The following is a 57671-nucleotide window of genomic DNA, read 5'->3' as shown; positions in this document are numbered from 1 at the left end:
AATGCTTGATTTATTGAATAATCCTATAAATCATAAAATAGTTTTGTTTGATGTTATAATGAAGATGGTGATAAATATGTATTATGTAGGAATTGATATAGGTTCAACTGCTTCAAAGGTAGTTGTTTTAGATGATTCAAAAAAAGAAATTCTTTTTAAAAAAGTTATGCCAACGGGCTGGAGTTCTGTTGAAACAAGTAAAACTATAAAAGAATGGCTAGAATCAAATGGAGTAAACGAAGATAATAGTAAAGTTGTCGCTACAGGATACGGAAGAGTTTCTGTTCCATTTGCGGACAAAGTAGTTACAGAAATAACATGCCATGCAAAAGGGGCAAGTTTTTTCAACGATACTGATATGACTATTATCGACATTGGAGGACAAGATACAAAAGCCATAAGTTACAAAAATGGTATGGTGGAAGATTTCATAATGAATGATAAGTGTTCTGCTGGTACTGGAAAATTTTTGGAAGTAATGGCAAATCGTCTTGGTGTTGGACTGGACGAAATGTTTGATTTGGCAAGAACTGGAAAAGATGTGAAGATTTCATCAATGTGTACGGTTTTTGCTGAAACAGAAATCATTTCATTAATTGGAAAAGGCACACCAAAAGAAGATATTGCTTGTGGTGTAATTAATTCTATCATTAATAAAGTGAAGACTTTGGTTCACAGACTTCCTGCTACGGATTATTATTTCTTAACTGGAGGTTTTTCGGGAAATGATTATATGACAGAACACTTGTCACAACTTCTGTCAGCAACCGTAGAAACAAATGAAAACGCGAGATTTGCAGGAGCGATAGGAGCAGCAGTCTTGGCAAGATAATGGATTATTTAGATATTAGAAAAAACGCATATATTGATGCACTCACTTTGAGTAAATCAACAACTGTTGTTTCATTGTGGGGCAGAGTTCCATGGGAAATCGTTGAGAGTTTTGGAGTTACAACAGTGTATTCTTATGGAATAGACAGGGAAGTCACAGAAGATTATACAGATAATAATTACTGTGATATGTTGAATTCTTCTTTTGCTTATTTGGAACTTGGAAGATGTCCTTTTATGTTTAGTTCATCGTTTTTCATTGTAGATGATAGTTGCAAAATTCGCTACGAAACTTTGAAAAAGAAAACTGACAAAGATGTTTTCGTGTACAAATACAGGGATTATAAATCTTTGATTGAGTATTTGGAAGGTAAACTGGACAAAAAATTTGACGAAGAAAAATTTAATGATTTAATTGAAAAATCCAGAGAAATTTCATCTCTTATATTCAATCTCAGAAAATGCGATATTGATGAGAGAAGAATATACGAGGTGGAATATTTCTCAAAATTTATCTTCGACATAGACAAAAGAATAGAATTCATCAAAAAACATATAGATGATTCTTTTAGGGATAAATCATCTGTAAAACTTCAGGCAGCAGCTGGAGTGTACAAAAAATTTGATCAATTAATCAAAGAAGGCTATTTTTGTGAAGGCGAATATCACGATATTTTTACAAAAAAAGGGTTTGAATACATAGATGAAAAGTACAGAAGATTTGATTTCAAACCAGATTATGTTATTAATAACTGTAGCCAATTTGATTATGATGATAATGTAATTACTTACTAGGGGGTATAAAAATGGCAGATTACAGAAAAATGTGGGAAGATTTAGGAATGGATGTCGATCAACACGACGTTTTGTGTGAAGTTTTACCACAAGCATTTGGTGATGTATATTTATCACAAGAAAATAGACCAGAAAAAATGGATTATTTCAACATGGTTGTTGCAGAAATCCACGGGATTAGACCAGCTGAATTAATCGAATTCCAAAAAAACGGCGGAAAAGTTGTAGGAACATTCTGCATTCACGTTCCTGACGAAGTAGTATTTGGATGCGGAGCTATAAATACTGGTTTGTGTTCGGGATCACAATTCTGGGTACCAGGTGGAGAAAAATATCTTCCAACTGCTACATGTCCACTAATCAAGGCATCTTTGGGTGCTAGATTTGAAAAAACTTGTCCATTCTTTAGACTTGCAGACTTATTCGTCGGAGAAACAACATGCGACGGTAAGAAAAAAGCTTGGGAAATCATGTCAAAAGATGCTCCAATGTACATCTTTGATTTGCCACAAATGAAACGAGACAAAGACGTTGAATTCTTTAAAGACGAAGTTTACAGATACATCGCAAGAATCGAAGAATTAACTGGCAACAAATTAACTCCAGAATCTCTTCATGATGCAATTGTTTTAATCAACAACAAAAGACGTGCAATGCAAAGATTGTGGGAATTCCGTAAATTAGACAATGTTCCAATCAGTGGTAAAGATTGTTTATTGATTTCTCAAATCGCATTTTATGATGATCCAACTAGATTTGCACAAAAAGTAAATGAATTGTGCGACGAATTGGACAAGAGAAAAGAACAAAACGTAAGCGTATACAAAAAAGGCGCTACAAGATTAATGTTAACAGGAACTCCATTGTCTATTCCAAACTGGAAACTACACCACATCATTGAATCAAGTGGAGCAGCTGTTGTATGTGAAGAAATGTGTACAGGTTCAAGATATTTTGAATTAACTGTAGATGAATCTGGAAAAACTATGGATGAAATGGTTGATCACCTAACAGATAGATACATGAAAGGTATCAACTGCGCATGTTACACTCCAAACACTGAAAGAGTTGACGACATCATCAGACTAGCAAAAGAATACAACGTTGACGGTGTAATCGATGTTAACTTAAAATTTTGTAACATTTACGATACAGAAGGTCACATTGTAGAAAAAGAACTTAAAGACCACAACATTCCAGTATTGGGAATTGAAACTGATTATACTGACGAAGACAGCGAACAATTGAAGACAAGAATTGAAGCATTCGTTGAAATGATTGAAAATGGCAGATAAAATGAACTACATCTTATTCAAAGATGTGGCAAACGGACAAAAACTTTACGATTTAATCAAAGAAAATTCTATAAAAGCTACGATTGCACCAACACCAAGAGTATTGGATGTGTGTTGTGGGATTTCTATATTGTATGATAATTTGGAAGACAAACCCAAAATCGAAAAAATCATAGAAGAAAACAACATCGAAATCAAGGGCTTTCACGAAATAGAACGAGACATTAATCCTAACAGGATGAAGTTTCTGTAAATTGTAAAATCAAAAGAGCACACGCAGTGCTCTTTTTTGATGCTTGTGAAATGCTTAAATATGGTAAAATAGTAGTAGCAATAAAAAGGAGAATAAAATGAGAGCTGGAATTTTTCAATTTATGAATGATGCTGTTAAATTAATTAATAGTCGTTACAAATTCATAAACTTTGTTGCAGAAGAAACAAAAGAGTTTTTCAGTAAAGTTTTTGAAACGAACGAAGATGTTATTAATATTAACGCACGTGTAAAAAAAGAAGACAGCATTAAAGAAAAAATACTAAAACAAAATTATTATATAAAATGTAAAGACGTAGAGGAAGTGTTCAATCTATTTCCAGATTTGATTGGAGTTAGAATAGAATGTCGTTTCAACGAAAATGAAAAAGATTTGTACGAATATTTGAAAAGACTTTTTTATTACAAAGATGACAATGGCTACTATTACTCCAAGTATGATATGAGAATCAGACTTAACCTGGATCAACCACAACCACAAAAACAAAAAAACGGGTTCGAAATTTATAAAATCGATGCTATTTTCGTGGAAAATGACGATATGAAAATCAATTTCGAAGTGCAAATTAAATCCATGGTTAATGTGTTCTGGGGAGAGGTAGATCATTCGATTTTGTACAAAAATTCAAACTACGTCATGACGGAAGATTTGATACGTGATGTAATGTATTCAATCAAAAACAACCTTACAATTATCGACAAACAACTCAACAGTGTTTACAAAAAAATGATGACAGTAGAATCCAACGAAGATGATGCTACAAGACAACAATTTAAAAGCATCATAACAAAAATGATTCACGATGGATACATGCTCAAATTAAAATACAATTTAGGTTTTGTAATAGATATGAGAAATATTGCAAATGTAGTAAGCGATTATTTGTTTTCAATAATGGATGTTTTGGAGAAAAAACAATACGAAGAAAGATTGATCGACATATTAAACAAAGTCAATGCCATAAGTAACAAGCCAATTAGTTTTGGTGAATTGTATGATTTTTCGGATATGGAATTTGGGGATTACATTCACACTTCATTTGCACAGGGACTTAACAGCAGATTGGACAAGGACTTCAACTGGAATTTCTGTTTGTCGATATTATTTGCCCTTGATGACAGAGAAAATAACGAAATTTTTATGGATTTTGTGTATTATGTGATATATTCCATTAAAAAAGTTATCGAAAAAGAAATCAGCAACTGCAACATCAACCAAACTTACCAAGATATTTTGACGGATAAATTAATGAAAGAAAGCATAAAATATTTGTCGGAATCATATAATATTAATAATTTTTCACAAAATTCATTCGAAATAATAGGAGAAATCGTAGAAGAATTCGTAAAAGATGTGGAAAGCGTGGAAGATATCGAAAAATTAGATTTTTTAGCATTGAGAAACAAATTCTTGGAAAAATTTGAAGGAATCAAAAATGAAGATTAGATGTGGAACTGATATTCTGAGGGTTTCACGAATAGAAAACATCAAAAATCTGGATAAATTTATGAAAAAAGTCTTCACTGAACGTGAAATTTCATACATTGAATCCAAAAACAGAAGTTTTGAGACGATTGCGGGGATGTTTTGCATGAAAGAAGCAGTGTCAAAAGCTTTGAAGACTGGAATTGGTAAAATGAGTTTTATGGATGTAGAGTCTATACATGACGAGGGATTAGTTGTAAAATTAAATACAGATAAATTTCCAAAAGTTTTAGATATTGATGCATCCATTTCTCACGATGAAGAATACGCAATAGCAATGTGCGTGTTGATGTTGGAGGATTAAAATGGATTTTACAATAAAAAAACGCGATCCTTTTTCCAATAAAGGAAACTACGGAAGAGTCTGCATAGTCGGTGGATCTAACGGAATGTGTGGCAGTGTGTACTTGGCAAGTATGGCAGCACTTCGTTGTGGTAGTGGATTGGTGTACACAATTGTCCCTGAAATTATCTCGGAAATCATGCAAATTAAATCCGTTGAAAATATAATACTTCCACTTGAATGTGACGACAAAAAATTGAGTGATAATTCTATTTCTCAAGTTCTAGAATATATTTCCAATAAAAACTGTGTCGCAATTGGTTGTGGCATGGGAAAAGATGAATTAAATTATGAATTGATAAAAGCCGTACTCAAAAACTTCCATAAACCAATTTTGATAGATGCTGATGGATTGAATTCAATAAAAGACTTCAGTGAACTAGAATTTGATGATTATTCTGTTGCGATAACTCCACATCCGCTTGAATTTAGTAGACTTTCTGGATTGGATGTAGAATATATCAATCAAAATCGCGAAAAGGTCGCCACAGAATTTTCGAAAAAACACAAATGCATCGTAGTTCTCAAAGGTCATCACACAATCGTTGCAAAAAATGATGAAATATATGTAAATAATACTGGAAATGCGGGAATGGCGACTGCTGGAAGTGGCGATTGTTTGTCTGGTATCATTGCAAGTTTCATGCACAACAGAGATGTGTTCGAAGCTTGTAAATTGGGAGTGTATATTCACGGAATGGCTGGAGATTTTGCAAAACAAAAAATAGGAGAAGATAGCATTATTGCATCGGATATTATTAGAAATTTACCGGAAGCAATCAATGCCTGTAAGGAGAAATAATGTTTAAGTATCAAAGTTATTTGAAGGTTGATTTGGACAAATTAAAACACAATTACAAAGAAATAAAAAACATCAGCAATTTAGTCAAAATGTGTGCCGTTGTAAAGGCTAATGCTTATGGACAAGGCGCAGCATTTATCACAAAAGAATTGGAATATTTAGGAATAGATTACTTTGCAGTGTCCAATATAAATGAAGCCTTGGAACTTCGCAAAAATGGAATATTCAAACCAATTATGATTTTAGGCTACATTTCCAATGAAAACATTGAAGTAGCAATAAAAAACAACATCGAATTAACGGTTTACGATTACGAAACTGCAGTTGAAATCAATAACGTTGCAAAAAGTTTGAATAAAATATGCAAAGTTCACATCAAAATCGATACAGGAATGACAAGATTAGGATTTCAAGTTAGACTTGACAAAGATAAATGCTTGGAAGACATCTTCAAAATCTATAAAATGGATAATGTAGTGTTGCAAGGAATTTACAGCCATTTTTCAGATGCTGATAGCGAAGATTATTCCTATACAAAAGAACAATACAATACATACATTGGTTTTATGATTGATGTGGAAAACAGAGGAATAACTGTTCCAATAAAACACATAGCAAATGATGCAGGAGCGATAATTCATGGATATTTCTTGGATATGATAAGATGCGGAATCGGACTTTACGGCTATCACGCATCAGATTATGTAAGAGAAAATTCCAGACTAAATTTGGAAGAAATATCATCACTCTACACAACGGTGTCCATGATTAAAACAGTTCCAAAAGGAACAGACATTGGATACGGTAGAACATTCACGACAAACTCTGAAACAGTAGTTGCAACAGCGACAATAGGTTATGCTGACGGTTATCCTTTGGAATTATCCAACAAAGCATATGTGATTATCAACGGCAAAAAAGCAAAAATTTTGGGAAAAGTCTGCATGGATCAAATCATGATAGATGTATCTTTCATTAGAGATGTAAAAGTTGGCGACAAAGTTTTGTTGTTCGGAAAGGATGACATGGGAGAAATATCATTGTATGATTTGGCAGAAATGGCAAACACAAATGTCTATGAGCTTTTGTGTAGAGTTACAATGAGAATTCCTAGAATTTATACTAGAAATGGAAAAGTCGTAGAAGTGTGTGACTATTTACAAAAAATCAACTAATCTTAGCCCAGCTTTTAAGTTGGGCAAGTTTATTATATTGATTTCTTGAAGTGTTTTGGATATAATAAAAATAGTTCTTAAAATAGCGAAGAGTTTATAGGGTGAGTTTATGAAAGTAAAAAGAGGAGACATATTTTACGCAGACTTAAGCCCTGTTGTTGGATCTGAGCAGGGTGGTGTAAGACCTGTCGTTGTTGTTCAAAATGATGTGGGAAACAAATACAGTCCAACCGTAGTCATAGCAGCTATTACTTCACAAATAAATAAAGCGAAATTACCAACACATGTTGCAATAGAACGATCCAAGTACGGTTTACCGAAAAATTCAGTTATTTTAGCTGAACAAATAAGAACTATTGATAAAAAAAGGCTTCGTGAAAAAGTAGGTAGCTTTGACGATAGAGTTCTGATAAAGTTGGATGAAGCTTTAAAAATATCTGTGGGTATATAATCTAAACTACATATTTTATAAAAAAGTTATCAAATTTGATTTGGTAGCTTTTTTTGTATATAATTTAAGCTATGGAAAATTACGATATTTTTAGATTAAACAACTTTTTAATATACAAAAAAACAGGAACAGATGGATTAAGCATCTACGATTGGAACAAGAAAAAATTCGCATTCAAAAACGAAAATAGCGAACAAGAACTTCTTAAAATTAACGACATATACATCAACGACAGAAACAGTGACATCGAACTTATCGACCTAGTGGAACGTGAACAAGAAAATTCATTTTCTTCAGTTGTGAATTACTACAGCGATATGAGCGAAGTACAACTTCACAAAAAGACGATATTATATCTAATTAAAGACAAAGATTTTAATATGTTACAAGATTTGTTCGACAAAATCGAAGATGATCAATCATATTCTTATCTATTCGTATACGCAATCAAAAAACTCATACAATATGGAAATAGTCCATCATTATTAAAAGGAAAAATCCAATTAACAGAAGAAAACCAAGAAATAGTCACAACCTTATCGATAAGCATGATATCAGATGCATTGTTAAAATATTTTGATTATTTCAAGAAGTTTTTCATCTTCACATCCAATTACGTGTTCACAATAGATGTCAGAACATATATACTTATGAATTACATGACTAAATTCATAGCAAAATGGAGAGAGTTTCTATCCAAATACTCAAAAGTCGACGACAAAGAATCCACATTCAAATTAATCAACGATTATGTAATCATGCTTTCACAAAGCTTGGACAATGATAATTACTCAATTGAAATGGAAAAAGAAATTATATCAGAAACCAAGAAATATTTGAACGAAGAAGATTATACGAATGTGTTCAAAAACTTGTCATCAATACACGATTCGTATTATTTTATACTATTCGTAGAAGAACTTATCAAACAAGACAAAGACAAAACATTTGAAAAAGTGTGGGAAATTTATCGAAAGAGATTAAAAAGCACATACAAAGACAAAAAATACATGAATATCGTCATGGAAATCAAATCCTTCGAAGCTAGAAACGATGACTTGTACCAATATTTGAAGAAAAACATAGAAAAAACATTCAAAAAAAGAACAAAGCTTTTAGAAATATTAAAATTCGTGGATACATTGGATTTTAAATAAAATATTAGAGCAATCTTACAGGGACATTTAGAAAAATATGTCCCTGTTTTTTATCTTCATTTTAATTTCAAAAAAAACCTAATTTGTATTACTAAAAAACAATTACTTATAGATTTATCAAATAATTGAAATTAATAACCGAATATTGATGAAATAGAGATTAAATCGAAGTGAACAATAACGAATATCATTAATATAGCAATAAATAAGATGAATAGTGACAATTTATTAGTAAATCAAATAAGTAAATTCTTGACAATGAAATCTATTAAAGGTAAGATTAATTAATAACAAGACTTTTATTTGAATATTATGAAAACGTTACGCGATTTAATTCTATACTAAAAAAACAAAAAAATATCATTTAAACTAATATCGACAAATTAGAAGTCAAATATCAAATAAATTGTAATTTTTATGTTTTAATATAAAAAGGAGTGAAAATTATGGTGAAAAACAATAGGGAAAGAGAACACATTTGTATAAGTTATAAAAAGAAAACATTAATCAGCTTTATTACTAAAACAATACTTAGTTTAATTTTCTTAACTTTTTGCTCAGGATTTACATATTCAAATAATGTCCAAGAAGTACCTGATTATATACATGAAAATATTATAAAAGGAAATATCAATTTAGAAGACAAAATTACTATTGATTTAAAAAGCAAAATATCACAAGAAGAATATGAAAAAACTATAAAAGATGTTGAAAATTTTTTGAAAGAAAATCATATAATTTTTAATAATACATCCAGAGAAGAATTTTCAAAAGAATGCGACAAATTTATTAAAGATAAAAAAGAACATACAATAGTAGATACCGTACTAGATTTAAAAGTACTGGCTTCAAGTTTAAAACAAGGACATCTTGGATTTGGGTCAGGATATTTTACTGAAGAATTGCCAGTAGATTTAATTCTGTTAAAAGATGGTTACTACATAAATATGTGCAACAAACAATACAGTAATATCCTAGGAAGCAAACTTTTAGCAATAAATAATACTCCAATTGAAGAAGTAGAAGAGAAAGTATCAAAATATTTTCTAGGTGAAAACAAGAATATATCCAGATTTTATGCAATTGAAAACATTAGAATAGTCGATAATTTAAGACGCGAAAATATAGTAAGTGGCAATGAAATAACACTTAAATTAGAAAAAAATGGGAAAATATTTTATAAAAATGTAATTCCTCAAAATTTCAGAAAATGGGAATTTGTGAAATTGGACTCTAAAAATACTGATTTTTATTTTATGAATAAAGCTAAGATTGTAAATAGAATGAATAACCAGAATTCTGTTAGCATTAAACCACTAGATGTAATAAATCAAACAGAAAAAAACTTTTATTCTGAAATAAAAAACAAGGATTTAATAATTTATTATAATTCATGTTTTGATAATGCAAAATTTAATATTTTCGATTTTTCGAAAGAGATAAATAAAAAATTATATGAAAGTAAGCCTTCTACAATAGTTGTGGATTTAAGATTCAATGGGGGAGGTAGTACTGATATTTACCCATATATTTTAAAAGAAATGTCATTGTATCAGATAAAAAATCCAAAGACAAAAATTAAAGTATTGATAAGTAATAATTCATATTCTGCAACAGCACCCGCAGCTATGCAAACGATGAGAAAAATGGATAATGTTGAAGTAATAGGATCTGATTCGGGATTTACAATTAAAAATACAACGGGTTCTGATAGTATGTTTTATATCAAAAGTCTAAAACTTTATTGTAATTATGGGATAATAATATTTAAACAAAATTATGAAAGGGAAGATGTATTTAATCATAATTATAAAAATTATGATTATGAAGGGGATATGCTTACACCAGACTTTCACGCAGAACAATCTTTTGCAGATTACATGATAGGAAATGATCCAGCGATGAATTATGCACTTAGAGATGAAGGAGACAATTCGTTATTTAATAAAATGAAGTCTATTATTGATTAATTAAAATAGGTAGTTTGAGAATAATATTCTCTAAAAATAAATTTGGAGAAACGGGATAAAATGCAAGGAGAGAAAAATATGAAAGTATTAATGAACGGAAGAAATCACGGAGCGGGAACAATTGGAAGTGGAATTTGTAGCATAAATGAATGTTCTTGTTGGAATAACAAATGCAACTGTTATGGAACTTTAGTATGTGGTCAAAAATTATAACAAAGGTGATGGATATGTTGCAAAGACAAACGTTAAGTAAAAAAATAAAATTAGTAGTGGTTATGATTTTTTTTATAACAACTACTGGTTTTACATATTCAAATAATGTACAAGAAGTACCTTATTATATACATAAAAATATTAAAGAAGGAAATATCAATTCAGAAGACAAAATTACTATTGACTCAAAAAGCAAAATATCACAAGAAGAATATGAAAAAACTATAAAAGATGTAGAAAACTTTTTGAAAGAAAATCATGTTATTTTTAATAATACGTCCAGAGAGGAATTTTCGACAGAATGCGACAAATTTATTAAAAATAGAAAAGAACATACAATAGTAAATACTATATTAGATTTGAAGATACTGACATCTAGCTTAAAACAAGGTCATGTTGGGATTAAAGATAATTATTTTACAGAAATTTTGCCAATAAAACTATTTAAGTATTCTGATGGAGTGTTTATTACTGAATGTCCTAAAAATTATACAGATATACTAGGAAGCGAACTTTTAGCAATAAATGATATTTCAATAGAAGAAGTTAAAAGTAAATTATTTAAGTATGAGTATGGAGAAAACCAAAATTTTAGAGATATAAGTGCAACTGTTTACTTAGTGAATCTTGATATGTTAAAGAGAGAAAGCATAGTAAAAGGACAAGAAGTACAATTAAAAATGAAGAAAAATGGTAAAATATTATACAAAAATATTAATCCATTAAAAATTGAAGATTGGCAATATGGTAAAGTTGATTCAGATTATTCGGGCATGTACTTTATAGATGTAAAAAAAATGAATGAAAAGATGAAAAACATTGATCATACAACTATTAGACCACTAAAGATAATAAATCAAACTGAAAAAAATTTTTATGCTACAGTAAAAAATAAAAATTTAATAATTTATTATAATTTATGTTCGGATAATGCAGAATTCAACATGCACAGTTTTTCAAAAGAAATAAATGAAAAATTACATAAAATTAAGCCTTCAAAAATCATTATTGATTTAAGATTTAATGGAGGAGGAAGAAGTGAATTATATCATCAAATATTAAAAGAATTGGAATTTTATCAAATATTAAATCCAGAGACGAAAATAAAAATATTAGTAGGTAACTTCACATATTCGGCATCAGGATTTGCGACAATAGAAACAATGAGAACACTAGATAATGTTGAAATAATAGGTGGAGATTCAGGATTTACAATTAAAACTACTACTGGAGTTGATAGTCTGTTTTATATAAAAAATCTTAGAACTTATTGCCAGTATGCTGCAAGATTCATAGATGTTCAAAATTACGAGAAGGAAGATGTATTTAAGCACAATTACAAAAATTATGATTACAAGAATGATATGCTTACACCAGACTTCCATGCAGAACAATCATTTTCAGATTACATGATAGGAAATGACCCAGCGATGAATTATGCCCTTAGAGATGAAGAAGATAGTTCTTTATTTAATAAAATCAAGTCTATTATGGATTAATAGATTAAAACAAGTAGTTGGAGAATAGCATTCTCTAAATATAAATTTGCCGAAATTACGTAAAATTCAAGGAGGGAAAAATTATGAAGGTACTTATGGATGGAAGAAATCATGGAGCGGGACTAAATAGTAGTAGTCCGTGTTCAACTGCGTGTAGTATTAACAAAAATGATTGTGTAAAAGGTTATTTACCGATACCATTCTGCTGGACTGTTAAGGTATATGGATATAATCCGAAAAATAGTTCAAATGTTTAAAAAATCTATTAAAAGTTTAGTAGTAGTTATGATAATTATCATAACTACTACTGGTTTTACATATTCAAATAATGTACAGAAAGTACCTGATTATATAGAAGAGGATATTTTAAAAGGAAATATTAAATTAGAAGATAAAACTCATGTTAATTTAAAGAGTAAAATATCACAAGAAGAATATGAAAACACTATAAAAGAAGTAGAAAATTTTTTACTAGAAAATCATGTGATTTTTAATAATACGTCCAGAGAGGAATTTTCGATAGAATGCGACAAATTTATTAAAAATAAAAAAGAGCACACAATAATAGATACTCTGGTGGATTTAAAGCTTATAATATCTAGTTTAAAGCAAGGACATCTAGGGCTTGAATCTAATTATTTCACTGAAATTTTGCCAATAAAACTATCAAAATTTTCAGACGGAGTGTATATAACCACAAGTTATAAAAATGATACTGATATATTAGGAAGTAAACTTTTAGGGATAAACGATATTTCAATTACAGAAGTTGAAAGTAAATTATTTAAATACGCCTATGGAGAAAACAAAAATTTTAGACATATAAGTTCAATTGGCAATTTAGTGATATTAGATATGTTAAAGAGGGAAAATATAGTAAAAGGACAAAAAATAAAATTAAAACTTAAAAAAAATGGTAAGATATTTTATAAAAATATTAATATCTATAAAATTGAAGATTGGCAATATGGTAAAATTGATTCAGATTATTCAGGCATGTACTTTGTAGATGTAAAAAAAATGTACGACAAGATTAACCAGGTTTATTATAGAACTATTATTCCTTTACGTAAGATAAATTTAACTGAAAAAATTTTTTATACTGAAAGTAGAAACAAAGACTTAATAATTTATTATAATTCATGTAAAGATAACGCAGAATTTGACATGTATAATTTTTCAAGAGAGATAAATGAAAAATTACATATAAATAAACCTGAGAAAATTGTTATAGACTTAAGATTTAATCTTGGAGGTTTGTCTGAATTATATTCTAAAATATTAAAGGAAATAGAATTATATCAAATAAAAAATCCAAATACAAAGATAAAAGTATTGATAAGTAATAAATCATATTCAGCAGCGGGATTTGCAACAATAGAAACAATTAGAAAACTGGATAATGTTGAAATAATAGGAAATGATTCAGGATTTACTATAAAAACTACAACAGGAGTTGATAGTTTATTATATATAAAAAATCTAAAAGCGTATTGCCAGTATGCAAGGATTTTAGTAAGTCAAAATTATGAGAAGGAAGATGTATTTAAACACAATTACAAAAACTATGATTATGAAGGTGATATGCTTACACCAGACTTCCACGCAGAGCAATCTTTTGCAGATTACATGATAGGAAATGATCCGGCTATGAATTATGCATTGAGAGATGAAGGAGACAATTCGTTATTTAATAAAATGAAGTCTATTATTGATTAATTAAAACAGGTAGTTGGAGAATAATATTCTCTAAAAATAAATCTGCTGAAATGGCATAAAATTCAAGGAGGAAAATATGAAAGTATTAATGGACGGAAGGAATCACGGAGCGGGAACAATTGGAAGTGGAGTTTGTAGCATAAATGAAGGTTCTTGTTGGAATAACAAATGCAACTGTTATGGAACTTTAGTATGCGTCCCAGAATTATAATAAAGGTAATGGATATGTTGCAAAGACAGACGTTAAGTAAAATGATAAAGTTAGCAGTGGTTATGATTTTTTTTATAACAACTACTGGATTTACATATTCAAATAATATAGAAGATGTGCCTGATTATATAAAAGAAGATCTTTTAGAAAATGTTAACTTAAAAGATAGAGTTCATGTTAATTTAAATACTAAAATATCACAAGAAGAGTATGAAACTACAATAAAAGACGTAGAAAATTTTTTGAAAGAAAATCATGTAATTTTTAATAATACATCCAGAGAAGAATTTTCAAAAGAATGTGACAAATTTATTAAAGATAAAAAAGAACATACAATTGTAGATACCGTACTAGATTTAAATGTACTGGCTTCGAGTTTAAAACAAGGACATCTTGGATTTCGTTCAGGATTTTTTACTGAACAATTGCCAATTGATTTAATTATGTTCAACGATGGCTACTACATAAAAAAATGTGCCGAAGAAGACAATGATATGTTAGGAAGCAAACTTTTAGCAATAAATAATACTCCAATTGAAGAAGTAGAAGATAAAGTATCAAAATATTTTCTAGGTGAAAACAAGAATATTTCAAGAGTATTTGCAACTGAAAACATTAAAATAGTTGATAACTTAAAGCGCGAAAATATAGTGGATGGCAATGAAATAACCCTTAAACTTGAAAAAAACGGAAAAATATTCTATAAAAATTTAATACCAATTAAACATCAAAACTGGGAATTTGGAAAAATAAATTCTAGTTATACAGATTTTTACTTTTTTAATGTGAATGAAATATTAAACATAACTAAAGATCCAAACTTCGCTAGTATCAAGCCATTAAATAAAACAAATTATACTGAAAGAAATTTTTACTCTGAAGTTAAGAATAAAGACTTAATAATTTATTACAATTCATGTTACGAGAATCCAGAATATATAACATATAATTTTACTAAAGAAATAAATGAAAAATTATATAAAAACAAACCTTCTAAAATAGTCATTGATTTGAGATTTAATACTGGAGGCTTTCTTAAAAATTATCTTAGCATATTAAAAGAAATTGGGTTATATCAAATAAAAAATCCAAATACACAGGTAAAAGTATTGATAAGTAATAAATCTTATTCTGCAGCTGGATTTGCAACAATAGAAACAATGAGAAAGCTGGACAATGTTGAAATAATAGGTAGTGATTCGGGATTTACAATTAAAACTACAACAGGAGTTGATAGTTTATTATATATTAAAAATTTAAAAGTGTATTGCCAGTATGCAAGAGTTTTACTATTTCAAAATTATGAAAGGGAAGATGTATTTAATCATAATTACAAAAACTATGATTATGAAGGTGATATGCTTACACCAGATTTCCACGCAGAGCAATCATTTGCGGATTACATGATAGGAAATGATCCGGCTATGAATTATGCATTGAGAGATGAAGGAGACAATTCGTTATTTAATAAAATGAAGTCTATTATTGATTAATTAAAACAGGTAGTTGGAGAATAATATTCTCTAAAAATAAATCTGCTGAAATGGCATAAAATTCAAGGAGGAAAATATGAAAGTATTAATGGATTTAGAGATTATGGAGCAGGAACAAATAGTAGTAGTACTTGTTCAACAGTTAATGGTATTTCTTGTCTAGTAAAAAAATATTATCCTTGTGGAAACATAATACTTAATTGCGTTTGTCTGGGGGAAAATTTTGATTATGGAATTGATGGTATCAAAAATAAATAAAAGTAAAAAAATATATTTAAAGCTTGTTTTAAGTATAATTTTTATTATACTTACTTCAGATTTTAATTATGACACTAGTGTGCAAAAAATTCCATCTTATATGCTAGATAAGATGTATTCAATAGATGGAGAATATGGTGAAACTGAGGATATCAATCTTAAAGATGAAATATCCCAAGAAGAATATAAAAATACCATAGAAGGAATCGAAAAATTTGTGTTAGATAATCACATATTATTTGATAGCATTTCTAGGCAAGATTTTTCGAAAGAATGTAAAAAAGCAATCCAAAACGAGAAAGCTCATACAATTATTGATACGCAAATGGAATGCAAAAGACTGATATCTAGTCTGAGACAAGGACATTTTGGAATAAGAAATGATTATTATACAGAAATTTTGCCAATAAGATTTATGAAATTCAAAGATGGATATTACATATACTATTCTGATGATAATAAAGAGGTAGCAGCAGCTAAAATTTTAGATATTAATGGAGTACCTATAAAAAAAGTAATAGAAAAAGTTTCAAAGTATTTTTATGGAGAAAATAAAGTCTTCACTGAAACAAACTCAATGCGAGGGATAATGCATTATGATTTTCTAAAAAAAGAAAACATAGTAAATGGTGAAAAAGTCCAATTTAAATTAGAAAAAAATGGCAGAATATATTATAAAGAAATTACACCAATAAAAACTGGAAAGTGGAAGTTTAAGAAAATAAAATCAGATTTTAATGAAATATATAAGGATACAGGATTTGAAAATATTCATGAAGTCAAGAAATTAAGTAATATTACTATTAATCCATTAGATAAGATATATATCAGAAAAAAACTGTTTTATCTTCAAAATAAAAATGATAGTTTGATAATACATTTTAATTCTTGCACTGAAAATGATAAGTACACTATAGATAAATTTGAAAAAGAGCTAAATGATAATTTAAAAACTAATAAACCTTTGAAAATCGTTATAGATATAAGATTTAATACGGGAGGACACTCTTATGTTTATAGTCCGATATTAAAAGAAATTATGTTATATAAATTACAAAACCCAAAAACAAAAACCAAATTATTGATTGGAAATTTGACATATTCTGCTGGAGGAGAAGCTTGCATCAATACAATGAGAAACATAGATAATATAGAAATAATAGGAACTGATTCAAGCAGTACAATAAATAATACATTTGGAATAAATAATGTGTTTTATATAAGTAGCATTAAAAGCATTTGCAGTTACGGTGATACTTTAATCAGATCTGAATATACCATTGAAGATATATACAATCATAATTACAAAAACTATGACTTCGATGAAAACATGCTTACTCCAGACTTTCATGCAGAACAGTCATTTGCAGATTACATGATAGGAAATGATCCAGCAATGAATTATGCATTGAGAGATGAAGGAGATAGTTCGCTAATTAATAAGTTGCAGTCTATTATTAATTAATAAAATTAAAAACAAGTAGTTAGAGAACGGCATTCTCTAAAAATAAATTTGGAGAAACGGGATAAAATGCAAGGAGAGAAAAATATGAAAGTATTAATGAACGGAAGAAATCACGGAGCGGGAACAATTGGAAGTGGAGTTTGTAGCATAAATGAAGGTTCTTGTTGGAATAACAAATGCAACTGTTATGGAACTTTAGTATGTGTACCAGAATTATAATAAAGGTAATGGATATGTTGCAAAGACAGACGTTAAGTAAAAAAATAAAGTTAGTTGTGATTATGATTTTTTTTATAACCACTACTAGTTTTGTTAAGCAGGACGAAATTATAACAAATAGTCAACAGGACTTAATTGATTACATCAACACTAGTAACATTGAAAAATATGATTCTAAAAAAATTGAAGGCATTAAACCAATTAGTTCGCAGAAATACGAGAATCAGGTAAGATGTATAAGAGATTTTATGATAGATAATCATGTTTATTATGAAGCACAAAACATTGATGAAATTACAAATTCGTATAATAAACTATTAAATGATTCACAAAATAAAACTGTTCTGGATCTAAATCTTGATTTAATGAAAGTAATCTCAAAATATAAACAAGGGCATGTTTCTATTCATCCAATTGATATGAAAAAATCTGAAGTTTTTATAGCTGAATTTAATGGGAAATATTATATAGTGGAAGCAAATGAACAATTTAATAACTTACTAGGATCAGAAGTTATAAGCATAAATAATATTAAAATAGAAGATATTGTTGACAGATTAGAAACTTATTCTATTGGAGAAAACAAAAGTTTTAGACGTAGTCATCAAAATTATTTCTTAAATTCTTACGATATTTTGAAAAAAGAAAATCTAATTGCAGAAAAACAGAATATTTATGAATTAAAAACAGGAGATAAAATTATAAAAGTAGATATACCATTTGTTAAGTCAGATGATTTAATAGTAAGTAAATTAAAGGTAAATGGAAGAAAAACTGATATATTACAATATGAAAGAAAAAGAACCAGTAATGAAAATAATGTTTCAATAAAACCATTATCATATACTGTAGATGAAAACAGATTACATTATATTGAAACAGAAGGTGACAATTTAATTCTTAGATATAATTCCTGTACTGAAAATGATAATTATAAAATTGAAAAATTCACCAAGGATGTCTGTGACAAATTAGATAGTAACAAATTTTCAAATATAATCATTGATTTAAGATATAACTCCGGAGGAGATTCCTCATATATCTTCAATATTTTCAGTAAGATGATGGCATATCAGGGAGCAAATCCTAAAACCAAAATAAAAGTTCTTGTAAGCGATGGAACTTACTCTGCTGCAGGAGACTGCGCTTTGCTATTTGTAAAGAATTTTCATAACGTTGAAGTAATTGGTACAGATAGTGGATTTCCAGTATTAACATCTGCTGGAAATGTTAATATGTTTTATACTAAAGATACTTATTTTCAAATATCTTACTGTATGATGGTTTTTAGAGAATACTATGGAAATGTCGATTCGTATTTGTTTAATTATATGAACTTTGATTTTGACAGGAATACAATGTCACCAGACTTTCACGCAGAACAGTCATTTGCAGATTATATGATAGGAAATGATCCTGCGATGAATTATGCATTGAGAGATGAAGGAGACAATTTCTTGATCAATAAAATAAAAAATTTGAAAAAATAATATCAGGAAACATTGAAAGGAGTATTTTATGAAAATCATTAAAGAAAGAAACAGTAGAAACTTAATTCAAATAAAACCAAATTCAAGTTCAGCTTGTATAGTATTGGACGGAGGTGGAAGCTGTATAGATGTACCATATCCATGTGTTAATCAGTACAAAAAAGGGATACAAATTAAAAATGATTAATAAGATCAAAAAAATGAGCGCTGCTATAATTATAGTTATAGCAGTAGCTTTTTCTAATATTTCATATTCTGACAATGAACTTGATAATATAGAGGTGCTTACATTCTCTGTAGATAGCATGTATGATAAGGGAAACTTGGACACAAACAAGGAAAAGCATAAAAAACTTGGAGAGATTGAATTAAATAGAGTTTTATCAAAAGAAGATTACATAAAAGATGTTAATAATTTTAAAAGCTTTTATATTCATGAACAAGGCTATCTTGGAGGATATACAAAAGAACAACTAGATTCGGATATTGATAAATTACTACAAAATCCAACAGGAAATACCGTTGGTGATTTGAATTTGCAACTTGCTAAAATAATATCTAACATGAACGATAGACACACAACTGCTATGTGGCATTTGGGTACAGAGCAATTCCCGTTCATAATAAAAATAATTGGCGACGAATTCTACATCATAAATACAACGGAAAAATGCAAGGACTTATTGTATTCTAAAATCGTAAGCATTGAAGGTGTAAAATCATCTGAAATATTGAAAATAGTATGCAAATATGCTTCTGCAGAGAATGAAACTGGAAAGAAAAATATTTTACATTATGGTTACATGTTATACACAGATTTACTTAAAAAAGAAAATATAATAAAAGGAGATAAAGTACATTTACAAATTTTGCAAAATGGAAAAATCGTTGATAAAATTGTAGACACCATTAAAACTGATAGTATTGGAATATACAAAAATTATTACGATGATGAAAGCTACAATCAAATAATGTTTGATACTAGTGAATTAAAATGGGATGCATATACAAATTGGGGAAAAGAACAATTCACAGAAAATAAACCATTTTACTTCTATAAATCAAACAGAAATTTAGTAATTAAATATAATTATACTTACGATATCAATAAATATAACGTATTAAAAGATATGATAACTAAAATGCAAAATGAAATACAAGCAAAAGATATTGACAACATCATATTAGACATCAGATATAATGGTGGTGGCATGTTTACACACGCAAAAGAATTAGAGTTTGCGATAATGCAATATCAATTATTAAATCCAAAAATCAATATTAAAGTGTTAATTGGTGAAGATACTTTTTCAGCAGGCATAAGAATGATAGATAGTGTAAAAAGAAACTTAGAAAATGTACAGATGATTGGAACAAATACTGCGGGAGCTTCAAATCATAATATGTCTGGAGGAAATATTGTATATCTTGGGAAAAGCAGACTATTCATATACACATCAGGAGAAATGAGAAGATATGATTATACTTACAAAGATGTTATACACTCTTCGAATTTAAACAAAGGTGATGGATCAACCTGGTATCCTGATATGTTTATTGAAAACCAAATCGAAGATTACGCAGTTGGCAATGACAAGGTTATGAATTATGTGCTGAGAGATGAAGGAAACAATTCTTTGTTTGATAGAATAAAGGGAATATTTAATTAGAAATTTCTAGAATATGAGAAGTTTCAAAGACCACATGAATTGAAATTCAATTTTGTGGTCTTTTTGCTTGTAGATAATTATTTTTTATTACTTTATTTCCTGTTGATTCAAATTTAATAATATTTTAATACTACATATTATTGTAATATTTATTAAAATATATGTTAAAATATAGATAAGAGTTAATGAGGTAAAAAACTAAAACGTAAAAAAGTAAGAAATCAATCACTGTGAAACACTTGTAATTACTTTTAGTAAAATACCAATAACAGGAGGAAACTATGCTAAAATATTTACATAAAAAACTAATCAGAAACAAAACATATTTTTTCGTGATTTTATTATCGTTAATAATGTGCTTTGCGACTCTTTTCATACAAATGCAAAAGTCAACATATTATGAGCTAGATAGAATAAAAGAAATGGAATCCAGCACTGATAGTTTGATTGCTTATTTTTTGAAAAACAAAAGAAGTGGCAATAAGATAAATCCAAAGTTAAGCGTCGAAGAAAACGAAAAAATATATGACACAGAATTAAAATATTATGGAAAGTTATCGGATAATTTGTACGAGATAGATAATTTTATGTCGACAAATACTAACAAGTCATCATTTGAACAATACAGCAGAAAATACGATGCCAAAGCAATCTATACTCACGAGCAAAACTTTTTAGAACTTTTAGATGAATTGGATTCTCACATAAATTACGAAAAGATAAAACTAGATGAGGACTACATTAGTTTTATTAAACATAGAAATTCTGATAATTCAACAAAAACAAATGGAGTTATAAATGAGTATAAACAGTTGAATTTTTCAGCGATTATTTCGAAACAGTCGTATGTTTTATTTGGTGCAGTTCCGGCGATATTTTTAGCTATATTTCTAATCATATCCTTGGAAAATGATGATGTGTTGAAGAAGTTGCCATTTAAAAACATCTTAATCACAAAGAATAGATTCTATATGAGTTTATTAATTTACGTCATGTATATTGTGTCAGTTTTATTATTCTTGTGGTTAATTAGCACAGTATTTCTGGATGGATTCGGTAAATTAGATTATTATCACATATCTGTACTTGAAAGATATAAATTCTTAACTGAAAAACAGAACTTAGATTTTGTAAAGTTAGAGTATTTGAAACCTTACAAAATCTTGTTGCGAGCGATTGTAACTTTGGTTTTATCTTATACTTTTGTATTTGGGATATTATCATTTGTTAAGAAAATTTTCACATCAAAAACATTGGAAATGATCTGTTCTATTATTGTTATTGGTGGTTTTGTTGGTGATTTGTTATTGTTCAATCACAGATTCAATCCACTATTCATAACTAAATATTTTTCGTGGATGCAAATGGTATGCTTGTTGTTGATGGATATAATTCTTTTAGTTTGCTGTTTCAGTGTCAAGGATAGAGCGAAAAAAGAAAAAGTATCCTACAGAAAAGTTGACACGACTAGTGTGAAGGGGTTGGTGTTAACTAATATAATTTCCAAGCAAATGGTTGTGTTTATTTTAATAACAGTTGGTTTGTTTTCGTTATTTACGGCTTTTAAAACCGAAAAATACAATAAATTACGTGAAGAAGGAGAGCAAGTTTACAAGAACTACTTAGCTTTTGGTCAGTCTTATAAGGCAAAGTTTTTAAATGATCCTTATTTGACAGAGGCGGAAATTAATCGAAATCTTGAGAATTTCGAAAAAGAATTTGAAGGTGGAATTAAAGAATACAGGGTATATATCAATAAAGAAAAAAATCCAGATACATTCTACAATTTTTATCAAGATAAATTTACCTCAGGAGATTTGAGGTTTGATCAAAGTAGTGGATATATGGATAAGAGCGATTCTTTGAGTATGTACACAAAACGATATATGTACGATAAGCTTGAAATATTAAAAAAGATGAAGGTTATACCTTCAAATAGAATGTATGATGGAATATATAATGTGGATTACAATCCTGAAGATGGAGTTAAGTATTTGAAGATAAAAGACAGAATATTTTCCTATTTGTTTAATGGAAGTAGTGAGGGTATTACAGGAATAAATCTGTTATACGATTTGTTCTACACAAAATTCAATATTATTGTTACATTATTGTCTGCTTGTTTATTTGGTAGTTTAATATCTAGAAATAGAAAGATTATAGAAATACAAAAACTAACACCAATTAACAAAAATTCTATTTTTAGACGAAATGTATTATCAAGTATTTTCAGCACGATAATTGGATTCTTGATTGTTTTGGCAATTGTATTTGCAATAGGAACAATAATCGGTGGAATTGGTAATTCACAACTTCCAACAATGAGAATATCAAACATAATGTTCAGTGCAGAAGTTATGAGATACAGGGAATTTATTATTAAGAGTGTGATATTGTCTATACTAGTGTGTGCTTGTGTATCGATGGTTATAAACCTTACAAAACTATTTATAGACAATAAAATGTCCAATTTGGTTATTGCAATGATTGTAATTTTATCAATAGGATTACCTTATATGGTGAAAATAGTTCCAGCATTTTTACCTTTATCGTATATTGATAGTTCTGCTGTGGCGAATGGATTTATGTCATTTCATCAACAAAATGGATATTTAAATTTTACGTTTGGAGTAATATCTATTATTTTATGGGCTGTAGTGTTGTATTTTATTAGCAAGAAGAAATTTGAAGAAAAGAGGAAATAAATGTTACAAGTTATTGATTTAGAAAAGAAATACAATGGTAAAACTATTTTAGATAAAGTCAATTTTAGATTGGAAAAAGGACAGATTAAAGCATTGGTTGGACCAAATGGATCGGGAAAAACGACACTGATGAATAGCATATCCAATTCCATAAAAATAGATGGTGGTAAAATAGTAATAGATAATGAACAGTATGATGATGAAAAAATCTTCAATAAGTTAACTTTTTTCAGGGATGAAACTATCTTAGATTTTAATATGAAAGGTATAGATTACTTGGAATTAATCAAGAATGCATATAAAAAATCTACAGAAGATGTGAATAATATATGCAAAAAATATGAGATAGAGGGATTTGCACATAAAAGGGTTGGAGAGTATTCACTAGGTATGAAGAAAAAGTTAATGCTTGCAATGTCTTTCTTGCCAGGAAATGATTATGTTTTGTTAGATGAACCGTTAAATGGTTTGGATCCAACAAGTGTTATAAAAACGAAGAATTTATTGAAAGAGATAGCCAAACAAAATGTAGGAATTATTATATCAAGTCATGGGTTGAATGATTTGGATGATATAAGCCGTGATATTTTGTTCTTGAAGGATAAGAAAATCTTGGAAGAAAAACTAGAATCCGTAAAATATTTGAATCTCTCAACTTCTAATGATGAACTTGTCAAAAAAACTTTGATGAACAACGGATATGAATACGAAAATAAATTGATTATACTAAAAGATGAAAATATTAAATCAATTTTGAAGATTTTATCACAATTGGATGTAAATATTTATAGTATAGACAAGAAATCAAAATCTTCTCAAGAAAGATACATGGAATTGTTTAAAATATAATTTACACATGAAAGTTTAAGGATTTTTTTAAGAAACTTATTTATAAGTTTGGTTGATTGGATGTTCTTATCCACGATTCTTATACGAATAAAGACCACATGAATTGAAATTCAATTTTGTGGTCTTTTTGCTTGTGGATATTTATTTTTGAATTATTAATTTGTCAACTGGTCTGTCAAACTCTTCTGGATTTAAATCATCGACTAATTGAAAATCGTAGACTATGGATACTTTATACGAATCTTCGCCGATTTTGTCGATGAATCTGTCGTAGAATCCTCCGCCGTAGCCGATTCTGTATTTGTTTTTGTCAAAGCATAGTCCAGGTACTAACATGAAATCAAATTTAACGTCTGATTCAACTGGATTTTTAGGTTCTAGGATTCCGTAAGCTCCAGGAGCCAAATCGTCCATGTTTTTGATTTCTACTGCAATCATGTGTCCTTTTGATTTTATATATGGAACGTACACTTTTTTTCCTTGTTCCAACAAATCTTTTATGAGCTTGTGTGTGTTAAACTCAGATCCAAAGCTTACATACACAAAAAAGTTTTCGGAATTTTTGAATTCTTCTAAGTTTTCCAATTCTTTTAAAAGTTCATCGTCGACTTTTTGTTTGTCAGAGATGGAGTCTCTTTGTTGTAACATTTGTTTTCTAATTTCTTTTTTGTTCATTTTCATCACCTAAAATATATATACCCTAAAAAGATTTAAATATCCAGTTGTTTAAAAATTTAAAAAGACTGTGATATAATTAGGTTTACGAGGTGAAAAATGTTAGAATTCGTTCATGTCGATAAGACATATAAAAATAAAGTGTGCGCACTAAACGATTGCAATTTTAAAATTGAACAAGGTGAATTTGTTTTTTTGATTGGGCCAAGCGGTGCGGGCAAATCAACTATTACTAAACTTATACTTAAAGAAATAAATCCAGATAGGGGTAAGATTTACCTTTACGGTGAAGACATAACCAGATTAAAAGCACGAAAGGTTCCTAAATTAAGACAAAGTATAGGAATGGTGTTTCAAGATTTTAAATTATTGGAGAATAAGACTGTGTACCAAAACATAAAATACGTTATGCAAATTTTGGGGAAAAGCTCTTCAGAGATAAAATCTACGATTGATACTGTGCTTGATTTGGTAAATTTGAAAGACAAAAAGAATGCATATCCACACGAATTATCCGGTGGGGAAATGCAAAGAGTGTGCATTGCACGTTCAATGGTTAATAAACCTAAACTACTTATTGCAGACGAACCTACGGGAAATTTGGATCCAGTGACTAGCATGGACATAGCGAATGCTTTGGTTAGAATTAATGAACGTGGCACGACTGTTATGATGATTACTCACGAGAAAGATATCGTTAATAAATTACAAAAAAGAGTAATTCAATTGGATAATGGAATTATTGTTAGAGATGAAGAAGGTGGAATGTATGAAAAGAATTAGAGTTATGATATCCACTTTAAAGGAAGGATTTGTAGGTATTTGGAAAAACAGATCGATGGGTCTTGCATCTTTGACGACGATATCACTGGCTCTTTTGATTTTGGGATCTGTAATTATATCGATGTTGACTATGAATCAAGCAGTAAAAGACATCGAAGGAAAAGTTAACCTAGTAAATGTGTACTTGGAAAATGGAATTCAAGAGGACAAGACGAAAAAGATTGAACAGTTTATCAAACAAAAAGATGGAATTAAGGATTTGAAGTATGTTTCCAACAAACAAGCTATGGAGAATTTCTCCAAGTCTTTAGATGATAAAACTTTGATTGAAGGAATGGAATCAGCTTTTCCTGCATCATTTGAAGTTACACTGAAGGATGTAAACGACGCTGAAAGATATGTCAGAGAATTTCAAAAAATAGATGGCGTTGAAAAGGTAAGCTTTTACAAGGATTTAATTGCGAAAATTTCAAATGCATCTAGAATTGTAAAATACGCTGGATCAATCGTAGTTGCAATATTAGTGATGATTTCGATAATAAATATTTCAAATACGATTAGATTAACTGTGTATGCCAGAAGAAAAGAAATTGCCATTAAGAAAAATATTGGTGCATCGAATTTGGTAATATCTGCACCGCTTGTTGTTGAGGGAATATTTTTTGGAATAATTGGCGCTGTGGTTGCGTTTTTGGCTTGTTATTACTTGTACAGATATGGATATTTGAGGTATAATAAGACTGTGTATGGATTGATATCAACATATTTGGTTCCACCAGTGATGATTAGGTGGGATTTATTGAAGATTTTTATCAGTCTAGGTATCGGAATTGGAGCATTCGGTTCCGTATTAAGTAGCAAAAAATATCTCAAAATATAAGGAAGGAATTATGAAGAAGAAAATTGTCACATTAGCCTTGTGCATGATGCTTATGACTAATGCAGTGTATGCAGACAAATTAACCGAATTAAATAACGAAAAAAAAGCAAAAACTTCGGATTTAAACGAATCTAAATCCAACCTAAATAAATTAAAAGATGACAAGAACGATGAGTTGGAAAAGTTGAAGAATATTAATTTAAAATTAACTCAAACTCAGTCAGAACTTGCTATTCAACAACAAGAATTGGCGAAAATTAATAAATCAATAGATGACACTAAAAAAGAAATCGAAAATTACAAATCTAGTATCAGCCAAAAAACAAAAGAATTTCAAAAAAGATTAAAAGGAATGTACATATCAAAAGACGGCGCAAAAGTCGATGTGCTTTTCGGATCTGGAAATTTGAACGATTTATTGAACAACGTGAGTTTGATGAATTACATTGCTAGGTTTGACAAAAATCTATTGAATGATTTAAAACACGAAAAGATTTCATTAGATTACAAAGAAGACGAACTAAAATCCAAGATGCAAACAATGGAAATTGTAAAAAAGAATTTGGAATTAAAAGTCGTAGCATTAAATGATACATTGGCTGAACAACAAAAGTTAATCGACGATATTTCAAAAAATGTAACCATGACTGAATCAGAAATATCCTCATTAATTAAAGAACTTGAAAAAATTGATGGCAAAATTGACCAAGAAAAAAAGGCTATACTACAAGCAAAATTACTTGCAGCACAAAGAGCTCAAGCTGAAAGAAGAAGACGTGAAATGGCGCAAAGAAATAAAGCCATCAACACAAACATTTCAGCACCAGTCATCAATAACGACGGAGCATACTTACAATGGCCTGTACCATCAAGTCATAGAATGACTTCTTTTTACGGATGGAGAAGCGATCCATTCGGAAGAGGATCGGGATTCCACACAGGACTTGATATTGCAGCACCAATGGGAACACAAATCGTATCTGCAGAAGATGGAGTTGTAGTTCACGTTGGATGGAGCGGTGGCTACGGAAATCTTGTAAAAGTTCAACACGATAATGGAGCTTTGACTTATTATGGACACTTGAGTGGATTTAATTGTAGCGTTGGTCAAAGAGTAAAACGTGGACAATTAATTGCTTTTATGGGATCAACTGGATATTCAACAGGATCTCACCTTCATTTCGAAGTAAGATTTAATGGTCAACACACTGATCCACTAAATTATTTAAGATAATTATGAAACTAAGTTAGCAATAACTTAGTTTTTTTATTGCAATAAATCTCCAGAAAATATTTGGAGAAATATATAACCAAATGTTTGACAATTAAGTATTTTATTTGTAAGATGGAATTGTAGAAAACGATTGACAATATTTAAGAGGAACTAAAATGAAAAAAACTAAGAGAATTCAAAAAATATTTTTATTCTTACTAACGTGCATTCTTGCATTAAATATGCAAACACGAGGATTTGCAAAGAATGAATTGGATAATGAAATTCTTACAATACCAATAGAAGATAATTTGAAATTAGAAAATTACAATCCTGATGACTTAAGAGTTAAACAATTGGGAAAAATTGAATTAAACAGAGTACTTACGAAATCTGAGTATGAAAAAGATATGAAAAATTTTGTAAATTATTATTTGGAATGGCAAGCTTATTTAGGAAATTCTACAGGAGAAGAAATAGAGAAACTTGCTGAAGAGCTATTGAAAACATCGGACAATAAAACGGTTTCTGATTTGAACTTAGATTTTGCAAAATTAATTGCAAACACTAATGATGGACATACCTCATCTATGTATGAAATAGGGAAAAGCTGTATGCCAATTAAGATTAGAATTATAAATGGACATTATTACATAATTAATACAACACCTGAATACGAAGATTTATTATACTCTAAGATAATAAAATTTGATGATATTGATACCAAGGACATAACAGAAAGATTATACAAATACACTTCAGCAGAAAATAAATATTTTAAAAATACGATAATAAAAGATTTCTATCTATATTATGGAGATGCACTAGAAAAAGAAAATATAATTAAAAATGGAAAATTAAAATTACAGATAGAAACTGATGGTAAAACGCTTAATAAAAAAATCAAAATGATAGATCTGCCAGATGTTAAAATCAACAAATATAGTTATGAAAATACAGATTTTTCTCAAATCTTATACGATATGACAGATATCACAAAAAATAAATTCACAAAAAATGACAAGATGAGATACATGCAAATGAAACCATTTTATTATTATATAAATGATAATAACTTAATCATCCAATACAACAATTGTTATAATACTGATAAAGATAACATCTTGAAAAATATGATAGATAAAATGGATAAAGATGTTTCACGAAATAATGTAGAAAAAATAATTGTAGATATTAGATACAACACAGGTGGTTGGCCAACACATGCAAAAGAACTTGAATTGGCACTGAAAAGATATCAACTATTGAATCCTAAATTGGAAATAAAATTATTAACTGGATCAGAAAATTACTCTGCTGGATCCTTGTTCGTAGACGGAGTCAAGAGAAATCTTGATAATCTTCAGATAATTGGGGAAAATACTGGAGGACCTTCTGGTTGGACGACAGAATCGTCAAGTATTATGTATTTAGGAAGTAGTAAATTATTTGTCAAAAAATCTAGTGGAGTCAGAAGGTACGATTATACATTAGAAGACACAGTACACTGTTCCAATCTTAATAAAAGAGATGGATTAACGTGGTATCCAGATATGTTTATCGAAAATCAAATCCAAGATTACGCCATTGGTAATGACAGGGTTATGAATTACGCAATTAACAATTAAATAATGTAATTAATATCTTCTTTTATTTATTAAAAGAGGATATTTTTTTAATTAAAAGCACAATAATCTTAGACAAATTGTAACTCAATTTTAATACAAAAAATCGTTAATCTGTTATACTATATATTAGTTAGAGGTGATTTATGAAAACATTTAAAAAAGTTTTTATTGGATTGGGGCTTTGCTTATTGGTGTATCTAAGTTTTTCTGTAGGAAATGCTACAGGAAAAAGAACAGCGATTGCCAATGAAAATGGTATTCCATTAGCGAAGATCAATAAGATTGAAAACTTGATTGACCAATATTATCTTTTTGATATAGACAAGAACAAGCAACAAGAAGGAGCTGTTGAAGGCTATGTAAAAGCTTTGGGAGATCCTTATTCTGAGTTTTTGACTAAGGAAGAGATGGATAGTTTGAATCAACAAACTGAGGGAGAATATGCAGGTGTTGGAATTGTGGTTACTCCTTCTGAAACTGGTGCTATAACTGTTGTTAGTGCTATCAAAGGTAGTCCAGCTTTTGAAAAAGGCATCAAAAAAGATGATATTATACTTAAAATTAACGGCAAGGATTACAATGCATCACAAATGAATGATGCAGTGAAGGTTATGAAAGGTAAACCTAATACAGATGTTAAGCTTACTATTGCCAGAATGGAGAATAAAACTAGTAAGATTTTCGATGTAAATATTACGCGTCGTATGATTAGTTTGACTACTGTTAATTCTCAAAAAATTGGAGATATTGGATATATCAACATAACTCAATTTGATAGGAAAACTGACAAGGAGTTTATCGAACAATACGAAAATTTGAAAAAGCAAAATGTGAAATCAATTGTTTTGGATTTGCGTAATAATCCTGGTGGTTTGTTAGATTCTACGGTTAAAATAGCAGACTATCTTCTTCCACAAGGAGTAATAGTTAAGACTGTGGATAAGAATAAAAAAGAAGATGTCCAAAAGAGTGATGCTTCAGAACAAAATCTACCAATGGTAGTTCTTGTGAATGGTTCAAGTGCATCTGCATCTGAAATTTTGGCAGGGGCTTTGAAGGATTACAAGAAAGCTACGATTGTCGGAGAGAAAACTTTCGGAAAAGGTATCGTTCAAACGATTATTCCTATGGATAAAGGCGAAGGGTTGAAGCTTACTATTAGTGAGTATTTTTCACCAAATGGCAACAAAATTCACAAGCAAGGTGTTAAACCAGATGTTGAAATCAAATTAGATGAAAAAGCTAAGGGTATCGGAGTTGAGTTTATGAAAGAAGATAATCAACTTCAAAAAGCTTTAGAGATTTTAAATAAAAAATAGGAGATATTATGAGAGAAGAAAGAGAAGCGAGAAGAAAACGCAAGAGAAGAAAAAAAATAATCAACTCAATAGTTCTTTTGGTTTTTGTGTTGGCTGTAGGAAGTTTGGTTGCAGTAAAAGTAGCCAACAGAGAACAAAGTCTTAATCCAAAAGTAGCTGAGAATTCTTCTAAGAAATCGAACAAAAAAAACGCAGAGAAAAAAGAAGAGCCAAAACCAGATCCGAATAAATTAATGAAGGGTTCAAATCATATTTTAAAAGCAGATTCGTATGCTTATGATGCCAAAACAATTAGTCAATTTATTAGACCAACAAAATCTGAGGGCTATGTTAAAAACACAGACAACAAAAAAATTTGTTTCTTGACTTTTGATGATGGTCCAAACCACAGCATGACTCCACAAGTTTTGGATGTATTAAAGAAAGAAAATGTTCCTGCTACATTTTTTGTAGTTGGTAAACATGTTTCACAAGATACAAAAGATATTTTGGAACGCCAATTAAATGAAGGTCACGCAATTGCTCTTCACTCTTTTGAACACGATTATTCAAAATTATATCCAGGAAGAGTTGCGAACGCTGATAGAATAAAAAAAGAAGCTGAAATGGCACAAAAAGCATTGCAAGATGTTCTTGGTCCAGATTTTAAAACGAGTGTGTGGAGATATCCAGGTGGACACATGAGTTGGCAACAATTAAAGCCAGGCGATGATGCGTTAGAATCTTTGGGAATTCACTGGATTGACTGGAACAGTTTAGTTGGAGATGCTGAACCAAAAAGCAGAAGACCAACGACAGTAGAAGGTATGGTTGAATTTGCAAATACTTCATTAACTTATCAAGCTGAGCAAGATTTAGTTGTAGTTTTGTGTCATGATGCACCAGGAAAACAACTAACTGTTGATTCACTTTCAGCAATTATTAAAAATTTTAAAGATAAGGGATATGAATTTGGAATTTTAAAATAATTTTAAAATTATAAATATTAGCTTAAATTTGCCACAATTAAATTATTATGCAGAGCACCTTTTTGATAAGGTGCTTTTTTAATGTTTTAAATCCTACTAACTATATATAGTATGAATAAAAATCAAAAACCCACATATTGATACTATCTGTAGTATTTGATATAATAAAGCAGTAGTAAAAATCAAGTAAAAAAGATTTTAATCATATAAAAAAGGAAAGAGAAGAGGGATTGCAAATGCTAACTGTAGAAAAAAGAGACGGACGACAAGTTGAGTTTGATGCTAAAAAAATTGTCGTTGCGATAGAAAAAGCTATGAATAGTAGTACAGGAATTTACGAGGAAAATTTGGCTGAAAAAATCGCCAAAGAAATTGAAGGATATGCCAAAACGATTGGAAAAGTTTTGAGTATTACTGATATCGAAGACCAAGTGTATTATAAGTTAATTCAGTACAACAATCCCGCTACGGCAAGAGCATACGAAAACTACAAAGCCGTACAAAAATATAAAAGAGAAACTAACACTACTGATGAAAGTATAATCGGTTTGTTGGAAGAAAGTAACAAGGATTTGTTAGAAGAAAACTCCAACAAAAATGCAGTGATAGCTTCTACTCAAAGAGATTTAATAGCTGGTGAAGTTAGTAAGGATATTGCTAGAAGAAAGCTTATTCCTCAAGATTTGCTTCAAGCTCACGATGAAGGAGCAATTCACCTTCACGATATGGATTACATAATTCAACCAATGTTTAACTGTTGCCTTGTAAATATGAAAGATATGCTTGATAAGGGAACAGTTGTAAACGGCAAATTAATCGAATCGCCAAAATCATTCCAAGTTGCTTGTAATGTAATGACTCAAATAATCGCACAAATAGCAAGTAATCAATACGGTGGTCAAAGTATCGATATTAGATGTTTGTCAAAGTATTTGAGAAAATCTTACGAAAAGAATTTGAATTTGTGCATTGAAACTCTTGGAGACATCGACATGGCTGAAAAAATGGCAGATAAGATGACTCAAAAAGACTTGGAATCAGGAATTCAAACAATCCAATATCAAATCAATACATTGATGACTTCCAATGGACAAGCTCCATTTGTGACTTTGTTTATGTTTATTGAAGACCACGATGAATACAAGGAAGAAACTGCGAAGATAATCGAAGAAATTTTGAAGCAAAGAATTCAAGGAATTAAAAATGAAGCAGGAGTGTATGTTACACCAGCATTTCCTAAGTTAATTTACGTTTTGGATGAAAATAACATTCACAAAGATAGCGAATTTTATCATTTGACTTCACTTGCAATTCGTTGCACAGCTAAGAGAATGTATCCTGATTATATTTCGGCTAAGAAAATGAGAGAAAACTACGAAGGAAATGTGTTCAGTCCAATGGGATGCAGAGCGTTCTTGTCACCATGGAAAGATGAACATGGAAACTATCAATTTGAAGGTAGATTTAATATCGGAGTTGTTACGATTAATTTACCACAAATCGGAATTCTGGCAGATGGCGACGAAGATAAATTCTTAGAAATATTAGACAAAAGATTAGAAATGTGTAAGCGTGCAGGAGTGTTGCGTTACGATTTACTAAAAGATGTCACTAGTGATTCTTCTCCAATTCATTGGCAACATGGAGCTATCGCGAGACTTAAACCACACACACCAATCAAAGATTTGTTGATAGGTGGATATGCGACTGTGACTTTGGGCTACATTGGAATTTACGAAGCAACGCTACTAACAATTGGTGAAAGCCACACAACTCCAAAAGGCAAAGAATTTGCAATGAAAATAATGGATATTATGAATGAAAAAATAAAACAATGGAAAAAGGAAACTAATCTAGGATTTGCATTGTATGGAACTCCAGCAGAAAGTTTAACTCACAGATTTAATAGTATCGACAGGGAAAGATTCGGAGTAATCGAAAACATCACAGATAAAGGTTACTACACAAATTCATTCCACGTTGATGTAAGAGAAGAAATATCTGCTTTTGAAAAATTCTCATTTGAATCGAAATTCCAAGATAAATCATCAGGCGGATGTATTTCTTATGTAGAAATTCCAAACATGAGCAAGAATTTGAAAGCTTTGGAAACTCTTGTCAAATACATTTACGATAATATTCAATACGCAGAATTCAACACAAAAAGCGACTATTGTCAAAACTGCGGTTTCGATGGAGAAATTACAATCAACGAAGATGGCGATTGGCAATGTCCACAATGTGGAAACAAAGACCATGCTACGATGAATGTTGTCAGAAGAACTTGTGGATATCTTGGAGAAAACTTCTGGAACGAAGGAAGAACAAAAGAAATCAAAGATAGGGTATTACACATTTAATGAATTACGCACAAATCAGACAATACGATGTGGCAAACGGCCCTGGAATTAGATGCACGTTTTTTGTAACAGGATGTAGCCTCAATTGCAAGAATTGTTTTAACAAAGAATACCAAGATCCAAATTTTGGAGAAAAATGGACCGATACGCAAACAAATCAAGTAATAGATTATTTGAACCAAGAAGAAATTGATGGACTCACAATTTTAGGTGGAGAACCATTCGAATCATGCGATGATTTAATAGAAATTGTAGGAAAAATCAGAGAAAATACAAACAAAAGTATCTGGATTTTTTCGGGATACACTTACGAAACACTTTCTCAAAAACAAAACTGCAAAAAACTATTGGACATGTGCGATGTACTTGTTGATGGAAGATTCGTAGAAGAATTAAAAGATTTGAGATTGAAGTTTCGTGGATCTTCAAATCAAAGATTGATTGATTTGAACAAGACCACAATGGATGACATCATATTAGTTGATGAAAATAAATTATAAATAAACCGTTAGAATCAGCTGGTTCTAACGGTTTCGTTTTGCAATTAATTACATATTAGATATTATATTTTTGATAAATGAGCCGACGGTTTTGCTAAACATTTCAGGAGATTTAATGTAGCAGAAATCATTAGTGAAGATTTCCTTCTCAAAAGTCAAATCGTCTTGTGATCCAGTGAACACACCTAGTAATTTTATTTTTTGCATTCTAGTCAAGAATACTTCTTTTGCGCTGTCTTTTACTGCCAATTCTCCGACATAATCTTCTGCTTTAAATCTGGTTTTGCCAACAAAATTGAGATTTACAATATTGTTGGGCTTACCATCTGTCAGCATTATTAAAAGTTTGGATTCCATTTGTTCTACCATAATATTTCTCATAAATTTGAGCGCCAATCCATCTCTGTTTGAGCCTTCTGGATGATAATGAAAAATATTTTTGCAGTTTTGCTCGTCGTAGTCTTTGAATTTTGTAATTATCAAATAATCGTACATATTTTGAAAACCAAGTACACGAACTTTTATGGACAAATCACTTAATGCTTTCGCTATAACATAAGCTTGTGCTGCTATAATTTCCTTCTTCTCACTTTGACTCGCAGACATATCCAGCAATAAATCAACAGACATTGGACTGTTTTCGTTTTTGTAGATTTTGTTAAAAATTTTATTGTCGTTTAGTTTGGTGTGACGCCATGCTCTTTTGATATCGATAGTTCCGAACGTCGACCTTCTAACATCATCATCTTCATTTTTGAGAAGAGCAAGTTTCAGCATTTCACTTAAAACATTGACTTGGCGATTGTAAATGAGGATATTTTTCTCGAAATGTTTAATATTCTCATTGTAAGATTCTACCAAAAGATTCGTTCTGTAGTTTTCAATTCTAGTAGAATTGGCATTCACTATGTGAAAATTTATATCAGAATGAATATCGGTAGACAGTTTATTTTTCAAAGAATTCAAAATAGATTGATCAACAATACTTTTTCCGTACAATCTTTCGATATTTTGATGAACATCCTTAGTACGGGAAGTTTTTTGAGTGGAAGAGTCGTTGTCGACATCCTCATCTTCCAATAATTTGTACAAATCTTCAGTAAATTCTTGTGATCCAATGGAATATTTTTCAAGTTGAGATACATTTTCTTGTTTTGTTATAATTTTCTGATTAGTTTTCTGGATAACTGGTTTGACTTCTTTTTTTATCTTTTCGAAATTATCATTATTGCGAATATCTTTATATGAGTAGAAATATTTATTTATAATCTCAATCAAAAGATTTATAAGAGACAAGCTATCATTGCACTTTGTTTTAGTCAACATTAAGATTTCTCTGATGGATTTTGTAGTTGTCCAGGGTTTATCAGTGTAATGATATTTTTCCAATTCTTCAGAAATGTTTCTAGGATTGGACCTATAATACTTGTCAGAATAGTATAATTTCTGTAACCTGTCAAAATCCTCAAGCCCATTTCTTTCATTTAACATTTTTTCTTTTAGATTGTTGTCTAAAATTATCATCAAAACCGTAAAAATATCCGTTTTATTTGACACATTATCAATTATTTTCATAACGGAATTCATATCGTAGAATCTGTGGGCAAATCCAAAAAGCGCAGTCTGAAAAATCTCTGAATTGACATTTTCTTTTGTAATAAAATCTAAATTAGGGTTAATGTTGTAATCTTCACTCAACAACCAGAATAGATTTTTGGACCTTGAATCTTCCATTATTCAAATATCTCTTCCGGTTTTAAATCGTCCTTAAATATCGTATCGATAATATCTTGCACGATTGTTTTTTCAAATTCATCAAATGTTTTATTGACAATTCCAAGTTTTAAGCTTGATTTAACGCTCAAACCTCTTTTCATAGCGTGGATTGAAGATAACAAACCACGCAAGTCGATACATCTACCAGAAATTTCAGAATTCAAACTTTTTTCTTGTAAATCCATAAAAAATCTCACGAACATTTTTTGAGCGGTGTCTGTCAATGAAAATTCTTCTGAAAGTATCTTGTTCAAAGTTTTTTCGTCTGTTTTTGGCATATCTATGACAAAAAATCTGGACAACAACGCTTCATTGATTTCACGCGTACCAGCGTATCCGTAATTCATTGTAGCTAAGAATCTTGTTTTATCGTGAATGTCTACTTTTTCAAAACCAGGTATATCTATAATTCGACGATAATCCAAAACGGAGTGCATAATAGCAACAGAATCGTTCTTAGCCATATTAATCTCATCGAACACGCAGAAACCTCCATTCAATGAAGATTCCAACACTGGACCTGCTCTGAAAATAACTTCATCGTTTTTTAAAGTATCCATACCAATCAAACTTTCAGAATCCGTGTTCACATGAAAAGAAATATTCCATTGTGGTCTTTGGAAAATATATGCCAAATTATCGCACAATATATTCTTGCCGGTAGCTTTAGGACCAACCAATAGCAAATTATTAGCTTCCAAAATGCTTGTTATAGCCATCTCCAAAACTTCTTTTCCATAGTAGTTAAATCGTGGTTTAGGAATTCTGGATTTGAATTTGTCATCTACATCATTGTCCTTCAAAAAGTTTTCTACATCTTTTATTAAATTTTTATTTATATTTTGTGATTCAAGTAAATTAATCATATTACCTCTTTCATAAACTATCTAATTTGTGTCATTAGTATGATATAATAAATTAAAAGAAATTGGAAGTAGGTGAATAAATGAAGAAAGCATGGGGAGGTTTCGTAAAAGGATTTGCGAAATTTTTAGATGGATTTTTCGGATTTTTAATAGCATTTATAGAAACATTGGTGAATTTAACTGTGGGATTTAGGTATGTACTAGGATCCATATTATCCTTCGGTTGTATATTTATATTGTTCTTTCCTTATATATTTTTCAAATACAAATGGATTACATTTACGGTTTTGTTCATAACGATATTTCCTATTTTGGGTAAAGGATTCGTCAATTATCTAAAATATGTAAAATATTCTATGGTTGAATTCTTACTTGGATACGGGGATTATTATCTCAATAATTCACAAACAAAATACACCTCTTATTCTGATTACAAGAAAAAATACATCTTCAACAAACAAGAAGAAGAAAGAAAAGCGCGTGAAGAACGACAAAGACGTGAACAAGAAGAATGGACTAGAAGATTTAACGAATGGTTCAATCAAAACGGATTTAGCTTCGATGATTTCGAGTATTACCAACAACAAGGTCAATACGGTGGATACAACCAAGGTTATGGTCAACAAGGATATGGATATCAAAATCAATACCAAAATCCAGTGGATGATTTTGTAAGAACTTACGAACAACATTGCGACACGTTGGGAGTTGGATACAACGCAGACAAGTACGAAATCAAATTGAACTACAGAAAACTTGCCAAGAAATATCACCCTGATATAAACAAGGCAGCTGATGCAACTGCTAAGTTCCAAGAAGTTAACAACGCATACGACTTTTTGTCCAATGAACAAAACATAGAAAGATACAATAGAATCAAAAACAAAAAATAGTTTATTGCTGGGAGAATATCTCCCAGTTTTTTATTACAAAAAATAGAAAACATTACTCATTAAGACAAAAACTTTGTCTGAATTTTTAAAAATTTATTTTTCATTTTAAAAAATGTAAATTAAAAATATCAAAGTTACAGCAATCAAAAAAATATAATAAAAATGTTTTCATTTATACATATAGCAATTTTTATAAAAAATTCAACAATATATCTAAAATCAATTTAGATTTAAAAAATTATATGGGTTATAATAGTTAGATGTGAGGAAGTGAGTTTATGAAAGATGTAATCAATAAAATAATTGAGATTGATAAAAAAGCACAGGATTTGGATGAATCTTTTCAAAATGATCTTGTGACTGAACAAAAAAAACAAAAAGAAGCTATAAGAAAGCTTGAAGACAAATATCAATCAGAATCTGTAACTAAACTTAATTCTGTCCATGATGATATTATTAATAGCCAAAACAATAATATCGAAAATCAAAAGAAGAGTATTGAAGAAAAGAAAAATCACTTGAAGGAAATCTTCGATAAGAACGAGGATAGATTGGTGGATAAATTCTTCAACATTATTACGGAGTAATTATGGGATCTGCAAGATTATATAGTGCGCTTAATACTAAGATTTCTAAGATTAGTTCAGAGCTTTTGTCTGATGAAGATTTTAAGAAATTATTAGAAGCTGATACTAATAAGGATCAATATGATTATCTTTTGAAATTGGGAAAGATTGAGGGTGAATACGCAAACGAGGGCGTGAGTCAGTTTGAAAATAGTCTTAATGATAAGATGATTAGAACTGAAGAAAAGTTGAAGTATTATATGAACGGAAGATACAAGGATTTTTATAATTCTTTGTTGGAGTATTATGTCGTTGAAGATATTAAAACTTTGGCGCGTGTTATCGTTAGAAGGGAATACACCGATAGGTTGAATGATAATCTTATAGTTCTCAAGGATACAAAATTTTCTCGAATTTCTTCGTCGACTACGATTCAAGATTTTGTGGATATGTTAGATGAGCCATACAAATCTATTGTCGATAGGTACAAGGAAGAAAATCGTCACAGAATTTTGTTTTTTATTGAGATGAACTTGGATAGAAATTATTATTCAAACATTATCAAGATGAGTCAAGGTTTATCGAAACAAGATTCTAAGATTGTCCAAGATTATTATGGTGAAAAAATCGACTTGTTGAATTTGGAATGGATTTATAGAGCTAACAAATATTATGAAATCAATAGCGAGATTATTTTCAACTTTACGATTTTGGGCGGTAAATTGTTCCAATTGGACGATTTGAAGAAGATTTCGTATATGGATTTTGATGATTTGATAAATTTTATTTCCGAAAGTAAGTATTCTTTCTTGGTTAATACCGACAATGATATTGATTTATACATGGATAGAAGAGTTTACAGATATCTTTATTTCAAGGCTATGGATTTGCTACATACTAATAAGTACAATATTTCGAAACTTATTGCGATTGGCGAATTACTTGAGTTTGAAAAATTTGATATTGAAAAAAGTGTGGAATCTAAGAGATTTAATTTGGATTTTGAAAAGTCCAAGTCTTATCTGATTAGAAGAGTTTAAGGAAGTGGTAAATTGAGAGCAGAAAAAATGTACATGATGAATGTAGTTGGAAATCTGAAGTATCTTGAATCCACTATAAAAGATTTGTTGGATATTGGAAGTGTCGAACTTACTGATAGTTTGAGCCAAATCGAAAACAATACTTTTATCGTTAATATCAATAGTGAAAATATCGAAAAAACTATGGAGTTTAATAATGTTACTGGTTTTGAAAACAGGGATGTTAAGGAATTGAATTCTATTGCTGATAATTTGAAGGATATTTTTAAAATTGATTTGAGAGATGAGAGATTAAAAAGAGAGTACACAGAAGATGAAATCAAAGACTTCTACGGTTCTATTAAATCTAAGGTGGACAAGATCTACGATTGTGAAAACCAAATTGATGAAAATAAAAAAGAGTTAGAAGATTTGTATTTGATAGAAGATTTGGATGTTTCTATTGAAAGCTTGTGTGATATGAAGTATTTCGATTATCGCTTTGGCTATTTGTCTAAGGAAAATAGATTAAAGTTGAAGAAAAACTACGATAATATCATGGCGAGTGTGCTTCATTTGGCAAGTAAAAACAAAAAAGAAGTGTATGTAGCTATTTATCCAAAGGATGTTTCTATTGAAACTGATAGAATTCTAAGGTCTTTGAATTGGACTGATATTAATATTAATAAGAATAGAAAAGATGTTCCAAAAGAAATAATTTCTAAAATAGAATTAGAAAATGAGGATTTGGGAGCTAAAATTTCACAATTAAATCAAATCTTAAATGAGATTTATAGAGATAACAAAAGCAAAATCATTGATATGGTGATTTCTGCTAATTTGTTGATTCAATTAGAAGATGTGAAGAGTTTACTGGCAAGAAGTGAAAGCTACTTTTACTTGGCAGGATGGGTTCCTGAATCAGCTAAGAGTGTTGTTCAAGAAAAATTATCAGCATACGATGATATGTTCATTAATTTCTTGGATGCAGATGAAAGTGGACTAACTCCTCCCACCAAACTCAAAAACAACAAATTTTTTAAACCTTTTGAGCTTTTAGTAAACATGTATGGAACTCCAAACTACAAGGAAATCGACCCAACTGTATTTTTCGGATTGACTTATATGTTGTTGTTCGGTGCTATGTTTGGGGATTTGGGACAAGGCGCTGTGATGTTTGTAGCAGGTGTCTTATTAGCGAAATTCAAAGATAAGATGATGGGCGGACTTCTTGAAAGAATTGGTGCAAGTTCCATGGTGTTTGGAATTCTTTACGGTTCTTTCTTCGGGCTAGAAGGAATTATTCCGGCATTGTTTTTGAAACCATTTGAAAATATCAACAAAGTTTTGATAATAGCTATAGGACTTGGTATTGTACTTTTATTGATAGCTTACATTTTTGGATTATGTAACAATTACATTTTCAAAGATGTGCAAGAAGGACTTTTCGGACAAGAAGGGTTGGCAGGATTTATGCTATTCTTGCTATTCTTATTATTAGCTGCAACTGTTGCATTAGAATTGCACATTGTTTCTGTTGGAGTGATTGCGGCGTGTATGTTGATTGTGATTTTTGTCATGATTTTCAAAGTTCCATTGACACAGCTTTTGTACAAGAGAAGACCTCTTCACAATGGTTTGGATGTTACAGGTTATTATGTTGAAAGTTCATTTTCGATTATTGAAACTTTGATTTCAATGTTTTCTTCAACTGTATCATTCATAAGAGTGGGGGCATTTGCTATCAACCACGTTGGTTTGTTCTTGGCATTTACATCTATTGGTAAAATGATTGGAACTAATGCAGGTAACATAGCTATGATAATCGTAGGAAATATCGTGATTTTGGGTCTTGAAGGTTTGATTGTGTTCATTCAATCATTGAGACTTGAATATTATGAATTGTTTAGTAAATATTTTAAGGGTGATGGAATTTTGTTCCAACCAACTATAAAGAGAATTTAAAGGAGATAAATTTATGTATTTTATTTTAATTTCAACAGCAATAATAGTTTTATTGACTATAGGTTCAGGTGTTTATTTGTTATACAACAACACTGATTCATCAAAAACAAAATTAAAGAAAGCATTAAGAACTAATCTTTTTGCAATTATTCCATGTCTTGTAATGGCATTTGTATTCTTAATGCCTAACTCTGCATTTGCAGAATCTGCTGCTGGTGCAACTAATGGTCTTGGACTTTTGGCAGCTGCTTTGTCAACAGGTCTTGCAACAATTGGTACTGGTTATGCAGTAGGTGTTGTAGGCTCATCAGCATTGGGAGCTGTTAGTGAAGATCCATCATTATTAGGTAAATCATTAATTTATGTAGGATTAGCAGAAGGTATTGCAATTTACGGATTGGTTATTTCAATTCTTATTTTGCAACAATTATAATTATGAAATCCGTAATTATAAGTGCGGATAATGTTACAAATCTTGGTATGCGCCTTGCTGGAATCACAGGTTTAGTTGCGAAAAACGAAGCTGAAATGAAGAGAGCTTTTAAGGCTGCAACTATTGATGATACTTTGGGCGTTGTCATTATCACTGAAGAAGTGTTCAATACTATAAAAGATGAAGTGACAAAACACAAAGACAAGGGTAAGAAGCCGTTAGTTGTAACAATACCCGGAAGAAAAGGACTTGAAGACAAAGATTTCTTAATGAAATACATTAAGGGGTCTATAGGAATTAAGGTAGATTAGAGGTAGAAATGATTTTATTAGAAAAGAAATTAGATATTTTTAACAAAATAATCTATGCAAATAAGAAAAAAGATTATGAAAAGAAACTTCTTGAAGTAAAAAACTCTAATCAAAATGAGCTAAAAAACTACGAACAAAAATTAATTGATGAATACAATTTAAATTTGAAAAAAAGAACCAGAAAAGCTGAACAAAAATCTATCGAAAAATTGAGAACTGCTGAACAAGAAAGCAGAAGAGAGCTTTTGGTTTTAAAAGAAAATGTATTGCAAAAATTGTTTGATAATGTTACTAAAAAAATATTGGATTTTGTGAAGACTGATGAGTATAAAGAAAGATTAATCAAGAACATTGAAGAAAACTTGACTGATTTGGATTACAAGGTAGTGTTGTTGGTTTTACAAAACGATTATGATTATGTAACTGAGAATTTCAGTTCAGAAAAAGTCGAAGAAATCAAATCCATTGCGAACAATTACTTGGGTGGATTTATGATTCAAGATGTAGAAGAAACGGTGAATTTTGATTACACTTATTTGTCAAAAATGCAAGATTGCAAACATGAAATGGGTGAAGATATTCATAATCTAATGACAGGCGGTGATATCAATGAATAATGGTAAGATTTTTTCTATTAATGGTCCTGTAATAAAAGGAAGAAATATGACCGATTTCACAGCTAAAGAAATGGTGTTAATCGGTGAAAAGAAATTAATCGGAGAAGTTATCAGCCTTGAAGATGATATCGCAGTTATCCAAGTTTACGAGGAAACTGAAGGATTGAAAAAGGACGATGAAATTTATCACACTAATAAACCACTTTCATTAAAATTAGGACCTGGTTTATTGAAAAATATGTTTGATGGAATAGAAAGACCATTAAAAGAAATAAGAGATAAATTTTCAACTTTTATTCCAGAAGGTATCGGACTTATTTCCATCGACGAAGAAAAATTATGGGATGTCACTATAAAAGTTAAAAATGGTGATACAGTTACTCAAGGACAAATAATAGCAGAAGTTCCAGAAACAGAAGCTATCGTTCACAAAATTATGATTCCAGTTGGAGTTAATGGTACTGTAAAAAATGTGCTCGAAAATGGCAAATACAATATTGAGACTACTATTATGCAAGTGGAAGATGATTTTGGAAACTTAACAGATATAAAATTGTACCAAGACTGGCCAATCAGAATTCCAAGACCTTCCAAGGAAAGACTAGATGTAGATCGCTTATTGGAAACTGGTCAAAGAATTTTAGATGTGTTTTTCCCTCTTGCAAAAGGTGGTACTGTAGCAATTCCTGGTGGATTTGGTACAGGAAAAACAATGACACAACACCAATTGGCAAAATACGCCGATGCAGATATTATTATTTACATTGGTTGTGGTGAACGTGGTAATGAAATGACAGAAGTATTGGAAGATTTTCCAAAACTTATCGACCCAAATAACGGTAAGCCACTTATGGAAAGAACTGTATTGATAGCCAATACTTCCAACATGCCAGTAGCAGCCAGAGAAGCAAGTATCTACACTGGAATTACAATGGCAGAATATTTCAGGGATATGGGATATGATGTCGCTATAATGGCGGACTCTACTTCTCGTTGGGCAGAAGCTCTTCGTGAAATTTCTGGAAGACTTGAAGAAATGCCTGCAGAAGAAGGATATCCTGCATATCTTCCATCTAGAATTGCACAGTTCTACGAAAGAGCGGGAATTGTGAAGACTTTGAACGATAACGAAGGATCAGTTACAATTATCGGAGCTGTTTCACCAGCTGGTGGGGATTTCAGTGAACCAGTTACAGAAAACACTAAGAGATTCGTAAATGTATTCTTGGGTTTGGATAAGGACTTGGCATATTCAAGACACTATCCAGCTATTAACTGGATGAGTAGTTATTCTTCTTATGTAGAAAAATTAAGAGATTATTACGAATCCAAACTTGGTGAAGATGTTGTCGATTTGAGAAATCAAATGCTTAAATTGTTATACGAAGAAGACAAATTAAAAGAAATAGTAATGCTTGTTGGTGAAGATGTTCTTCCAGACGATCAAAGATTGATTTTGGATATTTCAAATGTAATGAAGTTAGGATTTTTGCAACAAAATGCTTTTAGTAAGGTGGATACTTATGTTCCTCTTAAGAAACAAGTTGAAATGCTTAAAACTATAAAATTACTATACGAAGAAGGACACAAGGCAATCAAAGAACAAATTCCTATTTCTCAAGTAAAAAATGCAGATTTGTATTCAAAAGTTATCGCCATGAAGAACACAATTTCTAACGAAGATTTAAGTGGAATAAAAGATTTGAATGACGAAATCAAAGAGTTTTACAGCGATTTGATTAGAAAATATGAAAAGTAGGTGATTTTATGATAAAAGAATACATTAAACTAAAAAAAGTTGAAAGTTCAATTATAGAAGTTGAAAATGTAAATGAAGCATCTTTTGGGGAAGTTGTCGAAGTAAAATCATCTGCATCAGATAAATCAATGGTCGGTAAAGTTGTAAATATTAACGATGATACTGTTACAATCCAAGTTTTTGGTGACAGCACAGGAATGAGTACACAAAATACTAAAGTTAGATTTTCACAAAGGCCATTTGAAATAGCTTTGTCAGAAGATATTTTGGGAAGAAAATTCAACGGAATTGGTCAACCAATAGATGATGGAGGGGATATTTACGCAGCAAAACGCTACAATGTAAATGGACGTGCCATCAACCCGGTTTCCAGAGTTTATCCTAGGGATTTTATCCAAACAGGAATTAGTTCGATAGATTGTTTGATGACTTTGATTAGAGGACAAAAACTTCCAGTATTTTCTGGATCTGGAATGAGTCACAATAGATTGGCTGCACAAATCGTTCGTCAAGCCAAAATCAAAGGCGCAAACGAAGATAACTTCGCTATTGTATTTGGAGCGATTGGTGTAAAACACGACGAAGCAAGATTTTTCGAAGATACTTTCAGACAATCCGGTGTATTGAATAATGTGTGTATGTTTGTAAATTACGCTGACGATTCAATAATGGAAAGAATTATTACTCCAAGGGCGGCACTAACCGCAGCAGAATACTTGGCTTTCGAAAAAAATTATCACGTATTGGTTATTATTACTGATTTGACAAGTTATGCAGAAGCTCTTCGTGAAGTTTCATCAAAAAGAGAAGAAGTTCCTTCCAGAAAGGGCTATCCAGGATATTTGTATTCTGATTTGGCATCATTGTATGAAAGAGCAGGTATGATAAAAGATGCAGAAGGCTCTGTAACATTAATTCCAATTTTGACGATGCCTAATGACGATATCACTCATCCTATTCCGGACTTAACAGGATATATTACTGAAGGACAAATTGTTTTGGAAAGAAGTTTGATGCAAAAAGACATATATCCACCAATCAATGTTCTTCCATCATTATCGAGACTTATGAAAGATGGTATTGGTGAAGGATACACAAGAGAAGATCATCCGGATGTAAGTAGCCAATTATTTTCAAGTTATTCTCACGTTCAAGAAGTCAGAGATTTGGCACAAATTATCGGAGCAGATGATTTGAGTGAAGCTGATCAAAAATATTTGAAATTTGGAGACGAATTTGAAAACAAATTTGTAAAACAAGATTATTATGAAAACAGAGAAATAGAAGAAACATTAGATCTTGCGTGGGATTTATTGAAGATATTACCAGAAAACGAATTGGACAGATTATCACCAGAAATGATAAAGCAACATATGAATAGGTGATTATATGGCAGTTTATAAGATGACTCCTACTAAGGGGAATTTAATAAAAGCTAAAAAGACATTGGATTTTTCCAAAAAAGGTTACAATCTTTTAGATAAAAAAAGAACTGTCCTCATCAAAGAAATGATGGGACTAATGAAAAAAGCACAAACGCTTCAAGATTCCATTGAAAAAGAATTTGATGAAGCTTACGAGCTTTTGACAGAAGCATCCATAACAGTTGGAACTGATAGACTTGAAGAAATTTCCCATTCGATTAGTCACGAAAAAGAATTCGATATAATTTACAAATCAGTAATGGGAGTTGAAGTTCCGAATATTGTATATCCAAAATCAAAAGCCGAAGCACAATATGGTTTCTTCAGAACTAATGCTTCATTCGATAGGGCTGTTCTTGCATTCAACAAAATCAGAGAGACTATCTACGAATTAGCTGAAATGGAAAATGCAGTGTATAAATTGGGTAAGGAAATCAAAAAAACTCAAAAACGTGCCAATGCGTTGGATAAAATACAAATTCCAAAATACGAACAATCCATCAAAGATACTGAAGATATCTTAGCTGAAAAAGAAAGAGAAGAATTCTTCAGATTGAAGATGGTCAAAAAGAAAAAGAAATAAATATCGGTTGGGCAGTGATATGTACCCTCTTTACTGGACAAACCAGTAAGGAGGGTATTTTTATGAAATATAGTTATGAATTTAAAAAAGAATGCGTACAGTTGTACAGAGAAGGAAGATGGGCGGATACACCTGAAGGAGTTAAAGAAAAGAGATTTCATGACACAATTAAAGAATGGTTTAAGTTAGAAGAAAAGCATGGTCCAGAAATTTTAAAACATGGAAATAATATCGAGTGGACAACTGATGAAAAGCTAGAAGTGGTAAGCAAAGTATTAGCTGGAAACACAATAGGTTCTGTAGCAATTGAAATAGGAATTAATCGTGGACAACTTTATTCATGGGTTAACAAGTATAAAATTTATGGATATAATGGTCTTGTAAATAAAAAGAAAGGTCGTAAATCTAAGAATACAACCATGAAAAAAACGAATATCCATGAAGCAAAAAAACTTAATGAATCCGAAAGAGAAGAACTCATAAGATTGAGAGCAGAAAATGAATATATAAAGGCAGAAAATGAAATAATAAAAAAAGAAATCGCCTTGAGAGAAAAGAATTACGCTGCGCAACTCAAGGCGAAAAAGCAGCGATTGTCAAAAAACTCAAAGAAAAAGGATACAGACTAAAATATCTTTTAATAGCTATCGATTTACCAAAATCAACATACTACTTTGAAATTAATAAAGTTGATGCTGTTAAGATTAGAAATAAAAATATAGAAAATAAAATATCTGATATATTTAACAATCATAAAGGAAGATATGGTGTAAGAAGAGTATATAGGGAATTATTGAATCAAGGATATACAATAAATCATAAAAAAGTACAGAGAATAATGCATGAATTAAAACTATTTGGTAAAAGACCTAGAGAAAAATATCATTCATACAAAGGGAAAGTAGGAAAGATTGCTGATAATATAATAGACAGAAATTTTAAAGCTAATAAGCCATTACAAAAATGGAGTACTGATGTATCTCAATTTAACTTTTCATGGGGTAAATGCTACATTTCTCCAATACTTGATATGTATACAAATGAAATAATCTCTTATGACTTATCCTTAAGTCCTAATTTAGAGCAAATATCTAATATGCTAATGAAAGCATTTAACAAATTTCCAATACTAAATAACTTAATATTGCATTCAGATCAAGGTTGGCAATACCAACATAAATATTATATAAGAGAGCTCAAGAAACATGGTATTATCCAATCAATGTCAAGAAAAGGTAATTGTTATGATAATTCAATTATGGAAACATTTTTTGGAAGATTAAAAAATGAAGTTTATTATGGTTACGAAAAGAGCTATAACTCTTTTGAAGAATTTTCGAAAGCAATAGAAAAATACATCTATTATTACAATAACGAAAGAATTCAGAAGAAAACAAAATGGATGCCACCTACAAAGTATAGGTTAGCATCCACTACAACTAATTAATTAAATATTGTGTCCAGTTTTATGGGTACACATCACAGATGGTTTGCCTGACCGTTTTTTTGTTATAGTATAGATATAACAAATCAATTTAAAGGAGAGATGAGAACTTGATAAAATTTTTAGCACAATGTATTTGGTGGCAAGATATTAGAAAACCAGAGAAAATTTCTGAAAATATTTTAAGAATATTGTATATTGCATTGGAATTATTTATCAGCTGGTTGTTGATAATGTATTTGACAAATTTGAGCTTGAATAAAGTTGTTTATGTGATTTTGTCTGTTTATGTAGTGTTATCTTTATTGACATTCGGGGCTATTAAATCGTATGAGTTGGAAATATCTGAAGACAAACCTCTTTTATCTTGGGGATTTTGGATTTTAGGATGGCCGCTTTCTTTAATCGGGTTATTCTTTTTAGCTTTTAATAAAGAAAATATTTTGAAAAAAATTGAAAAATAATTTTAGGGAATTCTAAAACGAATTCCTTTTTTTGTTTGTGATTGATGTGTGTTTGGGGTATTATATAAAGAGAGGTGATTTTATGTGTAATTGGGATTTGTCCAAGATGTATAAGGACAAAAATGCAATCGAAAAAGATATTAAATTAGTTAACGAAAATATTAATAAAATTGATGAATTGAAGAAAAATGAAAAGGATAATTTCGTAAAAATATTGGATTTACTTTTCGAAACTGACAGAGTAATGGATAATTTGTACACTTACGCTTCAATGAAAAAGGATGAAAACAGCAAGGTTTCAGATAGTGTAAAATTGGAATTGGAATTATCATCATTGTACAACAAGCTACAATCTAGATTTTCTTTTGTTGAACCATTTGTTTTATCATTAAAAGAAGATGAACAAGACAAACTTATCAAAGAAAATCCAAGTTATGAAATATTCTTCAAGAAGATTTTGAGATTTAAGGAACACACTTTATCTGCAGAAGAAGAAAACATTATTTCTCTTATGAGTGAAGCTATGTCAAGCCCTCACAATGATTTCTATAGTTTGCAAAACACAGATATGGAATTTCCTTATGTAGAATCAATCGATGAAAAGCTTACAAATGCTAATTTTGTTCCACTATTATCTAAGCTTCCACGTGAACAAAGAAAAGAAGTTTTTGAAAAATATTACGATGAATTAGCTAAATACAACAATACATTTGGATCCACTTTGTATGCAAATATCAAAAACTTGGTTATACTATCTAAAATCAAAAAATACGACAGTGCAAGACAAATGGAATTATTCAACGACGATGTTGAAGAAGTTGTGTACGATAATTTAATCGACATTGTTCACGAATACTTGCCATACATGTACAAATACTACAAGGCAAGAACAAAATTGTTAGGATTAGATGAGCACCACATGTACGATGTTTATGTTCCATCTACAAAAGGTTTTGACCGTGAAATCCCATTCGAAGAAGCTAAGAAAATGGTGATTGAAGCTGTAAAACCAATGGGAGAAGAATATCAATCTATCATGAAGAAAGCTTTTGAAGAAAATTGGATTGATGTATATCCAAAAGATGGCAAGAAACCAGGCGCTTACAGTTGGGGATCTTACGACTCTTATCCATACATTTTATTAAACTACACAAATGATGTGGATTCTGTGTTCACTTTGATTCACGAATTGGGTCATTCGATTCATTCATATTATTCAAGAGCTAACAATGAATTTAAGTATGCTGGGTACACTATTTTCGTGGCAGAAGTTGCAAGTACATGCAATGAAATGTTGTTATTGGATTATATGATTAAAAACGCTAAGGATGACGATGAAAAACTATACTTGTTAGATCATCACATCAACTCATTCAAATCAACAATTTTCAGACAAACTATGTTTGCAGAATTTGAACGAGAAACTCACAAATTAGTTGAAGAAGAAAAGGCATTAACTGGAGAAGATTTCAACGAAATCTACCTTAACTTAAACAAAAAATACTTTGGAGATAGTGTTGTATCAGATGATTTGATTAAGTACGAATGGTCAAGAATCCCTCATTTCTACACTAACTTCTATGTGTATAAGTATGCTACAGGTCTTAGTTCATCATCAATCTTGTCACAAAAGATTTTATCGGGAAATGAGCAAGATTTGGAAAACTACAAGAATTTCTTAAAAGATGGTAACAAAAACTATCCTCTAGTACAACTTAAAAACGCTGGAGCAAACATCAAAGATAAAGAAGTTTTGAGAACTGCTTTTGAAGTTTTTAAAGAAAAAGTATTAGAATTCGAAAAAATTGTCAATAAATAGGGGAGAAATTCATGAAATATAAATCATTACACACATGTATCAGAGTAACTAATTTGGAAAAATCAATCGAGTTTTATGAAAAAGCTTTAGGTATGGAAGTTACAAGCAAGAAAGATTTCCCTGAAGATGAGTTCACACTTGTGTATATGACAAGCGATCACAACTACGAAATCGAATTGACTTATAACTACGGAAAGACAGATTATACTCATGGAGATTTCTACGGTCACATAGCTTTTGAAGTTGAAGATTTGAAAAAATCACACGAATATCACAAATCTTTAGGTTATGAAGTTGATGAATTAGGTGGACTTGAAGGTGTTGCAACATTTTATTTCATGAAGGATCCAGATGGATTTAACATCGAAATAATTGGTAAATAGTATGAATCTTGAGTTAAAACATGTGAATAAATCTTTTGGAGATAACAAAGTTTTAACCGATATTTCATTTAAAGTTGAAAGCGGACGTGCTTTTGGGTTTTTGGGTAGAAATGGAGCCGGCAAAACTACAACTATGAGAATCATTACAGATGTTTTGAGTGCTGATAGTGGACAAGTTTTGATTAACGGCTCTCCCATTAATTATAATGAAGTTAATATCGGATATCTTCCAGAAGAAAGAGGATTGTATTCCAACGAAAAAGTGTTCACACAATTGTATTATTTTGCCAGACTCAAAGGCACTGACAGGAGAAGTGCGCTTCAAAATGTCAGATATTGGCTTGACAGATTTGACCTTGCAAAATACAAGAACAGAAAATTGTCCACTTTATCAAAAGGTTTAAGGCAAAAAGTTCAAATCATTTCCGCTCTTTTAAATGATCCAGATATTTTGGTTCTTGATGAGCCTTTTTCTGGACTTGATCCAATCAATGCCCACGAACTTAAACTAGCTGTGGGAGAATTTATACAGAATCAAAAAATAGTTATATTCTCCAGCCATTTGATGAGTTATGTAGAAGAATTCTGCAGAGATGTTTGTGTTATCGAAGAAGGTAGAATTATTTTGAATGGGGATTTGAATGAAATCAAAACTTCTATGGCTGAGAAGAAAATGCTACTTAATGCAAACAACATGGGAATTTGGGAATTAAAAGAACTCTTAGAAGCAGAAAATTTGATTTATCCAGATGCAGTTGTCAGAGAGTTCAAACTTTTGGTTAGACTTACTGAAAATGTAACAAAAGAAGATATATTGGAATTTATGATGCTCAATCAGATTGACATCAATTGTTTTAGCCAATATGAACCAAGTCTTCAAGATGTGTTCGTGTCAAAGGTTGGTGTTAGAGAATAATGAAAAAATTTAGTAGAGTATTTAATTTTGAATTTAATTCTATAATAAGACACAATTCGTATTTGATTGCAACATTAGTAATCACAATATTGGTGTTTGCTTTGTCGTTTTTGCCGAGATTTATGCCATCTATTTTTAATAACGCCAATGCAGGGGCAAACAAAAACGCAACCGTTGATATTAATGCACTCACATTTAAAAACACATGCATTTATTCATCTAATAAGGATATTGATGTTGAATATTTGAAGACTATAATGGGTTTGGATAGCAAAGATGTGCTTACATCTGAGTCTGATGTAAAAAAAGCTGTAGAAAATGGTGAATACAATATAGGATTTGTAGTAGAAACTCCAACAAAGTTCAATTCTTATATCAAAAACAAAGAATTTATGGACGATCATTCCGAAAGGTTTACAAGGACTTTGGAAAAGTATAATTACGACAAAAGTTTAATTAATAATGGAGTAGATCCTGGAATAATTGAGAAAAATTCTAAAGCAAAGATAGATTTTATAGAAAAAGTTTTGAATAAAGACAGGTCGCATTCATTTGTGTTTTCAATTGTTTTTGTTATTCTTTTCGATTTGATGATACTATTTTATGGAAGCGTTATGAGTAACAATATTTCAAGAGAAAAAAAGGACAAGACAATTGAAGTGCTCTTATCATCTGCAAAGCCAAGTGTGTTTGTATTTGGTAAACTTTTAAGTTCAGCAGTTTTGGGAATAATCCAATACTTTATATTTATTATTGCGGGAATAATCGGAATATTTGTCAATAAAAACTATTATCCAGAAGGCATATGGACGTTTTTCACAAATACTTTGAGTCTAAAATTCTTGTTGACTATACTTTTGTTTGTAGTATTTGGATTTGTTTTGTATTTGATATTGTTCCAAATTCTTGGACTTGCTGTAAAAAGAGCGGAAGAAGTTAATTTCCTAATAGTTCCAATATTTTTGGTACTCGTTGGATTATTCTTTGTAATAATCAATTCATTAGGAAAAGACAGCGATATATTGATTAAAATATTATCGTTTGTGCCTTTTTCATCTGCAACCTTGATGCCAGTTAGATTTTTATTGAATGATGTGAAGTTATTGGAAATAGGAATATCATTTGGATTAATGCTTGTAGTGATAGTTTTGTTGTTAATGAAAGCAATAAAAATGTATCGCAAAAGCGCAATGGAAAATATCGATTAAAAGACTTGACAGAATATGCAAATAGTGTTAGTGTTATATTGTAACAATTAGATAATTATCTTATTAAGAGCAGTGGAGGGAATGGGCCCTATGAAACTCAGCAACCTATTAAATTAGGTGCTAAATCCCACAGGAAATCCTGAAAGATAAGTTTACACATCCTTACCTTTTCAGGTGAGGATTTTTTTATGGAGGTATTATGAAAAACATATTTTTAACATCTGAATCAGTTACTGAAGGTCACCCAGATAAAGTTTGTGACCAAATTTCTGATGCAATATTAGATGCAATTATTAAAGAAGATAAGGACGCAAGGGTTGCTTGTGAAACTTGTTCAACAACAGGACTTGTTATGGTAATGGGAGAAATTACTACAACAAGTTACGTGGACATCAGATCGATCGTCAGAAAAACTTTGGCTGAAATCGGCTATGATAATGCAGATTATGGTATTGATGCAAGAACTTGCGCAATCATCACTTCATTGGAGGAACAATCTACAGACATCGCACAAGGCGTTGATGAATCTGAAGAATACAAGGGCAATAAATCTGATGAATACGATAGATACGGTGCAGGAGACCAAGGAATGGTATTCGGTTATGCAACTAATGAAACAGAATCAGGATTGCCATTACCATTGGAGTTGTCACACAAATTAGCTAGAAGACTTGCAACTGTAAGAAAAGAAAAAATCTTAAATTATTTGAGACCAGATGGCAAAACACAAGTAACTGTTGAATACGAAAACGACGCTCCAAAAAGAATTGAAGCTATAGTAGTTTCAACACAACACGATCCAGATGTTGATTACGAACAATTAAAAGAAGACATCAAAAGAGAAGTTATATTGAAAATCGTAGATGAATCAATGATAGATGAAAACACAAAATTCTTCATCAACCCAACAGGAAAATTCGTAATCGGTGGACCAATGGGAGATGCTGGACTTACAGGAAGAAAAATTATCGTAGACACTTACGGTGGATTCTGTAATCACGGTGGTGGAGCATTCAGTGGAAAAGACCCTACAAAAACAGATAGATCAGCAGCGTATTTTGCAAGATATATCGCAAAAAATGTCGTAGCAGCAGGACTTTGCGACAAATGTGAAGTAGGTTTCTCTTATGCAATCGGAGTTGCAAAACCTATCAGCATGTTCATTAACACATTTGGAACAAATAAAATCGAAGAAGAAAAAATTATCCAAGCAATAAATGAAAACTTTGATGCAAGACCAAAAGCAATAATCGACAAATTGGATTTACAAAGACCTATTTACAGAGATGTTGCAAGCTACGGACATTTCGGACGTAATGATTTGGATTTATCATGGGAAAAATGTGACAAAGCTGAAGCTTTGAAGAAATATCTATAAAACAAAAAATCAGTGAATGTTAAAATATTTCAACACTCACTGATTTTTTTAGTACTTTTTTAGTACTTCAAAAAAATAGATAGCTAAATTTAGCTATCTAAAGTATGTATGGCGGGAAATGGTAGGAATCGAACCTACCCGGGCAGCTCCTAACTACCTGAGACGGTTTTGAAGACCGCAGGGCACACCAGCACCCATCAATTCCCAAATACCTTAATATTATACCAAAACTACAAGTAATTTACAAATTATTTTACATTCAATTCACAAAACTGTAATAAATATAATAGATTAGGGCAATGCATAAGCAAAGCCCAATTCTATTATTTAAAATCTTTTACTTTAACTCTGTCATTTTCAATTCTCTTAGTATAGCCTTTAATGTCCAATGTTTCTAGAAGTGTGATTGCACTTTTTCTTGACATATTAAGCATATCTTTGAGTTCTTTTACATTCAAAGTTTCGTTCTTATTGAAGTGATCATCGACAGTTTTGATAAATTTGTCGTAGCATTTTTTAGAAATCAAGAAGTTATCTCTTAAAATCACGACATCTTTTTGCAATAAAATTCCCAAAATAGTCTTGTCCTTTTGGTTGTGAACAACATTGTCTATCTTCAATAATTTGTCGAATTGGTTTTGGCAAATATCTTGAAGCATTTTCTTTCTGATTTTTTCATCTTCATCACTTAATTGAACTTTGTGAGATTTAGAAGATATTATACCACTTTCTTCCATCAAAACCTCTTGATCGTTTAAGTCTTTAAGCATGTAATTGAAGAATGGTCTATCGTCATCAAGTTGTAATTTTTTAAGAAGTTCTTCCTTGTTAATACCAGGTAATAAAGGATTTGTCTTGTGGAATGATATCACAAACATTTTTAATTTACCTAATAATTTTAAGTAAGCTTCTTTTTCTAATACTTTATCATTTCTAATTACAACTTTATCTTCTTGTTTTAGTTCGTCTAATTCTTTTAAAACTTTGTCTTTTGATTCCGAAGAATAGAATACCAAGTCATCAATTTTAGTAGGGAAAATCTCGTCTCGCAGATAATTTAAGATGATGTCTTTGATTTTACCTTCTTCTTTGATTTTTAGATTTTCAATGATTTCTTCATCGAATAATTTATGTTTTCTAACAGAACCATCTATTATAATTCCGCCACCAATTGTAACTTGTGGTGAAAATTGTCTCAAAATAAATGGGTCAGATGTTTTTGCATAAATTTTTTCTTCAAGTCTTATTTGAACCAGTGCTTGAGTTCCTGGTTGGATTACTTGCTTATCAAGAGGAACAACTCTTCCGAAAATTTCTTTTGTTCCGTGGAATAGTCTGACTCTGTCCCAGTGGTTAAGTGGAGAGGCACTTTCAAGTAGCGTAAGCCTAACATCTATCATATTAAATGCTTTCAATGAGTTTTTCTTAGCTATTACATAACCTCTGTCTATTTCATCTAAATTAAGATTTATATTCAAAGCAACCCTCTGTGATGGGTGAGCTACATTCACATTTTTGTTATGGACTTGAATATTTTTAATGTTGATATCTTTTTCTATTGGATAAATAAAAGATTCTCCCTTATGAATATCTCCGTCTAATAAAGTTCCTGTAACAACTGTTCCAATTCCTTTTACGTTGAACTTTCTGTCGATATTCATTCTGTAATCTCTTTCTGAATGTTTTTGCTTTAAATTCTTGGATTCAGAATCTATCATTTGAATCAAATTATCTATTCCTCTTTTTGAAATAGAATCTACTTCGCAAATAGGACAATTTTCAAGGAAAGTTCCTTTTACTAATTCTTTAACTTGTTCTATTGTTTTTTCTGTTTCTTCATCAGTTGCCAAGTCTCTTTTGGTTAAAACGACAATTCCTTCAGTTTTATTCAAAAATCTAAGTATATCCAAATGTTCAACAGTTTGAGGCATTACACCTTCCTTACTATCGATACATAAAAGAATCATATCCATTCCAAAAGTACCAGTCATCATATTTTTTACAAATTTTTCGTGACCTGGTACGTCAATTATTCCAGCTCGTTGACCACTTGGAAGATCAAAATAGCTAAAACCTAAATCGATAGAAATTCCTCTCTTTTTTTCTTCCGGTAGTCTATCAGTGCTATTTCCGGTTAAAGCTTTTATTAATGTAGTTTTTCCATGATCAATATGGCCTGATGTACCTATAATAAAATCCATATAACCTCCAATTAATTTACTAATGTATATTATATCATATTTCGTTATTTTTCATAAAACATAAGGAAATTATTTTCATAAATTTTTTCGTAAACAGTTTAATTTAATTAAATGAAGTAATAACAATTTAAATATATCAATTACTTTATCAATATAATAAAGTTAATTATCCGTATAATACATTATAAGGAATATATATTCAATAAAAGTGTGTAAATATGATAATATTTAAAATGATAATGAATATTAATGAGGTTTTTCAACATAATACTAATTTACTTTAGGCAATATAAGTGGTATAATTAAAAATATAAAAGAAAAAATAATTTCGGTAACATAAGGAAAACAATTTTATAGGAGGATTTTAATGAGTTTTACATTTGACTTAAAAGAACATGCTTCTCAAGTCGAAGAATTTCGAGAATTTGTAAGAAGCAAAAAGGATATTAAAGGTCCTTTGATGCCCGTTCTACAACGTGCACAAGATGAATTTGGTTATTTGCCTAAGGAAATTATTACAATGATTTCTAAAATATTAGACATTCCTTTGTCAGAAATTTACGGTGTTATAACTTTTTATGCACAATTTTCTTTGATTCCAAAAGGAAAATATGATATTCAAGTTTGCGAAGGAACTGCTTGTTATGTAAAAGGAGCTCAAAGAGTTTCTGAAAAACTACAAGAGATTTTGAAGATTCCTGCAGGTAGTACTACCGAAGATCAAAAATTTTCCATCACACCATGTAGATGTGTTGGTTTGTGCGCATTAGCTCCAGTTATTGTTATTAACGGCGATGTGTACGGTAAGGTAGCTGTTAATGAATTAGAATCAATTATTAGTAAATATAATTAGTTATTAGGGGTTTTGTTATGAATATTGAAAAACTTAATGAGATAAGAGATGAGTTTGCAAAGAATATCAAAATGCGTGAACTCGTAAAGGATAAAATTTA

The 57671-nt window shown here is 30.3% G+C and carries 56 protein-coding genes, 1 tRNA gene and 1 riboswitch (1 of these 58 only partly in view); of the genes, 52 read left to right on the top strand and 5 right to left on the bottom strand.

The features are described 5' to 3' along the window. Positions 1-76 precede the first annotated feature (76 nt). From GKF99_RS00505 to GKF99_RS00405, 24 genes are all read left to right on the top strand, one after another. The gene (locus tag GKF99_RS00505; RefSeq protein ID WP_035109100.1) at positions 77-832 is read left to right on the top strand and encodes an acyl-CoA dehydratase activase; all 756 of its coding nucleotides are present in this window, start codon (positions 77-79) and stop codon (positions 830-832) included. Continuing rightward, positions 832-1626 (top strand): 2-hydroxyacyl-CoA dehydratase family protein, encoded by a 795-nt coding sequence (locus tag GKF99_RS00500; RefSeq protein ID WP_154272295.1) that lies wholly within the window; start codon positions 832-834, stop codon positions 1624-1626. The genes GKF99_RS00505 and GKF99_RS00500 overlap by 1 nt, the downstream gene beginning before the upstream one ends. Positions 1627-1637: 11 nt before the next feature. Then, positions 1638-2921 carry a double-cubane-cluster-containing anaerobic reductase gene (locus GKF99_RS00495; protein WP_094202766.1) on the top strand — a complete coding sequence of 428 codons (1284 nt, stop codon included), beginning with the start codon at positions 1638-1640 and terminating at the stop codon, positions 2919-2921. 1 nt (position 2922) lies between these two features. Next, positions 2923-3174 carry a DUF3343 domain-containing protein gene (locus GKF99_RS00490; RefSeq protein WP_035109671.1) on the top strand — a complete coding sequence of 84 codons (252 nt, stop codon included), beginning with the start codon at positions 2923-2925 and terminating at the stop codon, positions 3172-3174. Positions 3175-3271: 97 nt separating this feature from the next. Further along, entirely contained in the window at positions 3272-4639 is a 1368-nt protein-coding gene (locus GKF99_RS00485) for a GTP pyrophosphokinase (RefSeq protein ID WP_094207438.1), read from the top strand. Then, the gene (gene acpS, locus GKF99_RS00480) at positions 4629-4982 is read left to right on the top strand and encodes a holo-ACP synthase (RefSeq protein ID WP_154272294.1); all 354 of its coding nucleotides are present in this window, start codon (positions 4629-4631) and stop codon (positions 4980-4982) included. Before GKF99_RS00485 ends, acpS begins: the two co-directional genes overlap by 11 nt. Position 4983: 1 nt before the next feature. Then, positions 4984-5823 (top strand): NAD(P)H-hydrate dehydratase, encoded by an 840-nt coding sequence (locus GKF99_RS00475; protein WP_154272292.1) that lies wholly within the window; start codon positions 4984-4986, stop codon positions 5821-5823. Continuing rightward, entirely contained in the window at positions 5823-6998 is a 1176-nt protein-coding gene (gene alr / locus GKF99_RS00470) for an alanine racemase (protein WP_154272290.1), read from the top strand. Before GKF99_RS00475 ends, alr begins: the two co-directional genes overlap by 1 nt. A gap of 109 nt (positions 6999-7107) precedes the next feature. Continuing rightward, positions 7108-7449, top strand: a complete 342-nt coding sequence (locus GKF99_RS00465; RefSeq protein ID WP_002835111.1) for a type II toxin-antitoxin system PemK/MazF family toxin — start codon at positions 7108-7110, stop codon at positions 7447-7449. Positions 7450-7520: 71 nt separating this feature from the next. Further along, the gene (locus GKF99_RS00460; protein ID WP_154272288.1) at positions 7521-8606 is read left to right on the top strand and encodes a phage tail protein; all 1086 of its coding nucleotides are present in this window, start codon (positions 7521-7523) and stop codon (positions 8604-8606) included. Positions 8607-9052: 446 nt separating this feature from the next. After that, positions 9053-10576, top strand: a complete 1524-nt coding sequence (locus GKF99_RS00455; protein ID WP_194164445.1) for a hypothetical protein — start codon at positions 9053-9055, stop codon at positions 10574-10576. 78 nt (positions 10577-10654) lie between these two features. Continuing rightward, positions 10655-10789, top strand: a complete 135-nt coding sequence (locus tag GKF99_RS08790; protein ID WP_277752382.1) for a hypothetical protein — start codon at positions 10655-10657, stop codon at positions 10787-10789. A 14-nt stretch (positions 10790-10803) separates the two neighbouring features. Then, complete coding sequence (locus GKF99_RS00450; RefSeq protein ID WP_154272286.1) at positions 10804-12288, top strand: hypothetical protein; 1485 nt, start codon at positions 10804-10806, stop codon at positions 12286-12288. 83 nt (positions 12289-12371) lie between these two features. Next, positions 12372-12545 (top strand): hypothetical protein, encoded by a 174-nt coding sequence (locus GKF99_RS00445; protein ID WP_154272284.1) that lies wholly within the window; start codon positions 12372-12374, stop codon positions 12543-12545. Between the two features lie 28 nt (positions 12546-12573). Continuing rightward, the gene (locus tag GKF99_RS00440) at positions 12574-14007 is read left to right on the top strand and encodes a hypothetical protein (RefSeq protein ID WP_241673538.1); all 1434 of its coding nucleotides are present in this window, start codon (positions 12574-12576) and stop codon (positions 14005-14007) included. Positions 14008-14083: 76 nt separating this feature from the next. Beyond that, the gene (locus GKF99_RS08785) at positions 14084-14218 is read left to right on the top strand and encodes a hypothetical protein (protein WP_277752381.1); all 135 of its coding nucleotides are present in this window, start codon (positions 14084-14086) and stop codon (positions 14216-14218) included. Between the two features lie 62 nt (positions 14219-14280). Continuing rightward, a complete protein-coding gene (locus tag GKF99_RS00435) occupies positions 14281-15711 on the top strand; it encodes a hypothetical protein (RefSeq protein WP_241673537.1) in 1431 nt (476 codons plus the stop codon). Between the two features lie 223 nt (positions 15712-15934). Beyond that, entirely contained in the window at positions 15935-17434 is a 1500-nt protein-coding gene (locus GKF99_RS00430; protein WP_154275590.1) for a hypothetical protein, read from the top strand. Positions 17435-17518: 84 nt separating this feature from the next. Next, entirely contained in the window at positions 17519-17653 is a 135-nt protein-coding gene (locus GKF99_RS08780) for a hypothetical protein (protein WP_275077060.1), read from the top strand. Beyond that, complete coding sequence (locus GKF99_RS00425) at positions 17635-19143, top strand: S41 family peptidase (RefSeq protein WP_241673536.1); 1509 nt, start codon at positions 17635-17637, stop codon at positions 19141-19143. Before GKF99_RS08780 ends, GKF99_RS00425 begins: the two co-directional genes overlap by 19 nt. A gap of 28 nt (positions 19144-19171) precedes the next feature. Beyond that, a complete protein-coding gene (locus GKF99_RS00420; protein WP_154272277.1) occupies positions 19172-19330 on the top strand; it encodes a hypothetical protein in 159 nt (52 codons plus the stop codon). Next, positions 19323-20813 carry a S41 family peptidase gene (locus GKF99_RS00415; protein ID WP_154272275.1) on the top strand — a complete coding sequence of 497 codons (1491 nt, stop codon included), beginning with the start codon at positions 19323-19325 and terminating at the stop codon, positions 20811-20813. The genes GKF99_RS00420 and GKF99_RS00415 overlap by 8 nt, the downstream gene beginning before the upstream one ends. A 281-nt stretch (positions 20814-21094) precedes the next feature. Continuing rightward, positions 21095-23518, top strand: coding sequence for an ABC transporter permease (locus tag GKF99_RS00410; protein ID WP_154272273.1), 2424 nt, complete (start codon positions 21095-21097; stop codon positions 23516-23518). After that, the gene (locus GKF99_RS00405; protein ID WP_154272271.1) at positions 23519-24367 is read left to right on the top strand and encodes an ABC transporter ATP-binding protein; all 849 of its coding nucleotides are present in this window, start codon (positions 23519-23521) and stop codon (positions 24365-24367) included. 141 nt (positions 24368-24508) lie between these two features. Here the strand turns inward: GKF99_RS00405 and GKF99_RS00400 are convergent, their stop codons facing one another. Continuing rightward, a complete protein-coding gene (locus GKF99_RS00400; RefSeq protein WP_154272269.1) occupies positions 24509-25042 on the bottom strand; it encodes a 5-formyltetrahydrofolate cyclo-ligase in 534 nt (177 codons plus the stop codon). A 99-nt stretch (positions 25043-25141) separates the two neighbouring features. Here GKF99_RS00400 and ftsE point away from each other — a divergent pair, with 99 nt between their 5' ends. The 8 genes from ftsE (at position 25142) to nrdG (ending at position 34693) form a co-directional block, all read left to right on the top strand. After that, positions 25142-25825 (top strand): cell division ATP-binding protein FtsE, encoded by a 684-nt coding sequence (ftsE, locus tag GKF99_RS00395; RefSeq protein ID WP_154272268.1) that lies wholly within the window; start codon positions 25142-25144, stop codon positions 25823-25825. Further along, the gene (gene ftsX / locus GKF99_RS00390) at positions 25812-26705 is read left to right on the top strand and encodes a permease-like cell division protein FtsX (RefSeq protein WP_154272266.1); all 894 of its coding nucleotides are present in this window, start codon (positions 25812-25814) and stop codon (positions 26703-26705) included. Before ftsE ends, ftsX begins: the two co-directional genes overlap by 14 nt. A 10-nt stretch (positions 26706-26715) precedes the next feature. After that, positions 26716-27939, top strand: coding sequence for a M23 family metallopeptidase (locus tag GKF99_RS00385; RefSeq protein ID WP_154272264.1), 1224 nt, complete (start codon positions 26716-26718; stop codon positions 27937-27939). Between the two features lie 155 nt (positions 27940-28094). Continuing rightward, the gene (locus tag GKF99_RS00380) at positions 28095-29546 is read left to right on the top strand and encodes a peptidase S41 (RefSeq protein ID WP_154272263.1); all 1452 of its coding nucleotides are present in this window, start codon (positions 28095-28097) and stop codon (positions 29544-29546) included. 143 nt (positions 29547-29689) lie between these two features. Further along, positions 29690-30865 (top strand): S41 family peptidase, encoded by a 1176-nt coding sequence (locus tag GKF99_RS00375; protein WP_094207421.1) that lies wholly within the window; start codon positions 29690-29692, stop codon positions 30863-30865. An 8-nt stretch (positions 30866-30873) separates the two neighbouring features. Next, a complete protein-coding gene (locus tag GKF99_RS00370; RefSeq protein WP_094206024.1) occupies positions 30874-31833 on the top strand; it encodes a polysaccharide deacetylase family protein in 960 nt (319 codons plus the stop codon). A 236-nt stretch (positions 31834-32069) separates the two neighbouring features. Then, positions 32070-34193, top strand: a complete 2124-nt coding sequence (gene nrdD, locus GKF99_RS00365) for an anaerobic ribonucleoside-triphosphate reductase (protein WP_094207420.1) — start codon at positions 32070-32072, stop codon at positions 34191-34193. Further along, on the top strand, positions 34193-34693 hold the full coding sequence (gene nrdG, locus GKF99_RS00360) for an anaerobic ribonucleoside-triphosphate reductase activating protein (protein WP_094208906.1): 501 nt from the start codon (positions 34193-34195) through the stop codon (positions 34691-34693). Before nrdD ends, nrdG begins: the two co-directional genes overlap by 1 nt. A 48-nt stretch (positions 34694-34741) precedes the next feature. Here nrdG and GKF99_RS00355 read toward each other — a convergent pair whose 3' ends face one another. Both GKF99_RS00355 and GKF99_RS00350 read right to left on the bottom strand, forming a co-directional pair. Then, entirely contained in the window at positions 34742-36427 is a 1686-nt protein-coding gene (locus GKF99_RS00355) for a hypothetical protein (protein WP_154272261.1), read from the bottom strand. Beyond that, entirely contained in the window at positions 36427-37335 is a 909-nt protein-coding gene (locus GKF99_RS00350) for an AAA family ATPase (RefSeq protein WP_094208904.1), read from the bottom strand. The genes GKF99_RS00355 and GKF99_RS00350 overlap by 1 nt, the downstream gene beginning before the upstream one ends. 80 nt (positions 37336-37415) lie before the next feature. Between GKF99_RS00350 and GKF99_RS00345 the strand changes: the two genes are divergently transcribed. The 18 genes from GKF99_RS00345 (at position 37416) to metK (ending at position 54517) form a co-directional block, all read left to right on the top strand. Further along, complete coding sequence (locus tag GKF99_RS00345) at positions 37416-38228, top strand: DnaJ domain-containing protein (protein WP_154272259.1); 813 nt, start codon at positions 37416-37418, stop codon at positions 38226-38228. 278 nt (positions 38229-38506) lie between these two features. Then, positions 38507-38815 (top strand): hypothetical protein, encoded by a 309-nt coding sequence (locus GKF99_RS00340; protein ID WP_102163674.1) that lies wholly within the window; start codon positions 38507-38509, stop codon positions 38813-38815. 2 nt (positions 38816-38817) lie between these two features. Next, positions 38818-39834, top strand: a complete 1017-nt coding sequence (locus GKF99_RS00335) for a V-type ATPase subunit (protein WP_094208901.1) — start codon at positions 38818-38820, stop codon at positions 39832-39834. A 12-nt stretch (positions 39835-39846) separates the two neighbouring features. After that, complete coding sequence (locus GKF99_RS00330; RefSeq protein WP_154272256.1) at positions 39847-41778, top strand: V-type ATPase 116kDa subunit family protein; 1932 nt, start codon at positions 39847-39849, stop codon at positions 41776-41778. 13 nt (positions 41779-41791) lie between these two features. Further along, positions 41792-42211, top strand: a complete 420-nt coding sequence (locus GKF99_RS00325) for an ATP synthase subunit C (RefSeq protein WP_094207412.1) — start codon at positions 41792-41794, stop codon at positions 42209-42211. Positions 42212-42213: 2 nt separating this feature from the next. Beyond that, the gene (locus GKF99_RS00320) at positions 42214-42522 is read left to right on the top strand and encodes a V-type ATP synthase subunit F (protein ID WP_060790370.1); all 309 of its coding nucleotides are present in this window, start codon (positions 42214-42216) and stop codon (positions 42520-42522) included. 8 nt (positions 42523-42530) lie between these two features. Further along, positions 42531-43139, top strand: coding sequence for a hypothetical protein (locus tag GKF99_RS00315; protein WP_154272255.1), 609 nt, complete (start codon positions 42531-42533; stop codon positions 43137-43139). Next, positions 43132-44898 (top strand): V-type ATP synthase subunit A, encoded by a 1767-nt coding sequence (locus tag GKF99_RS00310; RefSeq protein ID WP_154272253.1) that lies wholly within the window; start codon positions 43132-43134, stop codon positions 44896-44898. Before GKF99_RS00315 ends, GKF99_RS00310 begins: the two co-directional genes overlap by 8 nt. 8 nt (positions 44899-44906) lie before the next feature. Continuing rightward, entirely contained in the window at positions 44907-46283 is a 1377-nt protein-coding gene (locus GKF99_RS00305; RefSeq protein WP_094208897.1) for a V-type ATP synthase subunit B, read from the top strand. A 4-nt stretch (positions 46284-46287) separates the two neighbouring features. Further along, entirely contained in the window at positions 46288-46905 is a 618-nt protein-coding gene (locus GKF99_RS00300) for a V-type ATP synthase subunit D (RefSeq protein WP_094207409.1), read from the top strand. Positions 46906-46967: 62 nt separating this feature from the next. Next, positions 46968-47534: a helix-turn-helix domain-containing protein gene (locus tag GKF99_RS00295; RefSeq protein WP_154272251.1), complete on the top strand. Its 567-nt coding sequence runs from the start codon at positions 46968-46970 to the stop codon at positions 47532-47534. Beyond that, positions 47498-48352, top strand: a complete 855-nt coding sequence (locus tag GKF99_RS00290; RefSeq protein WP_172976413.1) for an IS3 family transposase — start codon at positions 47498-47500, stop codon at positions 48350-48352. Before GKF99_RS00295 ends, GKF99_RS00290 begins: the two co-directional genes overlap by 37 nt. A 107-nt stretch (positions 48353-48459) precedes the next feature. Beyond that, positions 48460-48813 carry a hypothetical protein gene (locus tag GKF99_RS00285; RefSeq protein ID WP_154272246.1) on the top strand — a complete coding sequence of 118 codons (354 nt, stop codon included), beginning with the start codon at positions 48460-48462 and terminating at the stop codon, positions 48811-48813. Between the two features lie 82 nt (positions 48814-48895). Continuing rightward, entirely contained in the window at positions 48896-50632 is a 1737-nt protein-coding gene (gene pepF, locus GKF99_RS00280; RefSeq protein ID WP_154272244.1) for an oligoendopeptidase F, read from the top strand. A gap of 11 nt (positions 50633-50643) precedes the next feature. Next, positions 50644-51015 carry a VOC family protein gene (locus GKF99_RS00275; RefSeq protein WP_094208893.1) on the top strand — a complete coding sequence of 124 codons (372 nt, stop codon included), beginning with the start codon at positions 50644-50646 and terminating at the stop codon, positions 51013-51015. Between the two features lies 1 nt (position 51016). Continuing rightward, positions 51017-51931, top strand: coding sequence for an ATP-binding cassette domain-containing protein (locus tag GKF99_RS00270; protein WP_154272243.1), 915 nt, complete (start codon positions 51017-51019; stop codon positions 51929-51931). Beyond that, positions 51931-53139 (top strand): ABC transporter permease, encoded by a 1209-nt coding sequence (locus tag GKF99_RS00265; RefSeq protein WP_154272242.1) that lies wholly within the window; start codon positions 51931-51933, stop codon positions 53137-53139. Before GKF99_RS00270 ends, GKF99_RS00265 begins: the two co-directional genes overlap by 1 nt. A gap of 57 nt (positions 53140-53196) precedes the next feature. Further along, positions 53197-53292, top strand: a riboswitch (SAM riboswitch). A gap of 46 nt (positions 53293-53338) precedes the next feature. Further along, a complete protein-coding gene (gene metK, locus GKF99_RS00260; protein WP_154272241.1) occupies positions 53339-54517 on the top strand; it encodes a methionine adenosyltransferase in 1179 nt (392 codons plus the stop codon). 109 nt (positions 54518-54626) lie between these two features. Here the strand turns inward: metK and GKF99_RS00255 are convergent. Together GKF99_RS00255 and selB are read right to left on the bottom strand one after the other, a co-directional pair. Then, positions 54627-54723: transfer RNA gene (locus tag GKF99_RS00255), tRNA-Sec, on the bottom strand. A gap of 117 nt (positions 54724-54840) precedes the next feature. Further along, complete coding sequence (gene selB, locus GKF99_RS00250) at positions 54841-56718, bottom strand: selenocysteine-specific translation elongation factor (RefSeq protein ID WP_154272240.1); 1878 nt, start codon at positions 56716-56718, stop codon at positions 54841-54843. 367 nt (positions 56719-57085) lie between these two features. Between selB and GKF99_RS00245 the strand changes: the two genes are divergently transcribed. Both GKF99_RS00245 and GKF99_RS00240 read left to right on the top strand, forming a co-directional pair. Next, the gene (locus GKF99_RS00245; RefSeq protein WP_002835065.1) at positions 57086-57571 is read left to right on the top strand and encodes an NAD(P)H-dependent oxidoreductase subunit E; all 486 of its coding nucleotides are present in this window, start codon (positions 57086-57088) and stop codon (positions 57569-57571) included. 17 nt (positions 57572-57588) lie between these two features. Then, on the top strand, positions 57589-57671 hold the start of the coding sequence (locus GKF99_RS00240; RefSeq protein WP_154272239.1) for an NADH-quinone oxidoreductase subunit NuoF. It continues 1798 nt past the right edge of the window; the window shows 83 of its 1881 coding nt (coding positions 1-83); it begins with the start codon at positions 57589-57591; its stop codon lies off the right edge, out of view.

This window comes from Finegoldia sp. BIOML-A2 (assembly GCF_009678315.1).
GTDB classification, from domain to species: domain Bacteria; phylum Bacillota; class Clostridia; order Tissierellales; family Peptoniphilaceae; genus Finegoldia; species Finegoldia magna.
This window is presented reverse-complemented; position numbering and strand designations above follow the sequence as displayed.

Excerpts from the sequence above, each read along its gene's own strand:
- GKF99_RS00505 (WP_035109100.1), top strand. The coding sequence starts at position 77 with ATGTATTATGTAGGAATTGATATAGGTTCAACTGCTTCAAAGGTAGTT.
- GKF99_RS00500 (WP_154272295.1), top strand. The coding sequence starts at position 832 with ATGGATTATTTAGATATTAGAAAAAACGCATATATTGATGCACTCACT.
- GKF99_RS00495 (WP_094202766.1), top strand. The coding sequence starts at position 1,638 with ATGGCAGATTACAGAAAAATGTGGGAAGATTTAGGAATGGATGTCGAT.
- GKF99_RS00490 (WP_035109671.1), top strand. The coding sequence starts at position 2,923 with ATGAACTACATCTTATTCAAAGATGTGGCAAACGGACAAAAACTTTAC.
- GKF99_RS00485 (WP_094207438.1), top strand. The coding sequence starts at position 3,272 with ATGAGAGCTGGAATTTTTCAATTTATGAATGATGCTGTTAAATTAATT.
- acpS (WP_154272294.1), top strand. The coding sequence starts at position 4,629 with ATGAAGATTAGATGTGGAACTGATATTCTGAGGGTTTCACGAATAGAA.
- GKF99_RS00475 (WP_154272292.1), top strand. The coding sequence starts at position 4,984 with ATGGATTTTACAATAAAAAAACGCGATCCTTTTTCCAATAAAGGAAAC.
- alr (WP_154272290.1), top strand. The coding sequence starts at position 5,823 with ATGTTTAAGTATCAAAGTTATTTGAAGGTTGATTTGGACAAATTAAAA.
- GKF99_RS00465 (WP_002835111.1), top strand. The coding sequence starts at position 7,108 with ATGAAAGTAAAAAGAGGAGACATATTTTACGCAGACTTAAGCCCTGTT.
- GKF99_RS00460 (WP_154272288.1), top strand. The coding sequence starts at position 7,521 with ATGGAAAATTACGATATTTTTAGATTAAACAACTTTTTAATATACAAA.
- GKF99_RS00455 (WP_194164445.1), top strand. The coding sequence starts at position 9,053 with ATGGTGAAAAACAATAGGGAAAGAGAACACATTTGTATAAGTTATAAA.
- GKF99_RS08790 (WP_277752382.1), top strand. The coding sequence starts at position 10,655 with ATGAAAGTATTAATGAACGGAAGAAATCACGGAGCGGGAACAATTGGA.
- GKF99_RS00450 (WP_154272286.1), top strand. The coding sequence starts at position 10,804 with ATGTTGCAAAGACAAACGTTAAGTAAAAAAATAAAATTAGTAGTGGTT.
- GKF99_RS00445 (WP_154272284.1), top strand. The coding sequence starts at position 12,372 with ATGAAGGTACTTATGGATGGAAGAAATCATGGAGCGGGACTAAATAGT.
- GKF99_RS00440 (WP_241673538.1), top strand. The coding sequence starts at position 12,574 with ATGATAATTATCATAACTACTACTGGTTTTACATATTCAAATAATGTA.
- GKF99_RS08785 (WP_277752381.1), top strand. The coding sequence starts at position 14,084 with ATGAAAGTATTAATGGACGGAAGGAATCACGGAGCGGGAACAATTGGA.
- GKF99_RS00435 (WP_241673537.1), top strand. The coding sequence starts at position 14,281 with ATGATTTTTTTTATAACAACTACTGGATTTACATATTCAAATAATATA.
- GKF99_RS08780 (WP_275077060.1), top strand. The coding sequence starts at position 17,519 with ATGAAAGTATTAATGAACGGAAGAAATCACGGAGCGGGAACAATTGGA.
- GKF99_RS00425 (WP_241673536.1), top strand. The coding sequence starts at position 17,635 with ATGTGTACCAGAATTATAATAAAGGTAATGGATATGTTGCAAAGACAG.
- GKF99_RS00420 (WP_154272277.1), top strand. The coding sequence starts at position 19,172 with ATGAAAATCATTAAAGAAAGAAACAGTAGAAACTTAATTCAAATAAAA.
- GKF99_RS00415 (WP_154272275.1), top strand. The coding sequence starts at position 19,323 with ATGATTAATAAGATCAAAAAAATGAGCGCTGCTATAATTATAGTTATA.
- GKF99_RS00410 (WP_154272273.1), top strand. The coding sequence starts at position 21,095 with ATGCTAAAATATTTACATAAAAAACTAATCAGAAACAAAACATATTTT.
- GKF99_RS00405 (WP_154272271.1), top strand. The coding sequence starts at position 23,519 with ATGTTACAAGTTATTGATTTAGAAAAGAAATACAATGGTAAAACTATT.
- GKF99_RS00400 (WP_154272269.1), bottom strand. The coding sequence starts at position 25,042 with ATGAACAAAAAAGAAATTAGAAAACAAATGTTACAACAAAGAGACTCC.
- ftsE (WP_154272268.1), top strand. The coding sequence starts at position 25,142 with ATGTTAGAATTCGTTCATGTCGATAAGACATATAAAAATAAAGTGTGC.
- ftsX (WP_154272266.1), top strand. The coding sequence starts at position 25,812 with ATGAAAAGAATTAGAGTTATGATATCCACTTTAAAGGAAGGATTTGTA.
- GKF99_RS00385 (WP_154272264.1), top strand. The coding sequence starts at position 26,716 with ATGAAGAAGAAAATTGTCACATTAGCCTTGTGCATGATGCTTATGACT.
- GKF99_RS00380 (WP_154272263.1), top strand. The coding sequence starts at position 28,095 with ATGAAAAAAACTAAGAGAATTCAAAAAATATTTTTATTCTTACTAACG.
- GKF99_RS00375 (WP_094207421.1), top strand. The coding sequence starts at position 29,690 with ATGAAAACATTTAAAAAAGTTTTTATTGGATTGGGGCTTTGCTTATTG.
- GKF99_RS00370 (WP_094206024.1), top strand. The coding sequence starts at position 30,874 with ATGAGAGAAGAAAGAGAAGCGAGAAGAAAACGCAAGAGAAGAAAAAAA.
- nrdD (WP_094207420.1), top strand. The coding sequence starts at position 32,070 with ATGCTAACTGTAGAAAAAAGAGACGGACGACAAGTTGAGTTTGATGCT.
- nrdG (WP_094208906.1), top strand. The coding sequence starts at position 34,193 with ATGAATTACGCACAAATCAGACAATACGATGTGGCAAACGGCCCTGGA.
- GKF99_RS00355 (WP_154272261.1), bottom strand. The coding sequence starts at position 36,427 with ATGGAAGATTCAAGGTCCAAAAATCTATTCTGGTTGTTGAGTGAAGAT.
- GKF99_RS00350 (WP_094208904.1), bottom strand. The coding sequence starts at position 37,335 with ATGATTAATTTACTTGAATCACAAAATATAAATAAAAATTTAATAAAA.
- GKF99_RS00345 (WP_154272259.1), top strand. The coding sequence starts at position 37,416 with ATGAAGAAAGCATGGGGAGGTTTCGTAAAAGGATTTGCGAAATTTTTA.
- GKF99_RS00340 (WP_102163674.1), top strand. The coding sequence starts at position 38,507 with ATGAAAGATGTAATCAATAAAATAATTGAGATTGATAAAAAAGCACAG.
- GKF99_RS00335 (WP_094208901.1), top strand. The coding sequence starts at position 38,818 with ATGGGATCTGCAAGATTATATAGTGCGCTTAATACTAAGATTTCTAAG.
- GKF99_RS00325 (WP_094207412.1), top strand. The coding sequence starts at position 41,792 with ATGTATTTTATTTTAATTTCAACAGCAATAATAGTTTTATTGACTATA.
- GKF99_RS00320 (WP_060790370.1), top strand. The coding sequence starts at position 42,214 with ATGAAATCCGTAATTATAAGTGCGGATAATGTTACAAATCTTGGTATG.
- GKF99_RS00315 (WP_154272255.1), top strand. The coding sequence starts at position 42,531 with ATGATTTTATTAGAAAAGAAATTAGATATTTTTAACAAAATAATCTAT.
- GKF99_RS00310 (WP_154272253.1), top strand. The coding sequence starts at position 43,132 with ATGAATAATGGTAAGATTTTTTCTATTAATGGTCCTGTAATAAAAGGA.
- GKF99_RS00305 (WP_094208897.1), top strand. The coding sequence starts at position 44,907 with ATGATAAAAGAATACATTAAACTAAAAAAAGTTGAAAGTTCAATTATA.
- GKF99_RS00300 (WP_094207409.1), top strand. The coding sequence starts at position 46,288 with ATGGCAGTTTATAAGATGACTCCTACTAAGGGGAATTTAATAAAAGCT.
- GKF99_RS00295 (WP_154272251.1), top strand. The coding sequence starts at position 46,968 with ATGAAATATAGTTATGAATTTAAAAAAGAATGCGTACAGTTGTACAGA.
- pepF (WP_154272244.1), top strand. The coding sequence starts at position 48,896 with ATGTGTAATTGGGATTTGTCCAAGATGTATAAGGACAAAAATGCAATC.
- GKF99_RS00275 (WP_094208893.1), top strand. The coding sequence starts at position 50,644 with ATGAAATATAAATCATTACACACATGTATCAGAGTAACTAATTTGGAA.
- GKF99_RS00270 (WP_154272243.1), top strand. The coding sequence starts at position 51,017 with ATGAATCTTGAGTTAAAACATGTGAATAAATCTTTTGGAGATAACAAA.
- GKF99_RS00265 (WP_154272242.1), top strand. The coding sequence starts at position 51,931 with ATGAAAAAATTTAGTAGAGTATTTAATTTTGAATTTAATTCTATAATA.
- metK (WP_154272241.1), top strand. The coding sequence starts at position 53,339 with ATGAAAAACATATTTTTAACATCTGAATCAGTTACTGAAGGTCACCCA.
- selB (WP_154272240.1), bottom strand. The coding sequence starts at position 56,718 with ATGGATTTTATTATAGGTACATCAGGCCATATTGATCATGGAAAAACT.
- GKF99_RS00245 (WP_002835065.1), top strand. The coding sequence starts at position 57,086 with ATGAGTTTTACATTTGACTTAAAAGAACATGCTTCTCAAGTCGAAGAA.